This is a genomic window from Microbacterium sp. NPDC091662 (assembly GCF_044756705.1).
In the GTDB taxonomy this organism is placed as follows: domain Bacteria; phylum Actinomycetota; class Actinomycetes; order Actinomycetales; family Microbacteriaceae; genus Microbacterium.
Map to the genome: position 1 here is coordinate 55,438 of NZ_JBIVTM010000002.1, position 56,297 is coordinate 111,734.

General features: G+C 70.3%; 52 protein-coding genes (2 of these 52 only partly in view). 32 read left to right on the forward strand and 20 right to left on the reverse strand.

Annotated elements, in window-relative coordinates; genetic code table 11:
* A protein-coding gene (locus ACIQLD_RS13635; protein WP_402608670.1) for an alpha-galactosidase crosses the window boundary here: on the forward strand, positions 1–468 show its end. The gene continues 1,692 nt to the left of window position 1, outside the view; 468 of the gene's 2,160 nt are visible here — the last part of the coding sequence; its start codon lies off the left edge, out of view; the stop codon is at positions 466–468.
* 36 nt (positions 469–504) lie between these two features.
* Here the strand turns inward: ACIQLD_RS13635 and ACIQLD_RS13640 are convergent, their stop codons facing one another.
* Positions 505–843 carry a winged helix-turn-helix transcriptional regulator gene (locus tag ACIQLD_RS13640; RefSeq protein ID WP_402608671.1) on the reverse strand — a complete coding sequence of 113 codons (339 nt, stop codon included), beginning with the start codon at positions 841–843 and terminating at the stop codon, positions 505–507.
* A 77-nt stretch (positions 844–920) separates the two neighbouring features.
* Between ACIQLD_RS13640 and ACIQLD_RS13645 the strand changes: the two genes are divergently transcribed.
* A complete protein-coding gene (locus ACIQLD_RS13645) occupies positions 921–1,577 on the forward strand; it encodes an FMN-dependent NADH-azoreductase (RefSeq protein ID WP_402608673.1) in 657 nt (218 codons plus the stop codon).
* A gap of 280 nt (positions 1,578–1,857) precedes the next feature.
* Here ACIQLD_RS13645 and ACIQLD_RS13650 read toward each other — a convergent pair whose 3' ends face one another.
* Positions 1,858–2,940, reverse strand: coding sequence for a sensor histidine kinase (locus ACIQLD_RS13650; protein WP_402608675.1), 1,083 nt, complete (start codon positions 2,938–2,940; stop codon positions 1,858–1,860).
* 10 nt (positions 2,941–2,950) lie between these two features.
* Positions 2,951–3,622 (reverse strand): response regulator transcription factor, encoded by a 672-nt coding sequence (locus tag ACIQLD_RS13655; protein WP_021198371.1) that lies wholly within the window; start codon positions 3,620–3,622, stop codon positions 2,951–2,953.
* An 87-nt stretch (positions 3,623–3,709) separates the two neighbouring features.
* On the opposite strand from ACIQLD_RS13655, the gene ACIQLD_RS13660 reads away from it, so the two are divergent.
* The 5 genes from ACIQLD_RS13660 to ACIQLD_RS13680 are packed head-to-tail and all read left to right on the forward strand — an operon-like array spanning position 3,710 to position 7,953.
* Positions 3,710–4,378 (forward strand): M15 family metallopeptidase, encoded by a 669-nt coding sequence (locus tag ACIQLD_RS13660; RefSeq protein WP_402608677.1) that lies wholly within the window; start codon positions 3,710–3,712, stop codon positions 4,376–4,378.
* Positions 4,375–5,499 carry an alanine racemase gene (gene alr / locus ACIQLD_RS13665; RefSeq protein ID WP_402608679.1) on the forward strand — a complete coding sequence of 375 codons (1,125 nt, stop codon included), beginning with the start codon at positions 4,375–4,377 and terminating at the stop codon, positions 5,497–5,499. Before ACIQLD_RS13660 ends, alr begins: the two co-directional genes overlap by 4 nt.
* Complete coding sequence (locus ACIQLD_RS13670) at positions 5,496–6,446, forward strand: D-alanine--D-alanine ligase (RefSeq protein ID WP_402608681.1); 951 nt, start codon at positions 5,496–5,498, stop codon at positions 6,444–6,446. Before alr ends, ACIQLD_RS13670 begins: the two co-directional genes overlap by 4 nt.
* Positions 6,443–7,510, forward strand: a complete 1,068-nt coding sequence (locus ACIQLD_RS13675; RefSeq protein WP_402608683.1) for an acyltransferase family protein — start codon at positions 6,443–6,445, stop codon at positions 7,508–7,510. The genes ACIQLD_RS13670 and ACIQLD_RS13675 overlap by 4 nt, the downstream gene beginning before the upstream one ends.
* 53 nt (positions 7,511–7,563) lie before the next feature.
* A complete protein-coding gene (locus ACIQLD_RS13680) occupies positions 7,564–7,953 on the forward strand; it encodes a VOC family protein (RefSeq protein ID WP_402608685.1) in 390 nt (129 codons plus the stop codon).
* Between the two features lie 67 nt (positions 7,954–8,020).
* Here the strand turns inward: ACIQLD_RS13680 and ACIQLD_RS13685 are convergent, their stop codons facing one another.
* Genes ACIQLD_RS13685 through ACIQLD_RS13705 form a run of 5 tightly spaced genes read right to left on the reverse strand, consistent with a single transcriptional unit; the run spans position 8,021 to position 13,966 of the window.
* Positions 8,021–9,037, reverse strand: coding sequence for an ABC transporter substrate-binding protein (locus ACIQLD_RS13685; RefSeq protein WP_402608687.1), 1,017 nt, complete (start codon positions 9,035–9,037; stop codon positions 8,021–8,023).
* Between the two features lie 54 nt (positions 9,038–9,091).
* On the reverse strand, positions 9,092–9,871 hold the full coding sequence (locus tag ACIQLD_RS13690; RefSeq protein ID WP_402608689.1) for an ABC transporter ATP-binding protein: 780 nt from the start codon (positions 9,869–9,871) through the stop codon (positions 9,092–9,094).
* Complete coding sequence (locus ACIQLD_RS13695; protein WP_402608691.1) at positions 9,868–11,013, reverse strand: FecCD family ABC transporter permease; 1,146 nt, start codon at positions 11,011–11,013, stop codon at positions 9,868–9,870. The genes ACIQLD_RS13690 and ACIQLD_RS13695 overlap by 4 nt, the downstream gene beginning before the upstream one ends.
* The gene (locus ACIQLD_RS13700; RefSeq protein ID WP_402608693.1) at positions 11,010–12,764 is read right to left on the reverse strand and encodes a prolyl oligopeptidase family serine peptidase; all 1,755 of its coding nucleotides are present in this window, start codon (positions 12,762–12,764) and stop codon (positions 11,010–11,012) included. The genes ACIQLD_RS13695 and ACIQLD_RS13700 overlap by 4 nt, the downstream gene beginning before the upstream one ends.
* A complete protein-coding gene (locus ACIQLD_RS13705) occupies positions 12,761–13,966 on the reverse strand; it encodes a hypothetical protein (protein ID WP_402608695.1) in 1,206 nt (401 codons plus the stop codon). Before ACIQLD_RS13705 ends, ACIQLD_RS13700 begins: the two co-directional genes overlap by 4 nt.
* Positions 13,967–14,081: 115 nt before the next feature.
* Between ACIQLD_RS13705 and amiA the strand changes: the two genes are divergently transcribed.
* From amiA to ACIQLD_RS13740, 7 genes are all read left to right on the forward strand, one after another.
* On the forward strand, positions 14,082–14,180 hold the full coding sequence (gene amiA, locus ACIQLD_RS13710; protein WP_017831216.1) for a streptamidine family RiPP: 99 nt from the start codon (positions 14,082–14,084) through the stop codon (positions 14,178–14,180).
* Positions 14,181–14,265: 85 nt separating this feature from the next.
* Positions 14,266–15,066, forward strand: coding sequence for a hypothetical protein (locus ACIQLD_RS13715; protein WP_402608697.1), 801 nt, complete (start codon positions 14,266–14,268; stop codon positions 15,064–15,066).
* Complete coding sequence (locus ACIQLD_RS13720; RefSeq protein ID WP_402608699.1) at positions 15,063–16,040, forward strand: CocE/NonD family hydrolase; 978 nt, start codon at positions 15,063–15,065, stop codon at positions 16,038–16,040. Before ACIQLD_RS13715 ends, ACIQLD_RS13720 begins: the two co-directional genes overlap by 4 nt.
* A complete protein-coding gene (locus tag ACIQLD_RS13725) occupies positions 16,037–17,440 on the forward strand; it encodes a YcaO-like family protein (protein WP_402608701.1) in 1,404 nt (467 codons plus the stop codon). Before ACIQLD_RS13720 ends, ACIQLD_RS13725 begins: the two co-directional genes overlap by 4 nt.
* An 8-nt stretch (positions 17,441–17,448) precedes the next feature.
* Positions 17,449–18,471: a hypothetical protein gene (locus ACIQLD_RS13730; RefSeq protein ID WP_402608703.1), complete on the forward strand. Its 1,023-nt coding sequence runs from the start codon at positions 17,449–17,451 to the stop codon at positions 18,469–18,471.
* Positions 18,468–20,102 carry an ATP-binding cassette domain-containing protein gene (locus tag ACIQLD_RS13735; protein WP_402608705.1) on the forward strand — a complete coding sequence of 545 codons (1,635 nt, stop codon included), beginning with the start codon at positions 18,468–18,470 and terminating at the stop codon, positions 20,100–20,102. The genes ACIQLD_RS13730 and ACIQLD_RS13735 overlap by 4 nt, the downstream gene beginning before the upstream one ends.
* Positions 20,099–21,805, forward strand: a complete 1,707-nt coding sequence (locus tag ACIQLD_RS13740) for an ATP-binding cassette domain-containing protein (RefSeq protein WP_402608707.1) — start codon at positions 20,099–20,101, stop codon at positions 21,803–21,805. Before ACIQLD_RS13735 ends, ACIQLD_RS13740 begins: the two co-directional genes overlap by 4 nt.
* On the opposite strand, the gene ACIQLD_RS13745 is transcribed toward ACIQLD_RS13740, so the two are convergent.
* On the reverse strand, positions 21,766–24,300 hold the full coding sequence (locus ACIQLD_RS13745; RefSeq protein WP_402608709.1) for a DEAD/DEAH box helicase: 2,535 nt from the start codon (positions 24,298–24,300) through the stop codon (positions 21,766–21,768). The genes ACIQLD_RS13740 and ACIQLD_RS13745 overlap by 40 nt on opposite strands.
* A 152-nt stretch (positions 24,301–24,452) precedes the next feature.
* On the opposite strand from ACIQLD_RS13745, the gene putP reads away from it, so the two are divergent.
* Positions 24,453–25,964 (forward strand): sodium/proline symporter PutP, encoded by a 1,512-nt coding sequence (gene putP / locus ACIQLD_RS13750; RefSeq protein ID WP_402608711.1) that lies wholly within the window; start codon positions 24,453–24,455, stop codon positions 25,962–25,964.
* Between the two features lie 22 nt (positions 25,965–25,986).
* Here the strand turns inward: putP and deoD are convergent, their stop codons facing one another.
* Positions 25,987–26,700, reverse strand: a complete 714-nt coding sequence (deoD, locus tag ACIQLD_RS13755; protein ID WP_402608713.1) for a purine-nucleoside phosphorylase — start codon at positions 26,698–26,700, stop codon at positions 25,987–25,989.
* A gap of 107 nt (positions 26,701–26,807) precedes the next feature.
* Positions 26,808–27,662, reverse strand: coding sequence for a sigma-70 family RNA polymerase sigma factor (locus ACIQLD_RS13760; protein WP_402608715.1), 855 nt, complete (start codon positions 27,660–27,662; stop codon positions 26,808–26,810).
* 92 nt (positions 27,663–27,754) lie between these two features.
* Here ACIQLD_RS13760 and ACIQLD_RS13765 point away from each other — a divergent pair, with 92 nt between their 5' ends.
* Positions 27,755–28,549: an SDR family oxidoreductase gene (locus ACIQLD_RS13765; protein ID WP_402608717.1), complete on the forward strand. Its 795-nt coding sequence runs from the start codon at positions 27,755–27,757 to the stop codon at positions 28,547–28,549.
* A 10-nt stretch (positions 28,550–28,559) separates the two neighbouring features.
* Here the strand turns inward: ACIQLD_RS13765 and ACIQLD_RS13770 are convergent, their stop codons facing one another.
* A complete protein-coding gene (locus ACIQLD_RS13770) occupies positions 28,560–29,228 on the reverse strand; it encodes a DNA alkylation repair protein (RefSeq protein ID WP_402608719.1) in 669 nt (222 codons plus the stop codon).
* A gap of 19 nt (positions 29,229–29,247) precedes the next feature.
* Positions 29,248–30,285 (reverse strand): aromatic acid exporter family protein, encoded by a 1,038-nt coding sequence (locus ACIQLD_RS13775; protein WP_402608721.1) that lies wholly within the window; start codon positions 30,283–30,285, stop codon positions 29,248–29,250.
* A gap of 114 nt (positions 30,286–30,399) precedes the next feature.
* Between ACIQLD_RS13775 and ACIQLD_RS13780 the strand changes: the two genes are divergently transcribed.
* The 13 genes from ACIQLD_RS13780 (at position 30,400) to ACIQLD_RS13840 (ending at position 45,059) form a co-directional block, all read left to right on the forward strand.
* Entirely contained in the window at positions 30,400–30,978 is a 579-nt protein-coding gene (locus tag ACIQLD_RS13780; protein ID WP_402608723.1) for a TetR/AcrR family transcriptional regulator, read from the forward strand.
* Positions 30,979–31,181: 203 nt separating this feature from the next.
* Entirely contained in the window at positions 31,182–32,498 is a 1,317-nt protein-coding gene (locus ACIQLD_RS13785; protein WP_402608725.1) for a cytosine permease, read from the forward strand.
* A complete protein-coding gene (locus ACIQLD_RS13790; protein ID WP_402608727.1) occupies positions 32,495–33,631 on the forward strand; it encodes a DUF917 domain-containing protein in 1,137 nt (378 codons plus the stop codon). The genes ACIQLD_RS13785 and ACIQLD_RS13790 overlap by 4 nt, the downstream gene beginning before the upstream one ends.
* Positions 33,631–35,181 (forward strand): hydantoinase/oxoprolinase N-terminal domain-containing protein, encoded by a 1,551-nt coding sequence (locus ACIQLD_RS13795; RefSeq protein WP_402608729.1) that lies wholly within the window; start codon positions 33,631–33,633, stop codon positions 35,179–35,181. The genes ACIQLD_RS13790 and ACIQLD_RS13795 overlap by 1 nt, the downstream gene beginning before the upstream one ends.
* Positions 35,182–35,251: 70 nt before the next feature.
* Positions 35,252–36,310 carry a hypothetical protein gene (locus tag ACIQLD_RS13800; protein ID WP_402608731.1) on the forward strand — a complete coding sequence of 353 codons (1,059 nt, stop codon included), beginning with the start codon at positions 35,252–35,254 and terminating at the stop codon, positions 36,308–36,310.
* Positions 36,311–36,404: 94 nt separating this feature from the next.
* Complete coding sequence (locus ACIQLD_RS13805) at positions 36,405–36,647, forward strand: hypothetical protein (protein WP_402608733.1); 243 nt, start codon at positions 36,405–36,407, stop codon at positions 36,645–36,647.
* 68 nt (positions 36,648–36,715) lie between these two features.
* A complete protein-coding gene (locus ACIQLD_RS13810) occupies positions 36,716–39,598 on the forward strand; it encodes a helix-turn-helix transcriptional regulator (protein ID WP_402608735.1) in 2,883 nt (960 codons plus the stop codon).
* A gap of 74 nt (positions 39,599–39,672) precedes the next feature.
* A complete protein-coding gene (locus tag ACIQLD_RS13815; RefSeq protein ID WP_017831237.1) occupies positions 39,673–39,876 on the forward strand; it encodes a cold-shock protein in 204 nt (67 codons plus the stop codon).
* 255 nt (positions 39,877–40,131) lie between these two features.
* Positions 40,132–41,157 (forward strand): iron-siderophore ABC transporter substrate-binding protein, encoded by a 1,026-nt coding sequence (locus ACIQLD_RS13820; protein ID WP_402608738.1) that lies wholly within the window; start codon positions 40,132–40,134, stop codon positions 41,155–41,157.
* 33 nt (positions 41,158–41,190) lie between these two features.
* A complete protein-coding gene (locus tag ACIQLD_RS13825; RefSeq protein ID WP_402608740.1) occupies positions 41,191–42,240 on the forward strand; it encodes a FecCD family ABC transporter permease in 1,050 nt (349 codons plus the stop codon).
* Complete coding sequence (locus tag ACIQLD_RS13830; protein ID WP_402608742.1) at positions 42,237–43,310, forward strand: FecCD family ABC transporter permease; 1,074 nt, start codon at positions 42,237–42,239, stop codon at positions 43,308–43,310. Before ACIQLD_RS13825 ends, ACIQLD_RS13830 begins: the two co-directional genes overlap by 4 nt.
* Positions 43,307–44,107 (forward strand): ABC transporter ATP-binding protein, encoded by an 801-nt coding sequence (locus ACIQLD_RS13835; RefSeq protein WP_402608744.1) that lies wholly within the window; start codon positions 43,307–43,309, stop codon positions 44,105–44,107. The genes ACIQLD_RS13830 and ACIQLD_RS13835 overlap by 4 nt, the downstream gene beginning before the upstream one ends.
* The gene (locus tag ACIQLD_RS13840) at positions 44,097–45,059 is read left to right on the forward strand and encodes a siderophore-interacting protein (protein WP_402608746.1); all 963 of its coding nucleotides are present in this window, start codon (positions 44,097–44,099) and stop codon (positions 45,057–45,059) included. The genes ACIQLD_RS13835 and ACIQLD_RS13840 overlap by 11 nt, the downstream gene beginning before the upstream one ends.
* Before the next feature lie 180 nt (positions 45,060–45,239).
* Here the strand turns inward: ACIQLD_RS13840 and ACIQLD_RS13845 are convergent, their stop codons facing one another.
* Positions 45,240–46,082 carry an alpha/beta fold hydrolase gene (locus tag ACIQLD_RS13845; protein ID WP_402608748.1) on the reverse strand — a complete coding sequence of 281 codons (843 nt, stop codon included), beginning with the start codon at positions 46,080–46,082 and terminating at the stop codon, positions 45,240–45,242.
* 96 nt (positions 46,083–46,178) lie between these two features.
* Here ACIQLD_RS13845 and ACIQLD_RS13850 point away from each other — a divergent pair, with 96 nt between their 5' ends.
* Positions 46,179–46,745 carry a TetR/AcrR family transcriptional regulator gene (locus ACIQLD_RS13850; protein ID WP_402608750.1) on the forward strand — a complete coding sequence of 189 codons (567 nt, stop codon included), beginning with the start codon at positions 46,179–46,181 and terminating at the stop codon, positions 46,743–46,745.
* A 123-nt stretch (positions 46,746–46,868) separates the two neighbouring features.
* Positions 46,869–47,675, forward strand: coding sequence for a tryptophan-rich sensory protein (locus ACIQLD_RS13855; RefSeq protein ID WP_402608752.1), 807 nt, complete (start codon positions 46,869–46,871; stop codon positions 47,673–47,675).
* Between the two features lie 33 nt (positions 47,676–47,708).
* Here the strand turns inward: ACIQLD_RS13855 and ACIQLD_RS13860 are convergent, their stop codons facing one another.
* From ACIQLD_RS13860 to ACIQLD_RS13885, 6 genes are read right to left on the reverse strand one after another with little or no spacing between them, the layout of a single operon-like run.
* The gene (locus ACIQLD_RS13860; protein ID WP_402608754.1) at positions 47,709–48,380 is read right to left on the reverse strand and encodes a response regulator; all 672 of its coding nucleotides are present in this window, start codon (positions 48,378–48,380) and stop codon (positions 47,709–47,711) included.
* On the reverse strand, positions 48,377–50,935 hold the full coding sequence (locus ACIQLD_RS13865; protein WP_402608756.1) for an ATP-binding protein: 2,559 nt from the start codon (positions 50,933–50,935) through the stop codon (positions 48,377–48,379). The genes ACIQLD_RS13860 and ACIQLD_RS13865 overlap by 4 nt, the downstream gene beginning before the upstream one ends.
* Positions 50,932–51,534, reverse strand: coding sequence for a potassium-transporting ATPase subunit KdpC (kdpC, locus tag ACIQLD_RS13870; RefSeq protein ID WP_402608758.1), 603 nt, complete (start codon positions 51,532–51,534; stop codon positions 50,932–50,934). Before kdpC ends, ACIQLD_RS13865 begins: the two co-directional genes overlap by 4 nt.
* A 25-nt stretch (positions 51,535–51,559) precedes the next feature.
* Positions 51,560–53,698 (reverse strand): potassium-transporting ATPase subunit KdpB, encoded by a 2,139-nt coding sequence (gene kdpB, locus ACIQLD_RS13875; protein WP_402608760.1) that lies wholly within the window; start codon positions 53,696–53,698, stop codon positions 51,560–51,562.
* A 2-nt stretch (positions 53,699–53,700) separates the two neighbouring features.
* Positions 53,701–55,380 carry a potassium-transporting ATPase subunit KdpA gene (gene kdpA, locus ACIQLD_RS13880; protein WP_402608762.1) on the reverse strand — a complete coding sequence of 560 codons (1,680 nt, stop codon included), beginning with the start codon at positions 55,378–55,380 and terminating at the stop codon, positions 53,701–53,703.
* Positions 55,380–55,469, reverse strand: a complete 90-nt coding sequence (locus ACIQLD_RS13885) for a potassium-transporting ATPase subunit F (RefSeq protein WP_017201862.1) — start codon at positions 55,467–55,469, stop codon at positions 55,380–55,382. Before ACIQLD_RS13885 ends, kdpA begins: the two co-directional genes overlap by 1 nt.
* A 306-nt stretch (positions 55,470–55,775) precedes the next feature.
* Here ACIQLD_RS13885 and ACIQLD_RS13890 point away from each other — a divergent pair, with 306 nt between their 5' ends.
* Positions 55,776–56,297, forward strand: partial view of an SLC13 family permease gene (locus ACIQLD_RS13890; protein ID WP_402610273.1) — the 5' portion only. Its footprint extends 645 nt past the window's final position; the window shows 522 of its 1,167 coding nt (coding positions 1–522); the start codon lies at positions 55,776–55,778; its stop codon lies beyond the right edge, outside the window.

Below are 56,297 nucleotides of genomic sequence, written 5' to 3' on the forward strand. Positions count from 1 at the left end.
CCGCTCTCGTACCGTGGCGAGAAGGCGATCTGGGGCAATCTCGGGGTCGAACTCAATCTCCTCGTCGAAGACGAGCCGAGCCGAGCGGGTGTCGCAGCATGGATCGCGCTCCACAAACGGTTCCGCGCACTGCTGCACGCAGGGGTGAGCGTGCACGCCGACCTCGCCGAGCCGGCCGCACGGCTGGAGGGCGTCGTCGCACCCGACGGCTCCGAGGCGCTCTTCGCGCTCTCGCTGACCGAGCGGCCCCGCACGTCACCGTTGGGCAGGCTCGCGATCCCGGGCCTCGACGACGACCGCATCTACCGTGTGACGCGCATCGCCCCCGACGACGAGCCGCTCGAGGGCGCTCAGCCCCCGTGGCTCGACGGCGCGATCGAACTGTCGGGTCGAGCGCTGCGGGTCGTGGGCGTCGAGATGCCGAACCTCGATCCCGACCGCTCCGTGCTCCTGCATCTGGAGGGCTGACCCGCCGTCCGAGCCTCGGTGGACGAGGCGCCGGATTCAGTGCGCGCGTTCGGCGAGATTCGCCGAGGCCCATCGGCCGAGTTGATCGAGGATCGGCAGCAGCCCCTCGCCGCTGGGCGTGAGTGCGTACGACACGGTGATCGGTGGGCCGGTATCGACGGTGCGGGCGACGAGTCCGGTGTCGGTGAGCTCGGCCAAACGGTCCGAGAGCACGGTGTCGCTGATTCCGGCGACCGCCCGGCGCAACGCGACGAAGGTCGATGGACCGCCGCCGAGCGACGACACGATCATGCCGTTCCATCGCTTTCCGAGCACGCTGAAGGCCAGTGTGACGGCAACGTCGCACACCTGACGTTCTTCGTCGACCTCGGCCATGTCCCTATCCTACCCGTGCTACGTTAACCAGTGTCGCTAAGAAAAACCTAGCGACTACGAAAACGAGAGGTAGGCCCATGTCCCTGTTCCGCCTGGATGCCAGCATCCTTCCCGGGTCGTCCGCCAGTCGCGCGCTCGCCGACCTCGTCGAGGCCGAGTGGACGGCGTCCCACCCCGACTCGACCGTCACCCGCCGCGACCTGGCGAGCGACCCGGTGCCCGCGACGGCCTGGGCGGACGCCGTGACCGGCGGCTTCGTCGACGAGGCCCAGCGCACCCCCGCGCAGAACGACGCCCGTGCTCTCGCCACGCGGTTCGCCGACGAGCTGATCGGCGCCGACGCACTGCTGTTCGCAGTGCCGCTGTACAACTACGGCGTCTCGCAGCACTTCAAGACCTGGTTCGACCTCGCCTACACCGACCCGCGCATCGACCCGACCGGCACCGCATTGAACGGCAAACCCGCCACCCTGGTCACGGTGCTCGGCGGCAACTACGCCCCGGGCTCGCCCAAGGAGGGCTGGGACCACTCGACCGGCTGGCTGCGCCGCGTGCTCGAAGACGTCTGGGGTCTCGACCTGCGCGTCGTGCAGCGTCCGTTCACCCTGGTCGGCGTGAACCCGGCCCTCGACGCCTTCGCCGACACGGCGCGCGAGCTCAAGGAGAACGCCGAGGCCGACGCCCGCACCTACGGCCGCGAGCTCGCCGCGACGCGCGACCCCCGCGTGGCCTGAGTCGAGCGGCATCCGGTTCGTCTTCGGCGTCGCGTCGGGTATCTGGTTCGGGTATTTGGCCGGGCGTCCGGTTCACCCGTCGGAAGGATGCACGGATGTCGGGCGGGAGACCGCCTTCCGGCCCGACATCCGTGAAATCCTCCGACATCTGAACCGGGCGGACCCGAGGGGCGTCGGCCGAGGGGACGTGAACCGGGGTGGACCCGAGGGGCACCGGACCCGGGGCGTGAACGGGAGGACGTGAACGGGATGGCGTGAACCACGACCGACCGGCGTGCGGTCAGGCGGGAGACCCCACCGGGTACGGATGCGGCAGCCACACCGTCACGATCAGGCCGCCGTCCGTGCGCGGCGTGAGCACCAGTGTCCCGCCGTGCGCCTGGGTGATGCGGTCGACGATCGCGAGGCCGAGCCCCGCTCCGGCGTGGTCGTCGCTGCGGGTGCGCTCGGCTCCGCGCTGGAAAGGCTCGACGAGCGTCGCCACACGGTGCGCCGGCAGCAGCTCGCCGGTGTTCTCGACGACCAGCGCGACCGCATGGGGCATGGAGTGCGTGCGCACGGCCACGGCTCCGCCGGACGGCAGGTTGTGCACGATCGCGTTGAGCACGAGGTTCGTCACCAGCTGCGGCAGGAGGGCGGCGGAGCCGAGCACCGGTGCCGGTACGCCGCCCACCTCCACGGCGACGCCGCGACGATCCGCGAGCGGAACGAGCGCCTCGACCGCTCCCTCCGCGAGGAGCGACAGATCCACGATCTCGCGGGTGAACGTCCGTCGGTCGGCGCGGCTGAGCAGCAGCAGCGCTTCGGTGAGGTCGATCGCACGAGTGTTGACCTCCTGCAGGCGGACGATCAGCGCATCGACGTCACGCTCGGGGTCATCGCGTGCGACTTCGAGCAGGGTCTGCGAGATCGCGAGAGGTGTGCGCAGTTCGTGTGAGGCGTTGGCGGCGAATCGCTGCTGTTCCGCGACGTGCGCCTCGAGCTGTTCGAGCATCGAGTCGAAGACGTCGGCGAGGTCGCGGAACTCGTCGCGGGGGCCGGGGAGCGCGATCCGATGGGAGAGCGATCCCTGCGCGGCCAGCCGCGCCGCGTCGCCGATGCGCTCGAGAGGTGCCAGCATCCGTCCGGCGAGCAGCCATCCGCCCCCCAGGCCCAGGGCGAGCAGCACGACCATGACGGTGGAGGCGACCGGCACGAAAGCCCGGATCAGGTCGGAGCGGTTCGGCACGCGGACCTCGAAGTAGGGGATCTGCACGTCCGGCACGTACCGCAGCAGATACAGGGCCACAGCGGCGAGGAGCAGGAGCCCCGACACCAGCACGACAGCCGCATAGCTGAGGGTGAGCTTGAGACGGGCACTCATCCCGCGGCGTCTACGCATCGGCGTCCGTCCCGATCCGGTATCCGACGCCGGGCACCGTCAGGATCAGCCACGGCTCGCCCAGACGCTTGCGCAGCGACGACACCGTGATGCGCACCGCGTTCGTGAAGGGGTCGGCATTCTCGTCCCAGGCGCGCTCCAACAGCTCCTCGGCGCTGACCACTCCGCCGTCGGCGTCGACCAGCACCTCCAGCACTGCGAACTGCTTGCGCGTCAGCGCCACGTAGCGGTCGTCGCGGTACACCTCGCGACGGAAGGGGTCGAGGCGCAGCCCCGCGACCTCGAGCACGGGCGGCCGGCTGCGCTGACGGCGACGGTCGAGGGCACGCAGGCGCAGCACGAGTTCGCGCAGCTCGAACGGCTTCGTGAGATAGTCGTCCGCGCCGATCTCGAAGCCGGTCGCCTTGTCGTCGAGGCGGTCGGCGGCGGTCAGCATCAGGATGGGGATGCCGCTGCCGGAAGCCACGATCCATCGGGCGATGTCGTCCCCGGAAGGGCCCGGCACGTCGCGGTCGAGCACGGCGAGGTCGTAGGAGTTGATGCTCAGCAGTTCGAGGGCGGTGTCGCCGTCGCCGGCGATGTCGGCGGCGATCGCCTCCAGCCGCAGTCCGTCGCGTACCGCCTCGGCGAGGTAGGGCTCGTCCTCGACGATCAGTACACGCATGGCTGCGATCCTACGCAGTGCGGCATATCGGCAGCATATGCAAAAGCGCATACGCCCCGGCAACCGGGCTCCTTCTTCACTGGGAACATGAAGACCCGCGCCATCCCTCATCCACTGCGAGTGCGTCGCCGTCGCCGTGTCGTCGTCTCGCTGATCGCCCTCGCTGCGGCTGTGATCCTCGCGTTCGCGGTGCAGCAGTCGCTGTCCGTGGCGTTCGCCGATGCAGCGCACACGATCCCCTCGCCCGCTCCGACCCCCGCTCCGACCGGAGGTTCCGCCGGCTCGGCGACCGCCCCGACCGAGGCCGACGGCGTGATCCTCGACGACGACAAGCCCACGGTCTTCGAGGCCGACCGGGTCGCCGTCGGCAACCTCGACCCCGCCCTGCTCGCGGCGCTGCAGCGCGCCGCCTCCGACGCCGAGGCCGACGGGGTGACCATGCGTGTGAACAGCGGATGGCGTTCTCCCGCGTTGCAGGAATGGATGCTGCAGGAGGCCATCGTCCAGTACGGATCCGAAGAAGAGGCGCGCCGCTGGGTGGCCACCCCTGAGACCTCGGAGCACGTCACAGGCGATGCGGTCGACCTCGGCCCGTGGGCGGCGCTCGACTGGCTCGCCCAGCGCGGCTCGCGCTACGGCCTCTGCCAGATCTACGCGAACGAGTCGTGGCACTACGAGCTGCGCCCCGACGCCGTCGACGACGGATGCCCCGAGATGCTCGCCGACCCGACCGCCGACCCGAGGACGAAGCGATGACCACTCTTCTCGCCACCGAGCACACGACGTTCTCACGCCTGCACGCGCCGACGCTGTCCACTCTTCCCGGGGCCGTGGCCGAGAACCTGCGCCGCGTGCAGGCCGTGACCGCCGTGCCGATCATGGCCGTGGTCAAGGCCGACGGCTACGGGCATGGAGCCGTCGTCGTGGCGAGAGCCGCGGTCGCCGCCGGAGCCGGATGGCTGGGGGTGACCGACGTCGCCGAGGCGGTCGCGCTCCGCGAGGCCGGGTTCGATGTGCCGATCCTCTCCTGGTTGAACCCGTCGGGGGTCGATGCGGAAGCCGCCGCGGAACACCGCATCGACATCGCTGTCGGCTCTGTCGAAGAGCTGCGTCAACTGATCGCCGATGCCAGGGATACGGTGCGCGTGCACCTGCATCTCGACACCGGCATGGCGCGGGGAGGGTGTCCTCTCGATGACTGGTCCGCGCTGTTCCGGCTGGCGCGTACCGGGCGGGGCAGGATCGAGATCACGGGAGTCATGGGGCATCTGCCGCGTGCCGATGAGGCCGATCCGGCGGTGAACGCGGCAGCGGTGCTCCGGATGCGACAGGGGCGTGACGCCGTGCTGCGCGCAGGACTCGGGCCGGTGCTCGTGCATCTCGCCGCGACGTCCGGAGCGCTGACCGACCCCGCCACGCACTTCGGGATGGTGCGGATCGGGGCGGGACTCGTCGGCATCGACCCGTCGGAGACGACCGCGCTGGTGGGGGCCGCGCGCTGGACGGCGCCGGTCGTGCACAGTGCGCGCGTTCCGGAAGGAACCCCGGTCGGCTACGGAGGAGCCGCGGTGACCGACCGGGAGACGCATCTGGCCGTGATCGGTGTCGGGTACGCCGACGGCATCCCGCGGGAACGGGCAGCGGGGGCCGGCGTGGAGATCGACGGGGTGCGGTATCCGCTCGTCGGGAGGGTGTCGATGGACCAGATCGTGGTCGACACGGGCGGCGTGCTGTTCCCGCGGGGAACGATCGCGACCGTGTTCGGGCCCGAAGGGGGAGCCGTGCCTTCGGTGCAGGAGTGGGCACGCTGGGCGGGAACCATCCCGCACACGATCGTCACCGGAATCGGGCCGCGAGTGCAGAGGAGCGTCGCATGACGACGAAGGTGCTGGTCATCGGCGGCGGGCAGAACGCCGAGCACGAGGTGTCGCTGGCGTCGGCGGCCGCGGTCGCCGCCGCCCTGCGGATGGGCGATCACGAGGTCACGTGCGTGACGATCGACCGTGACGGGATCTGGCGCGTCGAGGGGCGCCCGAACGGGGGCTCGGCCGTCGAGTCGCTCGCCCTCGCCCTTCCGCTGTTCACGCGGACCGACGTGGTCTTCCCCGCGGTGCACGGCGCCCAGGGCGAAGATGGCGCCCTCGCGGCGCTGTGCGCGCTCGCCGGCGTGCGTGTGGTGGGGTCGGGCCTGCGCGCCGGAGCCATCGGCATGGACAAATGGACGACGAAGCTGGTGGCGGATGCCGTCGGGCTGGGCACCGCACGCGGTCGGCTGGTATCGGCGGACGACATCGGAGATGTGGAGTTCGAAGGCGCAGTCGTGGTGAAGCCGGTGTCGGCCGGATCCAGCCACGGTGTGAGCCTCGTGACGCGGGAGGAGGATCTGCTCGCCGCGCTGCACGAGGCCGCGCGCTTCGACCGCCGGATCCTTATCGAAGAGGTCGTGCGGGCGCGCGAGATCGACGTGGCGGTGCTGCGTGAGAAGGGCGGCATCCGTTGGGCGGCTCCGCCCCTCGAGATCCACGCGACGGGACTGTTCGACACGGCTACGAAGTACGACGGCAGCGCGCGGTTCACGGTTCCGGCGCAGCTCGACACCAGTGAGGTGTCTGCCCTCAAGCGGGCGGCGATCGCCGTGTTCGATGCTCTCGGATGCGAGGGAGTCGCGCGGATGGACTTCTTCCTGACCGACCGCGGTCCGGTGCTCAACGAGGTCAACACGATGCCGGGGCTGACAGCGGCATCGCAGGTACCACGGATGTTCGCTGCGGCGGGAGTGACCTACGTCGACCTGGTGGCACGGCTCGTGCGCGCGGCGTCGTGACGGCGGCTCCCGCGCCACGCATCGGATGGCCCGATGTCGCGAAGGGCATCTGCATCATCCTGGTGGTGCTCTGGCATGTCGTGACCAAGCACGCGATCGAGGCTCCGGGTGCGGGTCCGGTCACCGACGCCTGGGCGACGCTGAACGCGCAACTGCTGCCGTTGCGGATACCGCTGTTCTTCCTGGTCTCCGGGATGTTCGCCGCGCGCGCAGTGCTCGCCGACGACGGCAGTTCCTGGCGGCGGCGAGCGGCACGGCTGGCGCTGCTCTACATCGTCTGGGTCGTCATCCAGACGTTCGTGCTCGCTCTGGCGCCCGACTTCGACACGGCTCGGGCGACCAGCGGGTGGGAGCTGCTCGCGCAGCTGACCATCAGCCCGACGAACCTCTGGTACCTGCTCGCGCTCGCGGTGTACCTGGCGATCGGTCGACTGAGCCGCAGGATCCCGGCGGTCGTGGTGCTGCCTGCCGCCTTCGTGATCGCGGCGGTCGCCGGGGCCGGGGTCATCCCCGATCTCGGCAACCTGTGGCAGCTGGTGCAGAACCTGTTCTTCTTCCTCACCGGTCTTCGTCTGCGTGCGCTCGTCGAACGCTTCGCGAAGAATGTCGGGGTGTGGCGTGCCGTCGCGCTCGCCGCCGTGTACGTCGCGGCGCTGGCGGTCGTGGCAGGACTGGCCATCCGTCTACTGCCGGGGGTGTGGCCCGCGCTCGCCGTGATCGCGGTGGCGTTCGGGGTTTCGCTCAGCGTGCTCCTGGACCGTCACGTCGACGTCGTCGCGCGGCCGCTGCGCTGGATCGGACAGCGCACCCTGCCGATCTACGTGCTGCACATGATGCCCCTCGCCTTCATCGATGCGGTCCTGCGGTCGACGGGCGGGAGGACGACGGACGTGGTCGAGGCCATCGCCCCCATCCTCCTCACCGCGATCGTGATCGGGATCTGCCTGGGCGTGCATGCCCTGCTCGTGAGCTGCGGGCTCGGGGCGCTGTTCGATCCGCTGCGGGTGACCGACCGCCTCACGGCCCGGCTGGTGGCTCGCCGGGGAGATGCACGACCCCGATGAAGGGCTCAGAGGAAGGCCTCGACAATCGGCGGAGGACGGCGGATGCTGGAACCATGGCGGCCTTCACAGCGGACAACGCATTCAGCGGATTCAGCGTCGACGACATCGACGCGGCGGAAGAGTTCTACGGCACGGCCCTCGGCCTCGACGTCGAGCGCAACGCGATGGGTTTCCTCGACCTGCGGCTGCCGAGCGGCGGGTCGATCCTCATCTACTCGAAGCCGAACCACACGCCGGCGAGCTTCACGATCCTGAACTTCCCGGTGGCCGATGTCGACGCCGCCGTGGACGAGCTCATCGCCCGGGGGGTGCAGACCAAGATCTACAGCGACGAGGAGTTCCCCTCCGATGAACGCGGCATCGTGCGCGGCAACGGTCGGGGTCCGGACATCGCGTGGTTCCGCGATCCCGCGGGCAACGTGCTCGCGGTGATGCAGGCCTGACAGCGAGCCCGGAGGGTCTGCGCCCCGGAGACCGAGGTCTCCGGGGCGCAGTGCGTACCGACGCGGCTCAGTCGAAGACGGCGTCGGGGTAGAGCCCCTCGGCGATGAGCCGCACAGCCGAGACGTTGCCGAGCGTGCCGGGGAACAGGTCGGTCGATGGCACGGCGATCAGGCGGCCGTCGCGCACGGCGGGCATGTCGGGGAAGGTCGCAGCGAAGTAGGAGCGGACGGCGGCCTCGTGTGCGGGGTCGGACACCGCGAAGACGAGGGCGTCAGGCGCTTCGGCGGCGAGGGATTCCGGGGTGATCTCGGCGGCGAAGAAGTCGGCGAACGCGGGGTCTTCCGGCGTGAAGACGTTGTCGGCACCGGCGCGCTGCAGGATGTCGTACTCGATGCCGGCCCCGATCGCGGTGAGGGTGGTCCCCTCCACGAAGACCTGCGCGACGCGGGGGCGGTCCTGTCCCTCGATGGCCTTGTCCACGGTGGCGAGCTCGGTCTCAGACGACGCGATCAGGTCGTTCGCCTCGTCTTCGACGTGGAAGATCGCGCCGAGGTTCTCCAGGTCGGTGAAGAGGTCGTCGACCGTGCCCTCCATGCGACGGTCGAAGCATCCGCCGGTCGCGGTGTAGGCGGCGACACCGGCGTCTGCGAGCTGCTCGATGCTGGCGAAGCCCTGCTCGGCGGTGAACTCGTAGGTGGTGGGTGAGTACACGAAGTCGGGTTCGACGGCGAGGAGCTCCTCGCGGCTGGGCGGGGAGTCTCCGCCGATGACCGGCACGTCGGCCGCGAGATCGGCGACGTCGGACGGCAGCTTCTGCGCCGTGGCCTGGGCCTGACCGACGAGCGCGTCGGCGAGACCGAGACGCAGCAGCAGTTCGGTCTGCGACGGGTGCATCCCGACGACGGCGGTCGGCGTGGACGGGATCTCGACCGTGCGGCCGCAGTTCTCGATCGTGATCGCCTCACCGGAGGCGGCGGGTGCCGTTCCGTTCGAGACCCCACCGCCGCATGCGGTGAGGGCGATCGCGCCCAGACCGACGGTGACGGCGGCCAGCAGACGGGTGGTTCGGGTACGGGGTGTCATTCGTGTTCTCCTTCGTTGGTGCGGGTAGGGGTATGAGTTCGGATGCCGGGTGGGTCAGCCGCCGACGGGCTGTCGGGGGTGGAAGGTCATCGCCCGCGCGCCGGTGTCGACCTCGATGGCGATGCGGGCGGTGACGTGGAAGACCTCGTCGACGAGCGCCGGGGTGAGCACCGCGTCGGGTGGGCCGAAGGCCACGAGCCTGCCCTGATCGAGCACGGCGACGTCGTCGCAGAACGCCGCAGCGATGTTGAGGTCGTGCAGGGCCGCGATCACGGTGGTTCCGAGTCCGCTCACGACGCGCATCAGGTCGAGCTGGTGGGCGATGTCGAGGTGGTTGGTCGGCTCGTCCAGCACGAGGATCTCGCCGTTCTGGGCGAGCGCGCGGGCGAGCATCACGCGTTGGCGCTGACCGCCCGAGAGTGACCGCACCAGGCGGTCGCCGAGATCATGCACGTCGGCGGTGCGCAGAGCCTCATCGACGATCTGCTGATCCTCTGGGGTGTCCCGGCTGAAGGGCGGGCGATGCGGTGAGCGGCCGACGAGCACGGTCTCCCGCACGGTCAGATCGAACTCGGACGGTGCGTCCTGCAGCATGACCGACACGGTGCGGGCGAGGGCGCGCGGGGCCAGCTGCGAGACGTCGGCGCCATCGATCAGCACGCGACCGTGCCGCGGACGCTGGCCGGTGAAGAGCGCGCGCAGGAGGGTGGATTTGCCGCTGCCATTCGGGCCGAGGAGTCCAACGATGCGTCCGGATCCGACCTCGAGATCGATCCCGTGCAGCACGGTACGGCCGCCGCGCGCGACGCTCACGTCATCGAACAGCACGCTCATCGGTCGAACCCGGCTCGCTCGCCGCCGCTGCGCATCAACCACAGGAAGAAGGGAGCCCCGACGAAGGCGGTGAGAATCCCGAGGGGGATCTCGGTCGGCATCGCGACCGTACGGGCCAGCAGGTCGGCGACCATGAGGAACAGCGCACCGCCGAGGACGGTGATCGGCAGCATCCGCCGATGATCCGAGCCGACCAGGAGTCGAGCCATGTGCGGGACGACGAGTCCGACGAAGCCGATGCCGCCGCTCACGGCGACGATCGCGCCGGTCAGGAGCGAGGCGAGCACGAGCAGCAGGCCGCGCAACCGGGCCGTGCGCACGCCGACGGCCATCGCGGACTCGTCGCCGGCGAGCAGGGCGTTCATCGACCGCGAGAGCCCGAAGACCGCGATGCACGCAATGGCGAGTGCCACCGCCGGGATCAGCAGCGATGACATGTCGGCGGCCGACACACTGCCGAGCAGGAAGAACATCACGCTGACGACGTTCTGGGCATCGGTGGTGAGTGTGAGGTAGCTGGTCACCGCGCTCAACAGGGCTCCCAGGGCGACGCCGGCGAGGATCATGCGGGTCGGAGACAGCTCTCCGCGGATGCGCGCGAGCATGGCCACGAGGATGCAGGCGACCATCGCGCCCACGAAGGCCGCCCCGCTCATGGTGAGACCGAGGAACGTCGCGCCGCCCGAGACGATCACCAGCACGGCGCCGACGCTCGCTCCGGAGGAGACGCCGAGGATGTACGGCTCGGCGAGCGGGTTGCGCACGACCGCCTGCATCATCGCCCCGGCGAGAGCGAGCCCTGCGCCCGAGAGCGCGGCCAGGAGCGACCGCGGCACCCGGAACTGCCACACGGCCTGGTCCTGCAACGGGGTCAGCGTGCCGTCGGACATCCAGGGCAGGCCGGGGACGAGGTGACCGATCACGATCTTCGCGGCGTCGAGGGGAGAGACCGCGACAGGTCCGGTGGCGGCGGAGAACACGAGGACGAGCACAGCGAGCACGGCGATCGTCGTCACGGTCGGACCCACGGGCAGCATCCGCCGACCCCTGCGCCGGTTTCGGGTGCGCCCTCCGCTCCGTCGCCGCAGGGAGGCGAGGCGTCGTCCGCGCCGTGCGGTGAGGATGGCGGTCGGCTCGCTCACAGAGCGGCTCCCGTCGTGACCTCGGCAGCGAAGTCGAGCACCGTGAGGCCCAGTTCGTGGAGGGCGGCGGACTCGTTCGCACCGTGCCCTGTTCCCGCTGCCGTCCACTGTCGGGCAGACCCACCGGCCTTCTGGAGCGCCTCGACCATCCGGTGCGTGTCGCGAGCAAGCACCCGGGTGTCCTCGCCGAGCACGACCCCCAGGTAGGAGGGGATCGGAGACCCGACCGGAAGCGCTTCGGCGCGTGCGAGAGGGGAGAGGGCGCGGAGTCGAGTGCGCGATTCGGGGGTACCGTCGTCGCCGAACTCCGCTCGCCAGCGCGACCCGAGCGGATGATCGTCCAGGGCGAGCAGATCGAGTGGAGCGGCGGTGGTCACGAAGCCTGCCCACAGCTCCGGATGCCCGATCGCACACCTGGCCGCGACGACTCCGCCCAGGGAAGCACCGGCGAGGACGAGCAGATCGGGGCGGGTGATCCCTGCCTCGATGAGCCCGCGTGCGAGGTCGGCGAGGTCGGCGACCGTGCGGCTCTTGCGGGCGCCATGACCCGCCTCGCGCCAGGCTCGCCCGCGCTCTCCACCACCGCGGAGCTGCGCGGAGGCGTAAGCCCCGCCGAACTCGACCCACGCGGGCACTGTGGGTTCGAAGAGCGGCAGGTGGGGCACGCCGAACCCGCCGTAGCAGGTCAGGATCATCGGCAGCGGCCCCTCCGCTCCGCTCGGCGATGTCACGTGGACGGTCAGGATCTCGCCGTCGTCGGCCGGGAAGTCGTAGCGCACGGTGGTGCCCAAGGCGCGTGTGGGGGACGGCACGACGGTCGTGCCTTCCTTCGTGCGCTCGACGATCTGCGGCGGAGTCAGCGGCCCCTCGACGCCCAGTCGCAGCACGCCGTCGTCGACAGCGATCATGGTCGTGGTGACCGCGTCGGCTGCGGACGAGGCAGCATCGGAGCGTTCGATCTCGATGCCGTCGACCAGGTCGATGAGCACGCTGCGCCCGTCCACCACGGCGAGCACGACGACGCGGTCATCATGCACCGCGACATCGACGATCTGCGCGTCGGGGTCGTGCCAGCGCCAGAGCAAGCCGCTCTTCCCTGCGCCGTCGCTCACCGCGCCGTCGCTCGCCAGGGCATCGAGACCGCCCCCGTGCCACACGAGCACTCCGGTGTGCGGATCCACGGTATCGAGCGGGGATGCGCGCAGAAGCGCCGGCCACCGACCCGGTGACGTGCCGGTGGCACGGTCGGTCAGCGTCGTGCCTCGCGACCCCGAGCTGAGGGCGCGCAGGCCGCTCTCCCCGCCGGGGAACAGTCGCAGTCGCGCCTCGGGGTCGAGGGAGACGGTCTGCTGCTGCTCGGTCTCGACATCCAGGGTCACGAGCCTCCGGTCGCGGCTTGCGACCACGTCGAGGCTGCGCGAGTCGGACGCCCAGAGCACGGTGTCGTAGCGCAGGCGGATGTCGGGGTGCAGGCGCAACGTGCCGGCGGCGACGTCGACGATGCCGAAGACGGCGTTCTCGTCGGCGGAGGGTGCCCACTCGACGGCGATGAGACGGCCGTCGGGGGAGGGGAAGATCCGGTGCAGATGACCGTCGGGCTCGATCACGGTCGTGCCGTCGAGGCGATGGATGCCGCGGCGCGAGCGTTCATCCGCTCGGCCCAGCGTGAAGCCGCCGACCGGCAGGCCGGGTCGACCGTGACGCTCTGCGCGGGTGAGGGCGTCGTCGAGCACCGAGCGATGAGCGCTCATCGGCCCACCAGATCGTCGGCGCGGTGGTCGGCGCCGGCCCACAGCAGGTGCCCGCCCTCGTCGAGCGGGGTGGGGAGCTCGATGGTCGAGATGCCGCTGTCGTCGACGAGGTGGATCGTGCCGTCTCCGCCACTGGTGACGGCGATCGTTCCGGTGCCGGGGTCGATCGCGATGGACCGGCGCTGTGCAGGGCGGCCGTCGACGCCGTCCCACGGCAATCGTCCAGCGCGGGGCGGGTGCGTCATCGCCGGGATCGGGGTGATCCGCGCGATGCGCGCGTCCTCGCGATCGATCACGATCACGACATCGCCGTCGGGGTGGATGACGGAGACGGCTGCGACGCCCGTGGCGAGGGCGAAACGGAAGGCGAGCCCCGGCGGCAGCGGCACGATGCGGGAGGCTCCCGACGCGAGGTCGATCTCGACGAAGGTGTTGGTCCACTCCGGCCACGATCCGGGAGAGGCCGGTCCTCCGCGGACGATGCCGGTGGCGCGCCCGGTGTCGCCCGCGAGGCGCAGGTAGTACGCGCGTCCTGCGACGGGCCACGCGACGATGCCGATGGCGCGGGGAACTCCCCCGTCGACGATGAAGCGCTCCAGGCCGCGGCTCGTCGCGATGCCGATGATGCCGGAGGCCTGGTCCATCACGTCGCCGTGTCCGTCTGCGGCGAGGTCGTCGACGACGCGCCCGCGCAGGACCGGTGCGTGCGCTCCGACCGCGAGCGCCGTCGCGAGGGGCAGTGCCTCGACGGCTCCGGGTTCGCGATGGCGGAGCACGATCATCGGCTCTCCTGTGGCCTGATCCGGGGCGACCACGACGCCGGGCTCACCGGTGCGCACGCGGAAGCGCACGGAGGAGTCGGTCGCGAGATCGACGACGGAGACCAGGTCGGTCCAGGCTTCCTCGTTCATGCCCAGACCGGAGGTGACGACCACGTGGCGGCCGCTCGGATCGCAGGCCAGATGCTCCGCCGGGATGGCGATCGGGACGCGTCGTACGGAGTCCGCGTCGCCGATGACCAGCGCACCGCCGCGGTCGTCCGCGAACGCCCAGCGGTCGGATGAACCGGCGGGGAGGTGGAGGAAGCCCGCGTGCTCGGCGAGCCAGCTGTCGGCGACGGCGACACGCCGGGAGCCGTCATGAATCTCGTAGACGACTCCGGCCCGGTGATCAGCGGCGAGGAGGGGGTGGGAGGAAGGCATGTCAGCGATCCTAGTAGATATTGAGAATCATTATCATTTAGGGTCGTCAGTGTTCACACACCGTGGACGCCGCCCCGCACCCCGCGGGGCGGACACCTCACAGAAGGAGCACGAAATGGAAAAGCAGATCCTCGCCGAGATCGAAGAGTCCGAGCAGCTGGCGCACCTGTCGGCATCGCACTCGAACGCCCTGGTCGAGAACCCGTTCGACTGATCGCGGATCCTTCCGTCGCGCTTTCGAGCGCACTCCCGTCCGGCCGGGCGTTCGCGCCCGGCCGGGCCCATCACCGAGAGACACCATGACTTCCGAACCCCGCATCCTGCCGCTCCCCGACTCCGGGGCGCATCTCGTCATCGGCGCCGACGGCCGCCCCCGGATCCGCCTGCGCACCGGACGATTCGTCCTGGTCGACGCGCCGCGCGTCGCTCTGGTCGAGGCCCTCGCGAGCGGGGCTGACGGAGAGCGCTCGACCGCGCTCGACCGACTGACGCTCGAGGTGCAGGGGCGGGAGACCGTGGACGCCCTCCGCCGTTGGCCGGAGGAGCGCCGCGACGTCTGCCTCCTCGGAACCGGCCCGCTCGTCGACGAGCTCGAGCGCGTGCTCGCCGCCTGGGGTGCCCGGGTCGCCGTCCTGGATCCGGAGGCGGCACCGTCCGAGCATGCTGCGCTCGTGGTCGCCTATGCCGAGGACGCCCCCGGTTGCCGCCGCTGGGCAGAGCTCGATCAGCTCCCGGAGCGAGGCACCGCGTGGCTCCGCGTGCACCGCGAGGGTGAGGTCGTGCTGATCGATCCACTCGCCCTCTACCCCAGCGACCCCACCTCCGTGCAGGTGGCCGCGCGGCGCGTGGCCGCGAGCAGCGCGCCCGCATCGGCCGAGGCCTGGCAGCAGGCGGGTCCGCTCATCTCTGGCGCGCTCGACGATGCCACCAGAGCGCTCGTGCTCGCCCGACTGCTGCACATGATCCTCGCCTGGGCTCGGGACGACGCCGAACTCGACCGCCTGCGCACGACCCTCTGGAAGCTGGTGCCGGCGATCGGATCGGTCAGCGAGCACACGGTGCTGCCCTTCCCCGCGGCTCCGCGTCGGGTGCTCCGATGACGCCGCCGCGCGACGCCCGCCCCCACGCCGTCATCGCGGAGGACGGCGCCCTGTTGCGGGGCTGGGTCTGGGAGCGTGCGGAGCCCCGTGGCGTGGTGCTCATCCGCACGCCCTACGGTGCCTGGCGACACGGTGACACTGCACGGGCCTGGGTCGGTCGTGGCTACCGCTGCGTCATCCACGACGTACGCGGACGCCACTCGTCCGACGGTGACTGGCACCCCTACCTCGCGGAACGCAGCGACGGGCGCGCGGTGGCCGAGCAGGTCAGGGCCGAGAACCCCGGACTCCCGCTCGTGCTGTCGGGCGGCTCGTATGCCGCGCACACCGCGCTCGAAGCCGCCAGAGCCGCCGACGTCGACGCGCTGGTGCTCCTGGTCCCGGCGCTCGGGCTCGCCGAGACCGCGTGGGACGAGAACGGGCGTCCTCAACTGCGCGACCGGATCGGGTGGTGGCATCAGCACGGCCGCGGCCCCCGTTCCCTGCCGCCGTTGTCCGATGAGCAGCTCGCGGCGTGCGTCCAACGGGCGGCCGACATGGGCGTGCACCGTGCCGCCGAGGAGTGGGGGTGGTCGTCCGAGGTGCTGTCCGGATGGCGACGCCTCTGGTCCGCTCCGGCCGTCGACCTCGACCGCGCCTACGGGGCGCTCCGTGCACCGTTGCTGCTGATCCGCGGCGATCACGACTTCTTCTTCACACATGCCGGACGACTCGCGGCCGCCTGGCAGGGCCCCGTCCACCTGGTCGACGGTCCGTGGGGACACCGACTGGCCGCGGACATCGACGACGACGAGGTCCGTTCCCGGCTGCGCCGTGCGGGCGGCATCGGCGGCGTGCTCGACTCCTGGCTCGCCGAGACCGGCCTGCCGACCACGGCATCCGCGATCGCTGCACCCGCATCGGGGCGGAGCCGCCGCACCAGATCGGCCTTCGAGTCGGAGACCGGTCGCTGGCGGCACGAGAGGACAGCATGAGCGTGTACGACACCCTTCACCCCCGCGCAGCCCGTGCGACGCTGTCGGCCGAGGTGCTGGTCGACGCCGAAGCCGGCATCATCCGCTCGGTGCGGGAGGTGCCGCATCCGGTCGGCGCCCCTGACCGGTACCTGGCGCTGACGGCTTCGGTCGCCGACGCGCGGATCCTCGGCGAGTGGCCGGCCGACCGGGTGTCGCTCGGCACGTCGTTCGGCGATCCCGCTCAGGCTCGCATCGCCGCGATCGGCGAGGGCGTGGAGCGGTACTGCGGCAACTGGCTGCCCGACGAGCTGCCTCGTGACGAGCTCCGTGTCGGCACCGCGGACGAGCTGCGCGCCGAGGGCGAGAGCGTCGTCGACGAGTCCGCTCTGCCGCGCTTCGCCGACTGGCAGCTTGCACGCCCCGGGTTCGCGTACCAGCGTCTGCTCCCCTCCACACCGACGCTCTGGGCGCGCTGCGACGAGCTCGACGGCGGCTCGGTGTGGGTGCCGGATTCTCTCGTGCACCTGAACTGGCGGCAGTCCCGGTTCCGGGCGCTGCCGCGGACGCACCACCTGAACTACGCCGGCATCGCGACGGGCGCCGGCTTCGACGATGCCCGCGACCGCGGGGTGATCGAGGTGATCGAGCGGGATGCGCTCGAAGTGTGGTGGCACCTGGACGGACCGACGTTCGGCATCGATCCGGCCACGGTCCCCGGCCTCCTCGACGACCTTCGCGGAAGCAGTCTGCGCGTGTGGCTGGTGGCGATGCCCTCGGAGTTCGCCCCGGCGATCGGCGCCCTCGTGCACGACGAGGAGCGCGGACTCTACGCCGCAGGATTCTCGGCCTCGCTCGATCCGGCGCGGGCCGCGCGGAAGGCCGTGCTCGAGGCGGTGCACACCTGGATCTACACGCAGGGATGCACGACGGCCGACGGATGGGTGTTCCGCGCCGTCGCCGCCGGACTGATGGCGAAGGGCCTCACCCTCGACTTCCGGCCGGATGCCGACTACCGCGCCGCGGCCGGGTCGCAGTTCGAGAACGTGATCGACCTGGGCGCGCATGTGCAGGTGTGGCTCGATCCGTCCGTGCACGACGAGGCGCGACGGTTCCAGTCGCCCGCGCAGGGTGTGCGCCCGCTGAGCGCGGTGGAGCCGGTGACGATGCACGAGGTGTACGGGCGTCTGCGCGAACGCGGTCATCGCGTCCTGTCCCGCGACCTCACGACCTCCGACGTGCGACGCACCGACCTGCGCGTGGTGCGTTCGATCGTGACCGGACTCGTGCCCAACGCCCCGGCGGCGTTCTCGTACCTCGGAATGCCGCGGTTCCGAGAGGCGGCCGAGGAGCGGGGGTGGCGCACGACCTGGACCGGCGGCCCCGAGGACTTCACGCTCCTCCCGGCTCCGCACATGTGAGGGCCGTCATGGATCGCACACTCCACGAGAGCCGCGGCCTTCCTGCCCCGCTCGACGAGGCGCTGACCTCGCGCGCGCCCGCAGGTCCCCTGCCGCCGGGGCCGCGGGCGAACTCGTGGGATCGGGTCGGCGCCGTGGCGGACGAACCTCGCCGCGGGGCGTCAGAGCTCGTCGACGGCCTGTGGCGGCCGGGGGAGTTCCACCGCAGTGCCGACGGCTCGGCCACCCGCATCCGTCGGCGCCCCGTCCCCTCGGCCGGGGCGTGCTATCCGGTGCAGACCCACCTGGTCGACGCGAGCGGCGTGCGCTGGGCGGTCGATCGGGAGGAGGGGGCCTTCCGGCGTCGTGACCTCGCATGCGACCGGGCAGACGGGTGGCCGTCGCCGACCTCGGACGACGGCACCGCGCGCCTGGTGTTCACCGTGCTGCCGGGGCGGTCGTTCGGCCGCTACCGGCACCGGGCGTGGCCCCTGTGGATCGCGGATGCGGCCTACGCGGTCGCCGCCGTGCGATTCCTGCTGGGGGAGCGCGCCGGGCCCGTGCAGGTCGGTCCCTCGAAACGGCTGCGGGAGATGCTCGGCGTCCCCCGGGCGGCCGATGCCGACGCCTGGATCCGCCGAGGACTCGCACCGGAGATCCCGCTCGCCGCCGTCGAGATCCCCCGCGTGCCGGTGCCGGACGCCGCGGCTGCGCAGGCTCTCGGCACGCGACGCTCGCCCGCCATCGCGGAGTTCGCCGACCGGATCGGGGGCTCACCGACCACCGAGGTCGAGCGCATCGCCCGCGCATCCGGCCAGGCCTGGGTGCGCGGTGCGACCGAAGTGCGCTCCTGGTCCGTGCCGAGCACGGCGCCCGCGACGATGGTCGGCGCGGCACTCTGGAGCGCCCATCTCGCCGCCGCACGACTTTGCTACGAGGCCGCACTCACCGGAGGCAGGCGCGCGCGCCCCGTCTCCGGCTTCCCTTCCACGGGTGACCGGTGGATCCTCCACGCGGTCGCCTTCCTCGACTCCCCCGGAGGTGCACGATGATGATCGTCCCCGAGCTGTGGCGCGAAGCGCGACGGCACCCCTGGCTTCTGTCCGTGAGCATCCTGCTGCTCCTCCTCGTGTTCGCGACGCACCTTGCGCAGGCGCTCGCCCTCGCGTGGTCTCTCGCCGCTTTCGTGCGCGGCGACGCGGTCGGCGCGGTGGCGGGCATCGGTGCGATCCTCGTGATCGGGGTGGCGCGGATGCTGCTGACGCTGGCGCAGGGCGATGCCGCCGCTCGCCTCGGAGGGCGGGTCAGGGAAGATCTGCGGGGTGCGGCCGTCACCGCGGCACTGATGCCGGAACGATTGCACGACGCCCGCCTCCGCGACGGCTCGACCCAGCTCGCGCTCGGCGACGGCATCGACGGCACTGACGCCTACGTGTCGAAGTACATCCCCGCGGTGGCGCAGCTCGTGGTCGGCAGCCTGATCGCGGTGTGCCTGGTCGCGGTGCTGTCGCCCCTGATCGCGCTGTGCGTCGCCGCGGGGATCCTGCTCGCGGTGCTGGGTCCCTTGGCCTGGAAGCGGATGCTCGCCCGGCGCGGTTTCGACCACTGGGACAGTTACGAGGCTCTCAGCGGCGATCTGCTCGAAGCGCTCCGGGGGATGTCGACGCTGCGGGCGCTGGGCGATGTCCCGGCGACGCGTGCACGGTTGCAGGCGAGGTCGGAGTCCCTGCGTGAGGCCACCGAACGCGTCATGCGGTCGTCGCTCGCCGAGACGGCGATCACCGACTTCGCCGTGCAGGCGGGCGTGGTGATCGCCGCCGGGCTGGCCGTCGTGTCCGTGATGACCGGGCAGCCCCCGGCCATCGAGGTCTACGCGCTGCTCCTGCTCTCCTCGGAGGCGTTCCGGCCGGTACGCGAACTCTCGCGCCACTGGCATGCCGGATTCCTCGGGCTCACGGCGGTTCCCGGGTTGGCGGCCCTCGGTGCTTTCCGTCGGGTCGCGTCGGTCGCGTCGCCACGTGAGACAGGACCGGCGACCGGGGGAGACGTGCTGCGCATCTCCGGTCTGTCGTACCGATACCCCGGCACCGATCACGATGTCCTGCGCGGGGTCGACTTCCGTGCCGGGCGTGGCGAGGTGCACGCGATCGCCGGACCGTCCGGTGCGGGCAAGTCCACGCTGTTCGATCTGATCCTCGGTTTCCTCCCGCCGACGGCGGGAACGGTCGAACTCGACGGGCGCCCGCTCCGCCCGAACGATGTCGCCGTGGTCTCGCAACGCCCGGTGCTGTTCGCCGGCACGGTGAGGGACAACGTCGACCTGTTCGACGCCGGGCAGGAGGCGCTGGAGGATGCGTGCGCCGCGGCGGGCGTGCTCGACGAGATCCGAGCGATTCCCGGAGGCTTCGACGCGATGGTGGCGGAGGCGGGTACGAGTCTGTCCGGCGGGCAACGGCAGCGGCTCGCCCTCGCCAGAGCGCTGCTCGCCCACCGCCCCGTGCTGCTCGTCGACGAGCCGACCAGCGCCCTCGACGACCGCAGCGCCCTGACCGTCGCCGAGACGCTCGAACGCGTCGCCGCAGAGAGGATCGTGCTCATGATCAGCCACCGCCCCGAGGCTCTCGCCCGGGTCGCCGACGTGCGGGTGCTCCGCGACGGAATGCTCGTGGAGGAGGCCTCATGACCTCGTCCGCGGGCATCCTCGCTCGGCTGATCCCCCCGCTGCGACCCGAATGGCGGCGCATCGTCGGCAGCTATCTGATCGCCACCACGAGCCTGTGTGCGCTCGCGGCCATCGGGGTGCTCACCGCGCTCGGCGTCGGCGGGGCCGTCGTGCACGGCACCTGGCCGGCTGCCGCCTGGTGGTTCGCCCTCGGAGGCCTCGTGCTGCTGCGTACCTTCCTCACCTGGCGCGAGATGGACGTGTCGCACGCCCTCGCGTACCGCGTGCTCGCCCGGCTGCGGATGGCACTCTTCGACGCGTACGCGCGCAGTGTTCCCGGTCGCCGTCGCGAGCACTCCGGGCGCGCGGCGTCGGTCGCGATGACCGATATCGAGAAGCTGGAGTTCTTCTACGCCCACACGGTGGCGCAGATCGGTGCCGCACTCACCCTCTTCGTCGGAGCCCTGGTCTGCGCGTTCCTGGTGATGCCGGTGGTGGCGGTCGTGATGCTCGCCGGAGCGGTCGCGGTCGCGCTCACCGTCTGGGCCGGAGCGGGCCCGGCGCGGCGTATCGGTGCGCGCGAGCAGCGGGAGCGCGAGGAGCAGTCCGAACGGCTGGTCGACGCCCTCGGAGCGCTGCGCGAGATCCTCGCCTTCGGCCTGCAGAGCCGGATCGCGCGCGAGGCGGTCGACGGTACTCGACGCTCGGCGCGCATCACCCGCCGCCGAGAGGCGATCGCCCACCTCGTGGACGGCACGCGCGAGCTGATCCTCACCGCGGTCGTGATCGGGGTGATCGCCGTCTCCCTTCTCGACGGATCGGTTGACGGGGCGGTCGACGCCGCGAGAGCGGCACTGCTGCCCGCGGTGATCGCCCTCGCCGTCGCAGGCGTCGCCGCGGTGGCGGATGTCGCGCACACGGTGTCGGAGCTGCATCCGCTGATCGCCAGTGCTGATCGCGTGGGTGCGGGGCTGCACCGCCCACCGGTCGTCGCGCCGGTCGATCGTCCGTTCCCGCTGCCGCCGGGCCCGCTCGGGGTGCGCTTCGAGCGGGTCGCGTTCTCGTACGACGACCGCACGGAGGTGCTGCGCGGCTGGTCGATCGACGTCGATCCCGGCGATCACATCGCCCTCGCGGGGCCGTCCGGCGCCGGCAAGAGCACCGTGATCGCGCTCGCTGCGCGGCTGTGGGACCCGTCGGCGGGCACGGTCGCTCTGGTCGATGCGGCGGGGGTCGCGTACCCGCTGGGCCGCATCCGTGACGAAGACCTTCGCCGGACCGTCGCCGTGGTGGAGCAGGATGCGCGCCTGTTCCACGGCACCGTGCGCGACAATCTCGTGCGGGGCGTCGGCGCCCGCACCGACGAGCAGCTGCGCGAGGTGCTCACACGAGTCGGCGCCGACGGCTGGATCACTCTCGACGACGAGCTCGGCGAGCACGGGGTGCGGTTGTCCGGCGGGCAGCGCGCGCGGCTGGCCCTGGCGCGGGCGCTGTGCCGCGAGCCCCGGGTGCTCATCGTCGACGAGATCACCGCGAGCCTGGATGCCGCGTCGGAGCGCATCATCTCCGACGTGCTCGAAGGGTTCGACGGCACGGTCATCGCCGCCTCGCACCGGCGCGAGACGCTGGGGCGGTTCGGACGGGTGGTCGGCGTGGAGCGGGCAGGCCGTTCCGACGACGACGGCTACAGCCGGTCGACTCCGGTGACCGTGACGACGGCCTGACCGGCTTCGTCCGAGGCTGCGAGGTCGATCGTCGCGGTGATGCCCCAGTCGTGGTCGCCGGCGGGATCGTCGAAGATCTGCCGTGCGGTCCAGGCGGCGGGCCCCTCGGTGAGGATCAGCAGCTTCGAGCTGCGGGCATCAGCGCCGGTGAGGATCTCGTCGTGGTCTGCGAAGTATCCGTCCAGCGCATCCGACCAGGCATCGGCGCCGAAACCCGGATCGAGCTCGGCCAGCGCGTCCACGTCTTCCCTGGCCGCCAGCTGCACCCGGCGGAAGAGCTCGTTGCGCACCAGGATGCGGAAGGCGCGGATGTTGCTCGTGAGGCGTTTGGGCGCAGGCGGCACGATCGGCTCGTCGGGCGCGTGCGGATCGAAGCGTCCGTTGTCGACGCCGGCGATCAGCTCCTCCCACTCGTCGAGCAGGCTGGAGTCGACCTGGCGGACGAGCTCGCCGAGCCACTCGATGAGGTCGCGCAGATCCTCGTCCTTGAGCTCTTCCGGGATGGTCTGCGACGCCGCACGGTAGGCGTCGGAGAGGTAGCGCAGCACCACGCCCTCGGAGCGCGCGATCTTGTAGTACGCGACATATTCTCCGAACGACATGGCTCGTTCGTACATGTCGCGCACCACCGACTTGGGGTGCAGCTCGAAGTCGCGGATCCACGGCTGGGCCGCGCTGAAGGTCTCGAAGGCGGCGGTGAGCAGCTCGTCCAGCGGCTTCGGGTAGGTGATCTGCTCGAGCAGCTCCATGCGCTCGTCGTACTCGATGCCTTCGGACTTCATCGCCGCGACCGCCTCGCCCCGGGCCAGGAACTCCTGCTGGCTCAGCACCGCACGGGGGTCGTCGAGAGTCGACTCCACGATCGAGATCATGTCGAGTGCGTAGGAGCCGGTGCCCGTGCCGGCGGCGGGATCGGGGTCGAGCAGCTCGAACGCCGCGAGGGCGAACGGCGACAGCGGCTGGTTGAGCGCGAAGTTCGGCTGCAGGTCGACCGTGAGGCGGATGTCGCCCTCCGGGGTCTTCTCGACGATGCCCGACTCGCGGAGGGTGCGGTAGATGCCGATGGCGCGGAGTGCGAGCTCGCGCTGTCGCCTCCGCGGCTCATGGTTGTCGTATACCAGTGCACGCATGTTCGCGAACACGTCGCCGCCGCGGGCGATCACGTTGAGCATCATCGCGCTCGTGATCTGCATGTGCGAGGTCAGCGTCTCCGGCACGGCGTCGATGAGCTTGCGGAACGACGGCTCGCCCCACGACACGAAACCGTCCGGTGCCTTCTTGCGGACGATCTTGCGCTTCTTCTTCGGGTCGTCGCCGGCCTTCTTCACCGCAGCGACGTTCTCGCTCTCGTGCTCGGGCGCCTGCGCGACGACCGTGCCGGCGGTGTCGTAGCCCGCGCGGCCCGCGCGGCCCGCGATCTGGTGGAACTCGCGGGCGTTCAGCTGCCGCATCCGGGTGCCGTCGAACTTCGTGAGCGCCGTGAGCAGCACCGTGCGGATCGGCACGTTGATGCCCACACCGAGGGTGTCGGTGCCGCAGATCACGCGGAGCAGTCCGCGCTGGGCGAGCTGCTCGACCAGACGCCGGTACTTCGGCAGCATGCCCGCGTGGTGCACGCCGATCCCGGCACGCAGGAAACGCGAGAGGGTCTTGCCGAACGCGGTCGTGAAGCGGAACTCGGCGATGAGCGCGGCGATCTCGTCGCGCTGTTCGCGGGTGGCGACCTTGGTGCTGGAGAGCGCCTGTGCTCGCTCCATCGCCGCGGCCTGCGAGAAGTGCACGACGTAGATCGGCGCCTGTCCCGTGTTCAGCAGATCGTCGATGGTCTCGTGGATCGGCGTCGTCTCGTAGAAGAAGTGCAGGGGGACGGGACGCTCGACACCGGTGACGGTGGCCGTCTCGCGGCCGGTGCGACGGGTGAGGTCGGCGGCGAGCTCGGTGACGTCGCCGAGGGTCGCCGACATGAGGATGAACTGCGCCTGCGGCAGTTCGAGCAGCGGAACCTGCCACGCCCACCCGCGGTCGGGGTCGGCGTAGAAGTGGAACTCGTCCATCACGACCTGGCCGACGTCGGCATCCGTTCCCTGGCGCAATGAGAGGTTCGCGAGGATCTCGGCCGTGCAGCAGATGATCGGAGCGTCGGCGTTCACCGAGGAGTCACCCGTGACCATGCCGACGTTCTCGGCTCCGAACACGTCGACCAGGGCGAAGAACTTCTCGCTCACGAGAGCCTTGATCGGTGCCGTGTAGTAGCTGCGCCGTCCGGCGACGAGAGCGCTGAAGTGCGCGCCGACCGCCACGAGTGACTTCCCGGTGCCCGTGGGAGTGGAGAGGATCAGGTTGTTGCCGGAGACGATCTCGATGACCGCCTCGTCCTGTGCGGGGTACAGGCTGATGCCCGTCGACTCCGCCCATTCGACGAACGCGAGGTAGACGGCATCCGGATCCGCGGCGTCCGGGATGAGGGCGGGATCGAGCCGCGGAGAGGAAGTCATGGTGCTTCGATCATCCCTCATGCGCGGGGGCCCCTGCTCTGCGGGACCGAAGTGCCGCCGCGCCGGACCACGTCTGGGCGGCACCGCCTGGGGTTGACATCATCGAACGACGACCGGATGCGGTGGCTCCACCGCGAGGGGGGACGACGACGATGCCCGACCAGATCTTCACTTTCGCCGCGCTGGGTGTGTACTTCGCGGCGATGCTGCTCATCGGATGGATCGCCTTCCGGCGCACCGGCGATCACGAGGACTACATGCTCGGCGGACGGAACCTGCCGCCGTGGGTGGCGGCCCTCAGCGCCGGGGCCTCCGACATGTCCGGCTGGCTGGTGATGGGGCTGCCCGGTGCGATCTACGTCTCCGGTCTCATCGAGGCGTGGATCGCGATCGGCCTCACCATCGGCGCCTACCTGAACTGGCTGCTCGTGGCTCCTCGGCTGCGCGCCTACACGCAGGTGTCGCGCAACTCCATCACGGTGCCGAGCTTCTTCGAGAATCGACTCCGCGATACGACGCGACTGCTGCGGGTGGTCTCGGGTGTCGTCATCCTCGTCTTCTTCACCCTCTACATCTCCTCCGGCATGGTCGCCGGTGGGGTCTTCTTCGAGAGCTCGTTCGACGGCGACTACCTCACCGGCATGCTGCTGGTCACGGGCGTCACCCTCGCCTACACGCTCTTCGGCGGGTTCCTCGGTGCGTCGCTGACCGATGTCGTGCAGGGGCTCATGATGGTGATCGCGCTGGTCGTGATCCCGGTGGCGGCGATCGTCGCGATCGGCGGACTCGCCGAGACCGGGGAGCTGATCAACGAGGTGGCGCCGGACCACCTCTCCATGCTCTCCGGCACGGCGCTCACGGGCGGCACCATCCTCGCCATCGTCTCGTCGCTCGCCTGGGGCCTCGGCTACTTCGGGCAGCCGCACATCATCGTGAGATTCATGGCGCTGCGTTCGCCCCAGGAGGCGAAGAGCGCTCGACGCATCGGCATCTCCTGGATGATCGTCTCGCTCGGCGGCGCCGTGCTGTCGGGCCTGGTCGGCATCGCCTACATCGCCAAGACGGGCGTCGACCTCGCCAACCCCGAGACCGTGGTGCTGCTCATGTCGCAGACCCTGCTGCATCCGTTCGTCGCGGGCCTCGTCCTGGCGGCCGTGCTCGCCGCGATCATGAGCACGATCTCCAGCCAGCTGATCGTATGCTCCTCGGCCCTCGTGGAAGACCTGTACGGCGTGTTCCGGCGCACGCCGCCCTCGCAGAAGACGCTCATGCTGATGGGGCGGCTCGGCGTGCTCGGCGTCGCGATCGTCGCCGCGGTGCTGGCGATCACCCCGAACGACACGATCCTCGGACTCGTCTCCTTCGCCTGGGCCGGATTCGGCGCCGCCTTCGGCCCGGTCATCCTGCTCAGTCTCTACTGGCGCAAGCTCACCAACTGGGGTGCCCTGGCGGGGATGTTCGTCGGCGCCGCGACCGTGTTCATCTGGAAGGCTCTCGACACCGGGCTCTACGAACTGCTTCCCGCCTTCGTGTTCGCCCTGATCGCGGCCGTCGTGGTGAGTCTCGTCACGTACCGGCACGACGACGAGATCCAGCAGGAGTTCACCGACACCGGCGCCATGCTCGCTCTGCCCCGTCCGCACGCGGTCGGCGACACCCCATAGCGGCCGAGCGTGCCGGGGGCGCTCAGACCGCGGTGGCGGCGCGCAGGGCGATGCGGATCATCTCGCCGAACGTCTGCTCGCGCTCCTGCGCCGAGGTCTCCTCGCCCGTGACGATGTGGTCGCTGACCGTGCAGATCGCGAGGGCACGCCGACCGTAGTACGCCGCGAGGGTGTAGAGCCCGGCCGCCTCCATCTCCACGCCGAGGATGCCGTGCTGCACGAACGGCTTCATGAGCTCGGGGCGGGTGCTGTAGAACTGGTCGCTCGAGAACAGCTGCCCCACGTGCACGGTCGAATCCAGCGGTTCGGCCTCGCTCGCCTCGACCGCAGCGCGTAGCAGCGAGAAGTCGGCGACGGGCGCGTAGTCGAGTCCGTGGAAGCGGGTCCGGTTGATGCCGGAGTCGGTGCTGGCAGCATTCGCGATGATGATGTCTCGGATCTTGACCCGCTCGGTCAGGGCCCCGCACGAACCGACCCGAACGATGGTCTGCACGTCGTACGAGTCGAACAGCTCGTTCGCGTAGATCGCCATCGACGGCTGTCCCATGCCCGAGCCCTGCACCGAGACGCGGTGTCCCTCCCAGGTGCCGGTGAAGCCCAGCATGCCGCGTGTCTCGGAGTACAGTTCGGCGTCGTCGAGGAACGTCTCGGCGATCCACTTCGCCCGCAGCGGGTCGCCGGGAAACAGGACGATGGGGGCGATCTGACCGGGCTCTGCGGCGATGTGCGTGCTCATGGCCTCAGCGTAGCCAGCCTCATCCCGGTGCGCCGGCGAGTCCCAGTGCGGCGATGAGTTCGTACTGTGTGCGACGACGTGGGGCTGACACGCCACGATGCCGCGGCTTATGCGAGCGTGATGCCGTCCATCCGTTCCGGATCCGCGAGAACGAGCAGTGCCGCGATGCGTCCGTCCCGGATGACGAAAGACATGAGCGAGACGAGCCGGTCGACGTACGTCGCGGCCACACCGGGGCGGCCGTCGATGAGGACCGGAGTCGAGTGCGCGGCGAGCCGCGCGGCGAGCACCACCTGCGCGCCGATCTCCGCGGCGCCGGTGAGCGTCTGCGAACGGGAGCCGTAGTCGGCGTGCAGGGTGGCGTCTTCGTGCAGCAGCCCGAGGAGCGCGGCGAGGTCGCCTTCCTGGGCCGCAGCGAGCCAGGCCTCGACGAGCGCGCGGCCGCGGCGGCGGTCGGCCCGCTCGGGCGCAGAGATGTGGCGAAGTCTCCGGCGGGCGCGAGAAGCGAGCTGCCTCGCCGCATCGGGTGACTTGTCGAGGGCGACCGCCACTTCATCGAAGGGCTGACCGAACACGTCGTGGAGCACGAAGGCGATGCGCTCGGTGGGAGTCAGCGCATCCAGAACGACGAGGAGCGCCACGTTCACCTGATCGGAGCGGTCGACGAGATCGGCGAGATCGGGGGCCGGATCGATCGGCTCGTCCCGCCACGGTTCGACATGCCACGAGTGCTCGCGCGTGGAGCGGGGTGTCCGGAGCAGATCGAGGCTGATGCGCGAGACGACGGTCGTGCACCAGGCGTCGAAGTTCTCGATCCCGGAGGCATCGGTCCGCGCCAATCGCAGCCAGGTCTCCTGCACGGCGTCGTCGGCGTCGGCACTCGACCCGAGCATCCTGGTCGCGATCGCCCGCAGTCGTGGGCGGGCCTGCTCGAACCGCTGCGCCAGTTCCTCGTGGTCCATGTCACATCTCCTCGTCGTCGCTCGTCATGATCTCGACGGATGCGACGGCCGAGATGTGACGGGCCGGCGCCGGACACGAAAGGCAGACCATCATGAGCACTCCCATTCTCGTCACCGGAGGCACCGGGAACATCGGACGCCACACGGTTCCCCTCCTGCGCGCCGCGGGCAGGGACATCCGCATTCTGACGCGTCAGGCCCGGGATGCGGAACCCGGCATCGAGTACTCCATAGGCGACACGGTGAAGGGTCTCGGGCTCGATGTCGCGCTCGACGGTGTCGAGACCGTGCTGCATCTCGCCGGGGGTGCGAAGGGCGACGACACGGCCGCGCGCAACATGGTGGAGGCGGCGCGCGAGGCCGATGTGCGGCATCTGGTCCTCATCTCCGTGGTCGGCGCAGGGAGGATGCCCATCGGCTACTTCCGGATGAAGGCCGCGGCGGAACGGGCGTTCGAGGAGTCGGGCATCCCGTGGACGGTGCTGCGTGTCGCGCAGTTGCACGATTTCGCCGTGCCGATGGTGAAGGCGCTGTCTGCGATGCGGATCGCTCCACGGGGGCTGCGGTTCGAGAGCGTCGGAGTCGAGGTCGTTGCCGCGCGTCTGGCCGAGCTGACCCTGCGTGCACCGGCCGGGCGCGTGCCCGATCTGGCCGGGCCGGCGGTGCAGGAGATCGGCGAGATGGTGCGGGTGTTCGACCAGGCGCGCGGCGTGCGTCGTCGGCAGATGTCGATCCGCATCCCCGGCGCGGTGGGGCGCGCCTACCGCGACGGAGACAACCTGGCCGACAGGGCGGTCGTGCGTGCGGGGACGACGTGGGCGGAGTACCTCGACGCCGGCTCCACGGCCGGGGCATCGGCTGCCGTGGCGGCAGGGCGGCGCGTGTGAGGTGCGCCGCTCAGCCCTCGCGACGTCGCACGATCTCGCCGATCCAGAGCGGCGCGAACGGCGACGTGCAGCCGGGCGCGGTCGGGTAGTCGGCGAGAACCTGCAGGCGCTCGCCGATCGCCAGCGCCCTGGCGCGGTACTCGGGATGGTAGATGCCGATGTTCGCGAGGGTCTCGTTCATGGCCCACTGCAGGCGCGACGGCGCATCTTTCATGTCCCGGTCGATCAGGTCGAGCAGGTGCGGAAGGTCCAGGCCGTCGGGCTCCTTGATCACCCGTACGGTCGTGAGAGACCACGCGGCGGCCGCCACGGTCGGGTCGGCGTCGTCGAACCAGCGCAGCCGCAGCTCTTCGGCGAGAGGGGTCTTCTTCGCGACGTAGTTGACGAACCAGTCGTTGACCTTGGGCGGACGCGTCTCGCGCAGCATGGCGTCGAGCTCGTCGGCGGTGAAATCGCGCGGGCGGCAGATCAGCAGGGCCAGCAGCCGCGCGGGCGTCTCCCCGGTGGCCCACAGCTCCTCGGCGAGGGGCTGGTCGGTCTTGATCCGCTTCGCGAGCGCCCGCATCCGACTGAGGTTGATGCCGTGGTCGTCGCCCCGCTTCTCGTTGGCGGCGCGCATCTTCGGGTCTTCCAGTGCGGCGAGTTCGCCGAGTGCTTCGGCGACGGTCATGTCGGACATGACTCCAGCGTAGGCGCGCTCAGTCCTCGTCGAGCAGCTCGCCCCTGATGCGGCGGAGGTCTTCCATGAGCGAGCCGATCAGGATCCAGTGCTGCGACGACGGTGGCCGGATCACGAGGGGAGCGGTGAGCGCGGGGATCGCCGAGGTCATGGTGTCCGGCTCCGGCGATGCATCGGCGACCTGCACGGCGAGGCGTACGTCGTGCCCTGCCCGCCGCAGCTGCTCGGCGATCGCGGTGACGGCGGGCTCCTCGCCGATCCGGTCGTCGTAGTGGTCGAAGTAGGCGCGGGTCATGCCGATCGTCTGCGTCACGATCGGGGAGAGCCGGTCGAGCAGTGCCCGCATCTCGCGCAGGTCGGCGCGGTGGGTCGAGCGCCGCGGATTCAGAGTGAGAGATTCCTCTCCGGCGGCGATCGATGCCTCGGCGGCCTCCTTCATCGGGCGCAGCAGTCGTACCTCCAACATCAGCTCCTGCAGCTTCGCGGGCGTCTGTGGTTCGGGCAGTGCGTCGGCCAGGCGATCGAGGCTCGCGGCGAGCTCGCGGCCGAGCAGGCCCACATCGCGGCGGGCCGGTGCGACGAGCACCGGCGGCACGATCAGGGCGTTCACGACGATGCCGATCACGACTCCGATCAGCGTCTCCACGATGCGTGCGAACGCGTACTCGGGACTCGACGAGCCCAGCGCCAGCACCAGCATCGCCGAGATCGCTACCTGGTTGCCGGTTCCGGGCGAGGCGCGGAAGATCCACGCGACCAACATCGCGACGACGATCGCGAGCAGCACGATCCAGCTCGGCGAACCGAGCAACAGTCCGAGCGCGACGGCGATCACGACACCGGCGATCACCCCGATGCTGCGCTCGAGCGCCTTCGACAGCGACTGGTTCACGCTGGGTTGCACCACCAGCAGTGCGGCGATGGCGGCGAACACCGGCAGTTGCGCGGGGAACACCCACCCGGCGATGAGCCACGCGGCGATCGTCGCCGCGGCCGACTTCACGACCTGCAGCAGCGGGGAGCGCTGAGAGGCGCGGATCGCGGTGGGGATGCGCATGACCTCAACGCTAGTCGTGCGGATGCGGTGACCGCGGCTCTTGCATCACGGGGAGATGCGGGGTTACGCTCTGCCTAACTAACAGTCGTTAGGCACCGAGCCATGAGGCGGAAGATGACCAGAGCAACGATCCTCGCGGAGGCCCGCACGATCTTCGCGCGCCAGGGCTACGCCGAGACGAGCCTGCGCGAGATCGCCGAGGCCGTCGGGATCAAGACGCCCTCGCTCTATGCGCACTTCTCGAGCAAGGAGGCGCTCTACGCCGAGGTGTACGCCGCCGTCTCGGTCGACCACACCGCCTTCTTCGATGACCTCCTGCGACGCAGCGCCGACATGGAGCCGCTCGCGCGCCTGCACCACATCCTCGGCGGTATCGAGGCCTACTACCGTGACCGCCCCGATCTCGCGGAGTTCAGCCTGCGCGCTGCGGTCACCGAGTACGGTCCAGGCGGCGAGCAGCTGCGCCAGATCTTCCTCGACTCGGAGTCGACCCTCGCGGCCGCCGTACGCCGGACGTATGAAGACGGCGTGAGGGCCGGCACGTTCGCCTCGGGCGATGCAGACGGCTTCACAGCCCTGGTCTTCGTGGTCATGGACGGACTCTTCCTGCAGCTCACCCACTACACGCCCGAGATCTACCGCCAGCGCTTCGACCAGGCCTGGCGTCACCTCTCCGCGATCCTCTCCCGATGAACGCCCTCTCCCGATGAATGCCGCCGCATCGACGCGGCGGACACCATCACCCTCGCCGGCACGGGGCCACGAACTCCGACCCGGCATCGCATGACCCGGCCGCAACGACAGGCCACCCCCGACCCGCCCTGCGAGTCGTCCGCACTCCGGGAACCCGAATCCCCGCCGACGCACTCGCAGGGCCACTTCTCAAGGAAAAGATGATGACCACCACCGACTATGAGCACGGCGTCGTGCCGCAGGACCAGCGCAAGAGCTGGCTGTCGATCGCCACCGTGTGGATCGCGATCGGCATCGACCTCTCCGGGGCATTCCTCGGCGTCTCGCTCGCTTCCGGCATGGCCTTCTGGCCGGCGATCGGCGCGACGATGCTGGGTTCGCTCCTGCTCGGGCTCCTCGCGATGGCCTGCGCCTACGTCGGCGCCGCCACCGGCCTCTCCACCGCGATGATCTCGCGCGCCGTGTTCGGCCGTATCGGCGGCGCGATCCTCGCCCTCGCGATCGCGATCAGCCTGGTCGGCTGGTACGCCGTGCAGGCGGGCTTCTTCGGTGCGAACGCGCAGATCGCCTTCGCCGAGTTCACCGGCATCGATGTGCCCGTGCAGGTGTTCACCGCGATCGGCGGCGTGCTCATGGCGATCACGGCGTTCTGGGGCTACCGCTCGATCAACCGCCTCAGCACCCTCGCCGTGCCCCTGCTCCTGCTGCTGCTGATCGTCGGCGTGATCGTCGCATTCACGGTGAACGGGCCGGCAGGGCTCGAGGCTCCGGTCGAGGCGACGTTCACGTTCGGCGGCGCGGTCTCGCTCGTGATGGGCATCTTCATCCTCGGTGTCGTGCTCGCCCCCGACATGGCGCGCTGGGCGAAGACGCCGAAGCAGGCGATGATCGCGGGCTTCGTCGGCTTCTTCTTCGGCAACTCGATCATCCTGGTCGTCGCGATCCTGCTCGCGCGCATCATGGACGGCACCGAGCTGATGGCGATCTTCTTCGCCCTCGGCCTCGGCGGCGTCGCCGTGATCGTGCTGATCCTGGCGCAGTGGACCACGAACACGACCAACCTCTACTCGGCCGGACTCTCGTTCGCATCGATCAGTGAGCGCTTGAGCCGGCGCACCGTGACCATCGTCCTCGGCGCCATCGGCATCGTCGTCGGAGTGATCGGCGCTGCCGACTACTTCGTGCAGTTCATCCTCGTGATCGGCACGATCATCGCTCCCTACGGCGGCGTGTACCTGGCGTCGTTCTTCACGGGTCGAAAGACCGCACGCTGGGCGCACGGTGCCACCGTGCCCCTGGTCGACGGCTGGTCGATCGCGGCCTGGGTGGTCGGCATCTTCGTGGCCGTCGCGACCACGAACCCGGCCGACGGTCCCGGTTTCGGCTGGTTCACGATCACCTCGATCCCGGCTCTGGATGGACTCCTCATCGGCTTCGTCGCGTACCTCGCGCTGCTGCCGCTGCGCCGACGTGCGGCGCCGGATGCCGCGGCACCCGTTGCGGACGAGGTGACGGCATGACCGCGGCGTTCCTCACCGAGGCCGACATCGACGAGATCGCCCTCGGCGCGGCCGTGCTCGGCACCGGAGGCGGAGGCGACCCGCACGTCGGCTCGCTCATCGCGAAGCGCCTCATCCGTCTGCACGGACCGGTGCCGCTGGTGGCGGTCGACAACCTGACCGACGACGACTTCGTGGTCCCGATCGGCGGAATCGGGGCGCCTTCCGTGAGTGTCGAGCGCATCCAGGCCGAGTCCGAACTGCTTGCCGCCCTGCGCGCGATCGAGCGCGCGGTGGGACGCAAGGCGACCGCCGTGATGCCGATCGAGGTCGGTGGCGGCAACTCCATGATCCCGATCGCGGCCGCCGCGCTCGCGGGGATCCCGGTGGTCGACGGCGACGCGATGGGCCGTGCCTTCCCCGAGGCCCAGATGGTCACGTTCCACCTCGCCGGTTACGGGCCCGGCACGACCGTGCTCGTCGATCACCACGGCAACGAGGTGGTCAGCCGCCCGGTCGACGGCGGATGGTCGGAGCGCATCGCGCGGGCCGTCACCGTCGAGATGGGCGGAGGGGCGACCATGATCGACTACGCCTACGGCGGCGACGTCGTGCGCGAGTGCGCGATCCCGGGCACCCTCGGACTCGCCCAGCGCATCGGACGCATCCTCCAGGGGCGCGATGGCGACGGCCGTGAGCTGCGCGACGACGAGCGGATCGACGCCCTGTGCACCGACCTCGCCGCGGTGCGGCTGTTCGACGGCAAGGTGGCAGACCTGCAGCGCTCGGTCGACGGCGGCTTCACGCGGGGAGCAGCCGAACTGGTCGGCGTCGGAGACGACCGGGGGAGTGCGTTCCGCCTCGATTTCCAGAACGAGATGCTGCTCGGGCGTCGTGACGGCGTGCTGGCGGCCGTGACCCCCGACCTGATCGCGGTGCTCGACCTGGCCACCGGGATGCCGATCACGACCGAGTCCCTGCGCTACGGCGCGCGGGTCGCGGTCATCGCGATCCCCTGCCACGACAAGTGGCGCACGCCGATCGGGCTGGAGACCGCGGGGCCTGCCCACTTCGGATACGACGTGGAGTGGGTTCCGGTCGAAGACATCGTGCAGCGTTCCGGTGCGCGCACGACGGACGAGGAGGCCGCGTGATGGCCGGCACCTATCGCATCGGCATCGACGTCGGCGGCACCAACACCGACGCCGTGATCCTCGATGAGCGGCTCGACGTGGTCGCCTCGGTGAAGCGCCCGACCACGGCCGAGACGGGCGACGGCGTGGCCGCGGCGATCGACGCCGTGCTCGCGGCCTCCGGCGTCGACGCCGCCCTGATCGGGCACGCGATGCTCGGCACCACCCACTGCACCAACGCGATCGTCGAGCGTCGCGGCCTCGGTCGCGTCGGCATCCTCCGCCTCGGCGCGCCGGCCACCACGGCGGTCCCGCCGTTGGAGGGGTGGCCCGACGACCTGCGTGCGGCGATCGGCGAGCAGGCATACCTGCTGGACGGCGGCTTCGAGGTCGACGGCCGTGTGCTCTCCCCGATCGACGAGGATGCCGTGCGCGAGGCCTGCCGTCGGATGCGCGGCGAGGTCGATGCGGTCGCCGTCGTTGGCGTCTTCGCCCCGATCGACGAGAGCCAGGAGGAGCGCGTCGCCGCCATCGTCACGGCGGAGCTGGGTGTTCCCGTGTCGCGGTCGGCCCGGATCGGGTCGCTCGGACTGCTCGAGCGCGAGAACGCGACCGTGCTGAACGCGGCGCTGATGCAGACGCTGCGGCAGATGGCCGCGGGCTTCGTCGCCGCTCTGCGGGAGCGGGGCATCCCGGCCACCCCGTACTTCGGCCAGAACGACGGCACCCTCATGCAGCTCGAGTATGCGCTCGAGTTCCCGGTGCTGACGATCGGCTGCGGCCCGACGAACTCGATCCGCGGCGCCGCGCACCTCTCGGGCGCGACCGACGCCCTGGTGGTCGACATCGGCGGCACCACGACCGACATCGGCGTGCTCGTCGACGGTTTCCCGCGGCAGTCGGCGCACGCGGTCGAGATCGGCGGCATCCGCACGAACTTCCGCATGCCCGACGTGCTGTCGGTCGGCCTCGGCGGCGGCACGATCATCCGCGAGACGGCTGCGGGCGCGACCGTCGGTCCGGACAGCGTCGGCTACCGGCTCCCGCAGGAGGGACTCGCCTTCGGCGGGAGCACCCTCACGGCTACCGACATCGCCCTCGCCGTCGGTGGTGCCGAGATCGACGGGCTCGACGCCCCCGCCGTTCCCGAGGCGGTCGGCTCCGCGGCGTGGACCGCGATGCGCGAGATCCTCGAGGACTCGATCGATCGGATGAAGCCCAACGCCGCGCCGGTGCCGGTGATCCTGGTCGGCGGGGGCGGCATCATCGCCCCGACTGCCCTCGACGGCGTCGCCGAGTTGATCCGCCCCGACCACTTCGGTGCCGCCAACGCGGTGGGCGCGGCCCTGGGCGAGGTCGCCGGCCAGATCGAGAAGATCTACCGCGTCGATCCCACCGACCAGCGGGCGTCCCGGGCGGATGCGGCCGCCGAGGCGACCGAGCGCGCCCGGCTCGCCGGAGCCGATCCCGCGACCATCGAGGTCGTCGCGGTGGAAGAGCTGCCGGTGGCCTACTCCGACGGCACGGCCGTGCTCATCCGTGCCAGAGCGGTGGGTCGCCTGGCGGCCTGACTCCCTGCCGGCGGCATCGCCTCGGGCGGGCGGGGTTCCGTCCGTCCGAGGTGCGTGCTTGCATGGGCGCATGGAGCGGGACGCGAAGCTGCGTGGCGAGACGAGAGCGGTCTGGGCGACCGCGATCTGCTTCGTGATCGGCACGGCGCTCGGCATGCTCGTCCTGGTTGGTGATGCGCGCCCGCTCACGGGCGAGGGCTCGATCGCGATGCCGGCCGCGGTGATCGCGGGTGTGATCGCCGCCGGCGCGTTCCTCACGAGCACACTGATGCATCGTCGCGGGGAGACGATGCCGATGCCGCGGTGGCAGGCAGTGGTGTCGAACCTCTCGGCGGGTGCCCTGACCGTCGCGTTCGGAGCCGTCACGGTGATGGGGGTGCTGCTCACCGCCGAGATCCTCGCTTCCGGACTCCAGGGGCTGCAGCTCTCGGCGATCGGCGGCGGGCTCCTGACCGGTGTGGCCGCGGCGGTCGGCGGGCGCTTCGCCTTCGGAGCCGGCGTCGACCTGCGCACCGCTGACCTCGCCGCGCTCCTGTTCGGGTTCCTCGTGATCGGCACGCTCTTCGCCATGATCACGGCCGCCGATCCGCGCTGGTGGGAGCTGAACTTCTCGCAGCTCGGTGCGAGGTCGTGGGCGTTCAACGGCACCCTCTTGGTCGCGGGGCTTCTCATCGCGACCGTCGGCTCGTATATCGGCCGTGACCTGCACAGGCTGCTCGGCGACCCCGTTCTCTCCCGCATCGCACTCGTCGTGATGCTGTGGGCGGCGACGGGCGTCGCGCTCGCGGCGGTGGGGCTGCTGCCGCTGCACCGTATGCCGATCCCTCACGACGTTGCCGCGATCTCCACGCTCGTGCTCTTCGCCACGGCCGCGGCGACCACCGTGGCATCGGTGCCCGGGCGGCCACGTGCACTGCTGGTCACCTCGATCGGCGTCGCTCTGCTCCTGGTGGTCGCGATCGTGCTGTGGGTTCCGTTCGGGCTGTATTCGGCCACCGCCGTCGAGGCCGTCGTCGTCGGACTCGGGCTCCTGTGGATGGCGACCCTCGTGCGCGTTCTCGCGATCCTGGTGCCGGAGGGATCTCGTCCTTCGGCGCGTCCGTCGCTGATGCGCGCCCGGCATCCCTAGTGCGGCATGCACGAAAGATAGGGCAACTGCCCGATGCCCCGGGGGTGCCTCAGAGCGGACTGTAGGGATACAGCGAACCGTCGAGGAGAAACCCATGTTCGAGCACCCGTACCTCAGCCAGCAGCTCACCCGGCACGACACCGAGCAGATGGAGCGTGCCGCCGCGCGTCGGCTGTTCCTGATCGAGCACGCCGACCAGATCGTGCCGCGTCCGGATGGAGCGATCCGGCGGATGGTCCGCCGGACGTTCGGCCGCACGCCTCGCGCCGCCGTGACGGCACCCGCGAAGGCTCGCGTCTCGGCCGGTTGCGACTCCGCGGCCGTCGCGGCGCGGTGAGCGCCCTCATCACAGAGAGCGCGCCGCGGACCGCCCCGAATGTCGGTCGGGGGTGGGACGATGAATCCATGCCCCCTTCCGCGTCGAGCGCTGCGATGGTCGGCCGCGAGGCCGAGCTCACCGAGGTCCGCCGAGCATTCGCCGGCGTGCGCGACGGCGTCCCCGCGGCGCTGCTCGTCGAGGGCGAGGCGGGCATCGGCAAGTCCCGGCTGCTGCGCGAGTTCGCGGCCGAGATCGAGCAGACCGCCGATGTGCACGTGGGCTGGTGCCTCGACCTCGGTGCTTCGCGCACGCCCTACGGTCCGCTCACCGGCATCCTTCGCTCGATCGTCACGCGCATGGGCGTCGACAGGGTCCGCGAGTCTGTGGGGGTGGGCGCTGAAGCGCTCGGCATGCTCCTGCCCGAACTCGTCGACTCTCCGACCGACCGCGATCGCACCAGTCCCGAGCGCCTGCGCGACGCGATCGCCTCCCTCATCGAGGCGGCCGCTGAACGCGCCCCCCAGGTGCTCGTGGTCGAAGACCTGCACTGGGCCGACGAGTCGACGCTCGCCATCCTCTCCTTCCTGCTGCGGGCGCTGAGCCGTGGCCGCATCCTGCTGCTCCTCACCTGCCGCACCGACGATGTGCGCCGAGGGGATGCGGTGAGCCGCTTCCTCGGCGAGGCGACGCGCGCACGACTGCTCGAACGGCTCACTCTGGGCCGGCTCGACGAGGCCGCCGTGCGCGAGCTGGCCGAGCAGATCACCGGCCGGGCGCTCACCGAGAGCGCGCTCGATCGCATGCAGGAGCGGGCCGAGGGTGTCCCGTTCTTCATCGAAGAGATCGCCGGGTGCGCGAACGGTCCGCTTCCCGACGGTCTCCGCGATCTGCTGCTCGCCCGCTTCGACCGGCTCGGCGACGATGCGCGGCACGTCGTGCAGGTCGTGTCCGGCGCCGAGCGGCCGCTGTCGCATCCGCTGATCACGAGCCTCGTCGATCTGCCGGAGCAGCGGCTCGACGAGGCGATCCGTGAGGCGACCCGCAGCGGCATCCTCGTCGTGGGCGACGACGACTACCGGTTCCGTCATGCCCTGTTGCGCGAGGCCGTGCACGACGACCTGCTCCCCGGCGAGCGGGCGCGCCTGCATCGCGCCTATGCCGAGGCGCTCGAGGCGCAGTGCGCGGGGTCCGACACCAGCGATGCCGCGGCCCTCGCCTATCACTGGCAGCTCGCGCAAGACGATCGCAAGGCCCTCGTCGCCGCCGCCGACGCCATGCGCCACGCGAAGGGGCAGTACGCGTTCGCGAGCGCGGCCCGCTTCGGTGAGTTGGCGCTGGAACTGTGGCCGCTCGTGCCCGACGCGGCCGCGGCGGCGCGCGTCGAGCGCCTCGACCTGCTCCTGGTGCTCGGCTCCATCCTGCGCAACGCCGGCGATGGCGAACGAGCCCTCGCCGTCGCCAACGTCGCGCTCGACGAGGTCGATCCGCAGACCGTCGACCCTCGACTGCACGCCCGGCTGCTCCGGAACAAGGCGCTCTACCTCGTCAACCTCGGGCGTCTCGGGGCGATCCCGCTGCTGCAACAGGCCCTGTCCATCGCGGAGGAGCGCGTCGGAGACGAGGTGTTCCGGGCCGAGCTGCTCAACCAGCTCGCGAGCCGGCGCATGATCGCGGGCGACCGAGAAGAGGCGATCCGCCTCGCGGACGAGGCCGAGCGCGGGGCGGCAGGCGGCGAGTCCACTGATCAGCTCTCGATCGCCGCGAACGTGCGAGGCGGTTCCCTGGCGCACCTCGGTCGTGTCGACGAGGGCGTGCGCGAGTACGAGCGGGCGCGTGTGCTCGCGACGGGGTCGACCGCCGAGATGCGCTATCGGGTGAACTACTCCGATCTGCTCACGCTGCTGGGTCGATATCGCGAGGCGGTCGAGGTCGCCGAAGAGGGTCTGCGGCGTGCCCGCGAACTCCGTGTCGAGCGCACATCGGGGTCGATCATGGCGCAGAACATGGTGGTGCCCCTGCTCGAACTCGGCGAGATCGAGCGCGTGGAAGAGATGCTGTCGCGCGACTTCGTGCAGGGAACCCTGCGCGTGTTCCGCATGTACATGAGCATGACGCGCGTGCGGGTGCTGGCCTGGCGCGGCCGGTCGGCCGAGGCTGCCGAGCTGTTGCAGGCGTGGTTGCCCGCGTTCGAGGAGACCGGCGTCTCGGAGCGCCAGATCTGGTACGACCGGATCATGATGATGGTCGCGGTGGCCGAGAGCGAGGGGAATCTGCGGGGAGCGCTCGACACCATCCTCGAGATGCTGCACGACGATCAGCCCGCCCTCCTGCACCAGCGTCGGCTGCTGCTGGAAGGCGGGGCGATCGTCGCCGAGCTGCGCGCGGAGGGGGCCGATGTCGCGGCGGCGTCCGACGCCATCCGCGGCGCCTGGCTCGCGCAACCCGCACAGCTGCAGGACGATGCATGGTCGACCATTCTCGACGCGTTGCTCGATCCCCGCCTCGACGCGCTGGATGACGCGCTCCACCGTGCCGAGGGAGAAGACGTGCCGGTCGTCTTCCGCGCCGTGCTCCGCCTCGAACGTGCCCGACTGCTGGTTCACGACGGTGAGCGCACCGCTGCGGCGTCGGTGCTCGCAGAGGCCGCCGACTTCGCGGAGGCACTCGGGAACGCGCAGCTGCAGGCGGCGGTCTCGCGGTTCGCCACCGATGCCGGGCTGCGCGCCCCCACCGATTCGCTGTCGGGTGACGACCTGCTCACGGCGCGCGAGAAGCAGGTGCTCGAGCTGATCGCCGAAGGGCTGAGCAACCGGCAGATCGGCGAGCGGCTGTTCATCAGCGTGAAGACCGTGAGCGTGCATGTCTCGGCAGTGCTGCGCAAACTCGGCGTGAGCACACGCACCGAAGCCGCCCTCGTGCAGAAGAATCGACAGTTCCGTGTTCCTGCTCAGCCTGCCGTGGTAGCGTGACTGTGCGCGCGTCTCGGATGTTCCGATTCGGCGTAGGCCGTGTAAACGGCTAAGTCAACAGAAAGTAGAAACACATGGCCACTGGCACTGTGAAATGGTTCAACGCGGAAAAGGGCTTCGGCTTCATCGCTCCCGATGACGGCTCGGACGACCTCTTCGCCCACTACTCGGCTATCGCCGGCTCCGGTTTCAAGGAGCTCCGCGAGAACCAGAAGGTCGAATTCGACGCTGAGCGTGGCCCCAAGGGCATGCAGGCGGCGAACATCCGCGCTCTCTGAGCGCGCGCTGACTTCCTGAAACCGGTCGGACCCTCACGGGTCCGGCCGGTTTTTTTGTGCACCCGCAGCTCTCGAATCGTGTGGATGGTCCTCTTCGGCGGCGATTTGCAGCGAATCGCGCGATTCGCAGGGCGGCCGGCGGCAGGAGCCCATGGTGAGGTTCCCCTAACCTCCGTGTTAGATTAGGCCAGGCTTACCAAAGGCTGGGCGCAGCGCTTCTGCCGCCCCCTCACCCCGAACCCGAAGGGAACGCCTGTGCGCACCTCTCGAATCCTCGCCATCGGCGCGGCCGCCGCGCTCGCCATCGGCCTCTCCGCCTGTGCGTCCTCCGCCCCGGAGTCGACCTCGACGGCCGGCGGCAACCCCGCATCCGACGACGCCTTCCCCGTCACCGTCGAGCACGTGTACGGCGAGACCACGATCACCGAGAAGCCCGAGCGCGTCGCTACCGTCGCATGGGCGAACCACGAGGTGCCGCTGGCCCTGGGCATCGTTCCGGTCGGCATGAGCAAGGCCGCCTGGGGCGACGACGACGACAACGGCGTGCTGCCCTGGGTCGAGGAGAAGCTCGACGAGCTGGGCGCGAAGACGCCGGTGCTGTTCGACGAGACCGACGGCATCGACTACGAGGCCGTCGCCGACACCGAGCCCGACGTGATCCTGGCCGCATACTCCGGACTGACGCAGGAGGAGTACGACACCCTCTCCAAGATCGCTCCGGTCATCGCCTACCCGAAGATCGCCTGGGGCACCTCGGTCAGCGACATGATCGAGATGGACTCCAAGGCCCTCGGCCTCGAGAACGAGGGCAAGGCCCTGATCGAGCAGCTGGATGCCGACGCCCAGACGGCGCTCGAGGCGAACAGCGTGCTGAAGGACAAGAAGGTCCTCTTCTCCTACATCGATCCGACCGACCTCAGCCAGATCGGCTACTACACGGCGATCGACACCCGCCCCGGCTACCTGCACGACCTCGGACTGCCGTTCCCCTCGATCGTCGAGGAGAACAAGGACAGCGACCAGTTCTACCTGACGGTCAGCGCGGAAGAGGCGCAGAAGTTCGACGACGTCGACCTCTTCGTCACGTACGGCGACGAGTCGATCATCCCGCTCCTGCAGGCCGACCCGCTGCTGTCGAAGATCCCGGCGATCGCCGAGGGGCGCATCGCGGTCCTTCCCGACGCCACCCCCATCGCGGCCTCCGCGAACCCGTCGCCGCTGTCGATTCCGTGGGGTCTCGACGACTACCTCGCGCTCCTGGCTGCACCGCTCGCTCCGTAGTCGTTCGATCCGCCGCAGCGGAGTGAATACCCAGTGACTTCAGCAACCGTGATCGCCCCTGCACCGGGTGCCGCAGACCTGCGGCGCCCGGTGCTGGTGCGAACCCTGTGGCTCCTCGTCGGGCTCGTGGTGCTCGTCGTCCTCAGCATCCTGTCGATCTCGTTCGGTGTGCGTGCGGTCTCGTTCGACGACATCGTCGCAGCCCTCTCCGGGCACACCGACACGATCGCCGAGGCGGCGATCGTCAAGCGCATCCCCCGCACGGTCCTCGCGCTCCTCGTCGGTGCGGCGCTCGCGCTCTCCGGAGCGACCATGCAGGCGGTGACACGGAACCCGATCGCCGATCCCGGCATCCTCGGTGTCTCGAACGGCGCGTCGCTGGCCGTCGTGTGCGGCATCGCGTTCTTCGGCCTCGCCGACCCCTACGGTCAGATGGCCTTCGCGATCGCCGGAGCAGGGATCGCAGCCGTCTTCGTCTACACGGTCGGATCTCTCGGCCGCGGGGGAGCCACACCCCTCAAGCTCGCGCTCGCAGGCGCCGCCACCTCGGCCGCCTTCGCCTCGCTCATCAGCGCCGTCATGCTGCCCCGCGTCGATCTGCTGCAGACGTTCCAGTCGTGGCAGATCGGCGGCGTCGGTGGTGCGGAGTGGCCGCGCATCGCGCTCACCGCTCCGGTCCTCGCGGTCGGCGCGCTCATCTGCTTCCTGTGCTCCCGAGGGATGAACTCGCTCGCCCTCGGCGATGACATGGCCAAAGGCCTGGGGGAGAACGTGTTCCGCACACGCATGATCTCGGCGCTGGGCGCGGTCATCCTCGCCGGCGCCGCGACAGCGATCGCGGGCCCGATCGGCTTCGTCGGCCTGATCATCCCGCACGTGTGCCGCATGCTCGTCGGCACCGATCACCGCTGGCTGCTCCCGTTCTCCGCGATCGCCGGCGCTGCCCTGCTGACCGCGAGCGACATCGTCGGGCGCGTGATCGCCCCGTCGTCCGAGGAGATCCAGGTCGGCATCATCACCGCCATCATCGGGGCCCCGTTCTTCATCTGGATCGTCCGTCGGCAGAAGGTGCGTGAGCTGTGAGCACGACCGAGCACACCCTCGATCGCGTGGACGAGTCGGCCTCCGCCCGGACCGCGCGGATCGTCGCGGGCCGTCGCGCGCGCCACCGCCGGCACGCGGTCGCCACGATCGTCCTCGGGGTGCTCCTCTTCGTGCTCTTCGCGGTCGCCCTCATGGTGGGCAACACGTTCTACACGCCGGATGAGGTGATCCGCGTGATCCTCGGCGAGACCGTGCCGGGCGCATCGTTCACCGTGGGCGACCTGCGCCTGCCACGGGCGGTGCTGGCGGTCCTCACCGGCATCGGTTTCGGCATGGCGGGTGTCTGCTTCCAGACGATGCTGCGCAATCCGCTCGCCTCGCCCGACATCATCGGCATCTCGAACGGGGCGGGGGCCGCAGCGGTGTTCGGCATCGTCGTGCTGTCCGTCAACGGTCCCGTCGTCTCGCTGCTCGCTCTGGGTGGTGCGGTCGTCACCGCCTTCGTGATCTACCTGCTCTCGATCAAGGGCGGCTTCGCCGGCACCCGCCTCATCCTGATCGGGATCGGGGTGGCGGCCATGCTGCAGAGCGTCGTCTCGTACATGCTGTCGCGGGCCGCGAACTGGGACATCCAGACGGCGATGCAGTGGCTGACCGGAAGCCTCAACAACGCGTCGTGGGAGCGGGTGCTGCCGATGGCGATCGCCGCCGCGATCATCGTGCCGCTCATGCTGTCGCAGGGGCGCGCCCTCGGTGCCCTCCAACTCGGCGACGACTCCGCTGCCGGTCTCGGTATCCGGGTCAACGCCACGCGTCTGCTGCTGATCCTCGGCGCGGTCGCCCTGCTCGCGTTCGCGACCGCGGCCACCGGCCCCATCGCTTTCGTCGCTTTCATGGCCGGCCCCATCGCCGCACGCATCACCGGCCCCGGCGCCAACCTGCTACTGCCGTCGGCATTCGTGGGAGCAGTGCTCGTGCTCGGGGGTGACCTGATCGGTCAGTTCGCCTTCGGCACCCGCTACCCCGTCGGCGTCATCACGGGCGTCGTCGGTGCGCCGTATCTGATCTACCTGCTCATCCGCACCAACCGCTCCGGGGGTTCGCTATGACCGTCTCGCACAGCCTGTCCGCCGAAGGGGTGACGCTCGCCTACGGCGACCGGACCATCATCGACGGCCTCGACCTGCAGATCGCCCCCGGCCGCATCACGACCATCGTGGGGGCGAACGGCTGCGGCAAATCGACGCTGCTGCGCTCGCTCGCGCGCCTGCTGTCCCCGAGCGACGGGCAGATCGTGCTCGACGGCAAGTCGGTGCACGCCCGTCCCACCAAGGAGGTCGCGCGCATCCTCGGTCTGCTTCCGCAGTCGCCCGTCGCGCCCGAGGGTATCGCCGTCGCCGACCTGGTCGGCCGTGGGCGGCACCCGCATCAGAAGATGCTCGCCCGGTGGAGCGCGCACGACTACGAGGTGGTCGCGGACGCCCTCGATGCCACCGGCACCTCCGATCTCGCGGACCGCAGCGTCGACGAGCTCTCGGGCGGTCAGCGCCAGCGGGTGTGGATCGCGATGGCCCTCGCGCAGGAGACCGACATCCTGCTGCTGGACGAGCCGACCACCTTCCTCGACGTCGCCCACCAGGTCGAGGTCCTCGACCTGCTCACAGACCTGAGCGTCTCGCGCGGCACGACCATCGTCATGGTGCTGCACGACCTCAACCTCGCCGCCCGCTACGCCGACGAGCTGGTCGCCATGAAGGACGGGCGGGTGCACGCGTCGGGCACCCCGCAGGACATCGTCACCGCTGAACTCGTCGAAGAGGTCTTCGGCCTCGCCAATCAGATCACCATCGATCCGGTCTCCGGCAAGCCGATGGTCACACCCATCGGGAGGCACCATGTCCGCTGAGACGACCACCACCGAGCGTCCCACCTACATCCTCACCCGCGCCCAGGTGCGGGCCGTCGTACGCGTCTCGCCCTCGTTCGTGCGGGTGACGTTCGGCGGTGACGAACTGTTCGAATTCGGCACCCCCGGTGAGGTGTTCGACAGCCGCATCAAGCTGGTCTTCCCGCCGGCATCCGGGGTGCTGCCCGACCTCGACCGGACCTCGGACAACTGGTGGCAGGCATTCCTCGCCGTGCCGGAGGAGGAGCGCGGATCCATGCGCACCTACTCCGTGCGCGAGCTGCGGGTCGATCCCGCTGCGGGCACCGAGGTGGACGTCGACTTCGTGCTGCACCTCGAGCCCGGGCTGACCGGACCCGCGTCGCTGTGGGCGAGCCAGGCCGACATCGGGCAGGAGCTCTACCTGGTCGGGCCCCGCCGGGGTGTGGATGTCGACGCCCACGGAGGGGCCGAGTTCGCTCCGGGCACCGCGGCATCGGTCGTGCTCGCGGGCGACGAGACGGCGGCTCCGGCGATCGCCCGCATCCTGGAGGATGCCCCTCGCGACCTGCGCGGTGTCGCCTTCATCGAGGTGCCCTCGCCCGCCGACATCCTGCGCATCGATGTTCCCGCGGGCGTCGAGGTGCACTGGCTGCCGCGTGATGCCGGTGAGCCGCACGGCCTGCGGCTGATCCCCGCCGTGCTCGCCTCCCTCGGAGACGCCGACGCCGCGGGCGAGATCCGCGTGAAGGACATCGAGGGCGAGGATCTGCTGTGGGAGACTCCGGACTACTCCGGTCTCGGCGAGGAGATCGCCGCGGCCGAGGCTCCGGCCGAGCGCTACTTCTGGATCGCGGGGGAGAGCGGCGTGGTCACCACGCTGCGTCGCCACCTGGTCAAGGACCTCGGCATCGACCGCGGGCAGGTGGCCTTCATGGGCTACTGGCGCCGCGGCGTCGCCATGCGCGGCTGAGCTCCCCTCCCCTCCCTACTCCCTCCCTCCCCCCTCCCCCTCCCCCCTCCCTCCCTCCTCCTCCTGCTCCTGCGAAAACGGAGACGACCCGGCATTCGGGCGGCGTGTCATGTGTCGACGCGCCGCCCGAATGCCGGGTCGTCTCCGTTTCGGCCTGCCTGCCTGGGGGCGGGGGGGGGATTACTTCGCGAGGAAGGTCTTCAGTGCGGCGTTGACCTCGTCGGAGTGGGTCCAGAGCAGCCCGTGCGGGGCGCCCTCGACCTCGACGTAGTCGGCGTCGGGCACTGCCTGGTGGAACCGACGGGCGGTGGCGTCGATCGGGAGGATGTTGTCCTTCGTGCCGTGCAGGATGAGGGTGGGCTTGCCTGCGTCGCGCACGGCCTCGACGTCGGTGCGGAAGTCCTCGATCCAGGCCGGCACGACGGCGTAGGCAGCCACGGGGGCGCTGCCGATCGCGACGTTCCAGCTGCCGGTCACGGCCTGTTCGCTGATGCGCGATCCGAGGTTCTCGTCGAGGTTGTAGAAGTTCTTGTAGAAGTCGGTGAACCACGCGAAGCGGTCTCCCTTCGCCGCCGCCTCGATGCCGTCGAAGACCTCCTGCGGCACGCCCTCCGGGTTGTCGTCGCGCTGCACGAGGAACGGTTCGAGCGAGGCGAGGAAGGCGAGCTTCGCGACGCGCTCGTGGCCATAGCGGGCGACGTAGCGGGCGAGCTCTCCGGTGCCCATCGAGAAGCCGACGAGCACGACATCGCGCAGGTCGAGCGTCTCGAGAACGGTGTTCAGATCGGCGGCGAACGTGTCGTAGTCGTATCCGGTGTTCACCTTGGAGGACTGGCCGAAACCCCGGCGGTCGTAGGTGATGACGCGGTGGCCCTGGGCGAGGAGCTCGCGGGTCTGGCGCTCCCAGCTGTGGCCGTCGAGCGGGTAGCCGTGGATCAGGACGACGGGCTGGCCGGCTCCCTGGTCTTCGTAGTAGAGCTCGATCGGGGCGCTGTTCTCGGTGCCGACGGTGATGTAACCCATGATCCTGATCCTTTCGGTTCCGGTGAGAACGATCGTTCTCGCTCGATGTGACCAATCTAGAGAACGTTCGTTCTCGTGTCAAGTAGACTTCCGGACATGACCGAAGACGAGGCTCGCGAGCGCATCCTCACCGCCGCCGAAGAGCTGTATTACCGCAAGGGGTACGCAGCTGTCGGCATGGATGAACTGCGCCAGGTCGCCGGTGTGTCGCTGCGCCGCCTGTACTCGCTCTTCCCCGCGAAGACCGACATCGTCGCGGCCGTGCTGGCGCGCAGGCACGCGGAATGGGAGTCGGGGCTGTCGGTGGCTGTGGCGGATGCCGGCGGCGACCCGCGCGCACGCCTTCTCGCCGTCTACGGCTACCTCGAGAACTGGTTCTGCGCCGACGACTTTCGTGGGTGTGCGTTCATCAACGCTTTCGGCGAGCTCGGGGGCACGAATCCCGAGGTCGCCGAGATCGTGCGCGCGCACAAAGCGTCGTTCCAGGCGTACATGGCAGGCCTCGTCGCCGAGACGGGTGCCCCTGCCGCGCTCGCGGCGCAGCTGTCGATCCTCGCCGAGGGGGCCCAGAGCACGGCCGCCATCTCGGCCGACCCGGCGGTGGCCGCGCAGGCCAGGGGAGCCGCCGAGGTTCTGATCGACGCCGCATTCGCCCGCGCCTGATCATTCGGCGCGAGCTTCCGCGCGGGGCGGGCGCCATAAACGGTTTGGCTAACCTGGTTAGCGAAACGGAGCCACGGTGTCAAGGGCGATGCGCCGCAGACGGACGCCTCGTAACCTGCCGGCATGGAATCACGCACGAAGGGCATCGGTCGTCAGTCGCTGATCATTGCGGCGGCGACGTTCATGGTGATCGCGGCCGCCGTCGGTGCGGGCGCTTTCGGCGGAACATCGGTCGACGACCTGCAGGACGGCGCGCTCTCCGCCCAGGGCTCGTACCTCGCACCCGCGGGGCCGGCGTTCTCGATCTGGTCGCTGATCTATCTCGGCCTGATCGCGTACACGGTCTGGCAGGCGTTCCCGGCCCAGCGGCAGGATCCCCGCCAGCAGGCCGTGGGTGGATGGATCGCCGCGTCGATGGTGCTGAACGGACTGTGGCTGGTGACCGCGCAGTTCCTGACGCTGTGGCTCACCGTCGTCGTGATCGCCGTACTGCTGGCCGTGCTCGCGCGAGTGATCGTGGTGCTCGGCCGATTCCCCGCCCGCACGCTCGCCGACCGCATCCTCACCGACGGCGCCAACGGCCTGCACTTCGGCTGGGTCACGATCGCCGCGGTCGCCAACGCCGCTGCCTGGCTCACGCAGATCGCGCCGCAGAGTTGGGCGCAGGCGGCGGACGCGTGGGCCATCGCGGTGCTGGTCGTCGTCCTCGTGATCGGAGCCGCTGCCGCCTGGATCACCGGACGCCTCGCCCCCGCCCTCGCAACCGCCTGGGGGTTGGCCTGGCTCGCCGTCGGGCGTCTCACGGGAGAGCCCGAGAGCACCCCGACCGCGGTCGCCGCGATCATCGTGGCCGTGCTGCTCGTGGCCATCGGCATCGTGGCGGTGTGGCGCAGGTCGCTCGTCAACAACTCCTCAGAATCGTCGCGCTGACCGCGTCGACCGGAAGAGCTGTGAACGCCGGGCTCAGAGCACCAGGCGGTAGCCCATCCCCGATTCGGTGAGCAGATGCACCGGAGCGCCCGGTTCCTGTTCGAGCTTCTTGCGCAGTTGCGACATGTAGAGGCGCAGGTAGCCGGAGTCGGAGACCTGCTCGCTGCCCCAGATCTCCTTCAGCAGATCCTGGCGCGTGACCAGGGCGCCCGGATGCCGGGAGAGGTGCTCCAGCATCCGCCACTCGGTTGGTGTGAGGTGCACCCGCGTGCCGCCTCGGGTGACGGTCTTCGTCGAGAGGTCGACCACCACGTCGCCGAATGCCACGGTCGACTCGCCCCCGGCCGGGATGGAGCGACGTGAGAGCGCCCGCAGACGCGCCAGCAGCTCGTCGACCTGGAAGGGCTTGGTCACGAAGTCGTCGGCTCCGGCGTCGAGCGCCTCGACCTTGTCGGCCGAGCCCGTGCGACCGGACACCACGATGATCGGCACATTGGTCCATCCGCGCAGCGCCTGGATCACCTCGATGCCGTCGAGTCGAGGCATGCCCAGGTCGAGCATGATGAGGTCGGGGTGCGTCTGGGCGGCCGCAGCGATGGCGGCGGCCCCGTCGGGGGCCACGACCACCTCGTATCCGTGCGCGGCGAGGGTGATCCTCAGAGCGCGGACCATCTGCGGGTCGTCGTCGGCGATGAGGAGCTTCACTCCGTGCCCTCCGTGTCGGCAAGTCCTGCGGCCAGCGGCAGGGAGATGACCATGGTGAGGCCTCCGCCAGGCGTGTCCTCGGGTGTCAGGGTACCGCCCATGCCCTCGGTGAACCCGCGCGACAGGGCGAGTCCGAGCCCGAGTCCTGTCGTGTTGTCGGTGTCGCCGAAACGCTGGAACGGCTGGAAGATGCGGTCGCGCCGCTCAGGGGAGACGCCGTCGCCCCGGTCGATGATCCGGATCTCGGCGCGTCCGCCGAGGGCGCTCGTGGAGACGATGACCCGGGTGTCGTCCGGAGCGTGCCGATGGGCGTTGGCGATCACGTTGACCAGCACGCGCAGCAGCAGCACGGGGTCGGCATGCAGTGGCGGCAGATCGGGGTCGAGGGCGAGTTCGACATCGGACGGCCCGAGCCCCAGCTCATCGACGGCGGCGAGGACGCAGCCGGCCGCATCCATCCGCGACGACGACACCGCGAGCACGCCCGCCTGCACGCGGCTCACGTCGAGCAGATCGGTGACCAGCGTCGACAGGGTCGCCAGGCTCTCGTCGGCGGTGGCGAGCAGTTCCTCGCGATCGGCGGCCGAGAGTCCGTGTGCACCGCGCAGCCCGCCGATGGCGGCGACCGCCGAGGCGAGGGGGCGCCGGAGGTCATGGCTGACAGCCGACAGCAGGGCGCTGCGCACCTGATCGGTCTCGGCCAGCGCCTCGGCCTCGCTCGCCGTGGCCCGCAGATCGGTGTGCTCGATCGCGGCCGAGAGCTGGGCGACGATCGCATCCAGCAGGCGACGCTCGGGGCCGGCGAGCGGCTCGCCGTTCAGCTCCAGCACCGCACGGGGTCCGCCACCGGCGACGACGCCGACCGGGATGCTCGTGGCACGTCCGTCGGCCACGGGCTCGCCATCACTCGCGAGCACCTCGCCGTCGGGGGCGATCAGGCGCACGCCGCTCAGTCCGAATGCCTCTCGGGTGCGGCTGACCAGTGCCAGCACGGCATTGTCGCCGCGCAGCACGTTGCCGGCGACCGCGGCGAGCAGCTCGGCCTCCGCGGCGGCGCGTTGTGCGGTGCGGGCCCGACGCGCGGCCTGGTCGACGATGATGCTGACCAGGATCGCGATGAGCACGTAGAGGGCGAGGGCGAGCACGTGCAGCGGATGCGCGATCGTGATCGTGAACAGCGGGGCGACGAAGAGGAAGTCGAGTGTGACGCCCGAGAGCACCGCCGCGAACACGGCGGGGCGGATGCCACCGATGAGGGCGACCACGACCACGAGCAACTGGTACGCGAGCACTTCGGCGGTGATCGACTCGGGGCTGCGGAACGTGAACATGATCCACGACAGGATGGGTCCGAAGACGAGCGCGACGCCGAAGCCGAGCAGCTGTCGACGCCAGCCCAGGGCTCCGCCGGTGATGCGCGGCAGGACCATTCGCCCACCCGCTGCGGCGTGCGTGACGATGTGCACATCGATGTCGCCCGAGCGGCGGATGACCTCCGAGCCGATGCCGGGACCGGTCAGCGCGGCGGTGAGACGGCTGCGTCTGCTCACGCCGATCACGAGCTGGGTGGCGTCGGCACCCTGTGCGAACTCGACCAGCGTGGCCGGGATGTCGTCGCCCACGACCTGGTGGTAGGTGCCGCCGAGCGACTCCACGAGCGTGCGCTGCGCGGCGAGGGCGCCCGGTGTCTCGTCGCGCAGGCCGTCCTGCGCCGAGATGTGCACGGCGAGCAGTTCCCCGCCGGCCGAGCGCGCGGCGATCCTGGCGCCGCGGCGCAGCAGGGTCTCGCCCTCGGGTCCACCGGTCAGGGCGACGACCACGCGCTCTCTGGCCTGCCACGTGCCTTCGATGCCCTGCTCGGCGCGGTAGCTGCGCAGGGCACTGTCGACTTCGTCGGCGAGCCAGAGCAGGGCCAGCTCGCGCAGCGCGGTGAGGTTGCCGAGGCGGAAGTAGTTCGACAGCGCGGCATCGATCCGCTCGGCCGGATACACGAGCCCGGCGGAGAGGCGATCGCGCAGGGTCTGCGGGGCGAGGTCGACGACCTCGATCTCGTCGGCGGCACGGACCACGGCGTCCGGGATCGTCTCCTGCTGCGCGATGCCGGTGATCTTCTCGACCACCGCGTTCAGGGACTCGATGTGCTGCACGTTGACCGTGGTCACCACATCGATGCCAGCGTCGAGCAGCTCGTCCACGTCCTGCCAGCGCTTCGCGTTGCGCGAGCCGGGGGCGTTGGTGTGCGCCAGTTCGTCCACGAGGGCGATCTCCGGCGCCCGCTCGAGCACGGCGTCGACGTCGAGCTCGGTGAGGGCGATCCCGCGGTGGAGGTCGACCCGACGCGGCACCTCGGGGAGCCCGGTGGTCTGCGCCTGCGTCGCGGCGCGCTCGTGCGTCTCCACGATCGCGATCACGACGTCGTGGCCCTCGTCGAGCATGCGTCGTCCCTCGGCGAGCATCTCGTAGGTCTTGCCGACGCCGGGGGCGGCTCCGAGGAGTACTCGGAGCCGCCCCCGGCGGGAGTGGCCGTGAGATCGACGATGCGGCGCTGCGGTCATTCGCCCTCCCGTTCATCGAGCGCGAGATTGAGTTCGGCGACGTTGATGCGCTCCTCACCGAGGAATCCCAGATCCCGCCCTTGAATCCTAGACTCCACGAGGTCGCGCACCTCCTGCGCGGGGACACCGCGGGCCTCGGCGATGCGCGGCACCTGCAGCAGCGCGTACGCCACGCTGATGTGCGGGTCGAGGCCGGAACCCGAGGCGGTGACCGCATCGGCCGGTACCTCGGACGGGTCGATGCCCTCGCGCTCCGCGATCGCGGCCTTGCGTTCCTCGATCGAGGCCACCAGGTCGGGGTTCTCCGGGCCGAGGTTGCTGCCGCTGGAACCCGCGCCGTCGTAGCCGTCGCCCGCGGCGGAGGGGCGCGACTGGAAGTACTCCGGGAGGGCCTCGCCGTCGGCGTCGGTGAAGGACTGGCCGATCAGCGAGCTGCCCCTGTCGTCGGGAAGGGGCGAGCCGTTGGCCTGCCACGGCAGCAGGAGCTGGCCGATGCCGGTGACCAGGAGCGTGTAGGCGACGCCGAGCACGAGGGTGAGGATGAGCATCGCGCGGACGGCGACACCGGTGGTGCGGGCCGCGGTGCGTGTGGAGGACATGTCTGGATTCCTTTTCCGAGCCGGGTCAGAAGCCCGGGATGAGGCTGACGACGAGGTCGATGATCTTGATGCCGATGAACGGGGCGATCACGCCGCCGAGTCCGTAGATCAGCAGGTTGCGCTGCAAGATCTGCGAGGCGCTCGCCGGGCGGTACTTCACCCCGCGCAGGGCCAGGGGGATCAGGAACACGATCACGATCGCGTTGAAGATGATCGCGCTGGTGACGGCCGAAGCCGGCGAGTGCAGCTGCATGATGTTCAGTGCCGCCAGTCCCGGGAAGACACCCATGAACATCGCGGGGATGATCGCGAAGTACTTCGCGATGTCGTTGGCGAGCGAGAACGTGGTGAGCGCTCCGCGGGTGATGAGCAGCTGCTTGCCGATGCGCACGATGTCGATCAGCTTGGTGGGGTCGGAGTCGAGGTCGACCATGTTGCCGGCCTCCTTCGCGGCCGAGGTCCCGGTGTTCATCGCCACTCCGACGTCGGCCTGCGCGAGGGCCGGGGCGTCGTTCGTGCCGTCGCCGGTCATCGCGACCAGGCGGCCACCCTCCTGCTCGCGCCGGATGAGTTCGAGTTTGTCCTCGGGAGTCGCCTCGGCGAGGAAGTCGTCGACCCCGGCCTCGGCGGCGATCGCCTTGGCCGTGAGCGGGTTGTCACCCGTGATCATGACCGTGCGGATGCCCATCGCGCGCAGTTCCTCGAAGCGTTCGCGCAGGCCGTCCTTCACTATGTCCTTGAGGTGCACGACGCCGAGGACGCGGCCGGCGCCGGGCGTCTTCACGGCGACCACGAGCGGGGTGCCGCCGCTCTCGGCCACGGAGTCCGTGCGCGTGGTGAGCTCGACGTCGTCGCCGTCGAGTCCGAGCCACGCCCGCACCGCGGAGCCGGCGCCCTTGCGGATCTGCGTGCCGTCGGCGAGGTCGAGGCCCGACATTCGCGTCTGCGCCGTGAACGGCACGACCACGGCGTCATCCGGAGCGGTCACGCGGATGTCGTGTGCGGCGGCGAGCTCGACGATCGAGGCGCCTTCCGGGGTGGGGTCCGCGAGCGACGACAGCGCGGCGACGTGCAGCAGCTCTTCGCCGTTGACCCCCGGGAGGGCGAGCACCTCGTGCGCGCGGCGGTTGCCGTACGTGATAGTGCCGGTCTTGTCGAGCAGCAGGGTCGTGACATCTCCCGCGGCCTCGACCGCGCGCCCCGACATCGCGAGCACGTTGCGCTGCACGAGACGGTCCATGCCGGCGATGCCGATGGCCGAGAGCAGCGCCCCGATGGTGGTCGGGATCAGGCAGACGAGAAGGGCGATGAGCACCGGGATGCTGACGGGTGATGCCGCGTATGACGCGATCGGGTTCAGGGCGAGCACGACGACCACGAAGATGATCGACAGGCTCGCGAGCAGGATGTTCAGTGCGATCTCGTTCGGGGTGCGCTGACGGCTGGCGCCCTCGACGAGCGCGATCATGCGATCGACGAACGTCTCACCCGGCTTCGAGGTGATGCGCACCACGATGCGGTCGGACAGCACGCGGGTGCCGCCCGTGACGGCGCTGCGGTCGCCGCCGGACTCGCGGATCACCGGGGCGCTCTCGCCCGTGATGGCCGATTCGTCGACGGTGGCGATGCCCGCGACGATGTCGCCGTCGCCGGGGATCAGCTCGCCCGCGGTCACGATCACGATGTCGTCGCGCTGCAGCTCGGCCGACGAGACCTGGGCGGTCGCGGCGTGCTCGGCGGCGGCATCCGCTGTCTTGTCGTAACCGACCACACGACGGGCCATCGTGCTGGTGCGGGTCTTGCGCAGGCTCGCGGCCTGGGCCTTTCCTCGGCCCTCGGCGACCGACTCCGCGACGTTCGCGAACAGCACGGTGAGCCACAGCCAGATGGCGATGCCCCAGGTGAAGGGCGCCGGCACCACGGTGCCGCCCGAGTCGGCCGGGCCGCCCAGGAACGGCTCGGCGACCGCGAGCACGGTGGTGAACGCGGCGCCGACCCACACCAGGAGCATGACGGGGTTGCGCACGAGTGCCGCCGGGTTGAGCTTGCGCAGGGCTCCGGGGAGGGCCTGCACGAGCTGTGACCAGCCGAAGGAGCGCGGCGGCTCCGCGGGGGTGGATGCCGGAGCATCCTGCTGTTCGGAGGGGGTGGTGATGAGGGTCATGGTCAGACGAGTCCTTCAGCGAGGGGTCCCAGTGCGAGCACGGGGAAGTAGGTGAGCGCGGTGACGATGACGGTCACGGCGAGGAGCAGGCCGACGAACTGCGGTCGGTGCGTGGGCAGCGTGCCGGAGGTGGCGGGCACATGCTGTTGCGCCGCGAACGAGCCGGCCAGCGCGAGCACCAGCACGATCGGCAGGAACCGTCCGAGCAGCATCGCGATGCCGAGCGCGGTGTTGAACCACGGGGTGTTCGCCGTGAGCCCGGCGAAGGCGGAGCCGTTGTTGTTCGACGCAGAGGTGAAGGCGTAGAGCACCTCGCTCATGCCGTGCACGCCGGGGTTCAGGATGCTGGTCGACTCGACGTCGGCGCGGATGCCGGGGATCGCGAAGCTCAGGGCGGTGCCGGCCAGCACGAGAGTCGGCGTCACCAGGATGTACAGGCTCGCGAGCTTGATCTCCCGCGGGCCGATCCGCTTGCCGAGGTACTCCGGGGTGCGTCCCACGAGCAGTCCGCCGACGAACACCGCGATGATCGCGAGCACGAGCATGCCGTACAGGCCCGAGCCGACGCCGCCGGGGGCGACCTCGCCGAGCATCATGTTCAGCATCGGCATCATGCCGCCGAGCGCGGTGTACGAGTCATGCATCGAGTTGACGGCACCCGTCGAGGTGAGGGTGCTGGCGCTGCCGAACAGCGTGGAGCCGAGGATGCCGAAGCGCACCTCCTTGCCTTCCATCGCAGCCCCGGCGAGTTCCGGCGCGGTGCCGCGGCCTGCCAGCTCGAGGGCTGACAGGGCGAAGGTCGAGACGAGGAAGATCGTGCCCATGACGGCGGCGATCGCGTAGCCCTGACGGTGGTCTCCGACCATGCGACCGAACGTGCGGGGGAGCGCGAACGGGATCACGAGGATCAGCAGCACCTGCAGCAGGTTCGTGAAGCCGGTCGGGTTCTCGAACGGGTGCGCGGAGTTGGCGTTGAAGAAGCCGCCGCCGTTGGTGCCGAGGAGCTTGATCGCCTCCTGAGAGGCGACCGGGCCGCCCGGGATGCTCTGTGTGCCGCCGGACACCGTGGTGACGTCGGTGAAGCCCGCGAAGTTCTGGATCACGCCGCCGGCGAGCAGCGCCACCGCGCCGATCAGGGCGATCGGGAGCAGGATGCGGCCGAGACCGCGGATCAGGTCGACCCAGAAGTTGCCGATCGTGGCGGAACCACGGCGGGCGAGACCGCGGATGAGGGCGATCGCGATCGCGAGGCCGACCGCTGCCGAGACGAAGTTCTGCACCGTGAGGCCTGCGAGCTGCACGGTGTAGCCCATGGTCTGCTCGGGGGAGTACGACTGCCAGTTGGTGTTGGCCACGAACGAGGCGGCGGTGTTGAACGACAGCCCCTCCGGCACGGCCGGGAGCCCGAGCGACTGCGGCAGGAACGCCTGCAGCCTCTGCAGACCGTAGACGAGGAGGACGCCGACCACCGAGAACGCCAGAACGCCGCGGGCGTAGGCGCGCCAGGTCTGCTCGGACGAGGAGTCGACCCCGATCAGCCGGTAGACGCCGCGCTCGACCCGCAGGTCGCGCGCCGACGTGTAGACGTGGGCGATGTAGTCGCCGAGGGGGCGGTAGAGCAGCACGAGCACGACCACGACGGCCGTGACCTGCAGGATGCCGAACCAGATAGACGCGTCCATCAGAACCTCTCCGGTGCGACGAGCGCGACCACGAGGTAGACGACGGCGGCGACCGCGAGGGCGGCGGCGAGGATCTCGAAGACGATCACAGCCGCTCCACCCCCTTGGCCACGAGGGAGACGAGGGCGAACAGCGCGAGAGTCAGCGCGATGTAGATGATGTCGAGCACGGATCCGATACAACTCCCGCACGGCCCCTGCTGCCGCCATCCTCACGCTTCCCCTACGCCCTCCGAGCGGATGCATGCGGGTTGCTCACGGCATCCGTTTCCCTGCCGCTCCCGTCGGTTCTCGTTCCGGTCGCACTTGCTGTCGCTTCCGATGCTCTCGGGCGGCAGCAAGTGCGACCGGAACGGCCCGCGTCGGCCATATGCTCACGAGGTGGGAATCACAAGGGTGCGGATCGGCGCCGGGACGTGGGTCGTCGCCGGGCTGGTCGTGGTCGCCCTCGTGTGCGTCGTCTCCGGGTTCCTGCCGCGCTCCGACGCCGGGGCATTGGGCGAGCGGATCGCACCCGTGCTGGGGTTCGTCGTGGCGATCACGATCGTCGCCGAGCTCGCCCGCGACGCGGCGGTGTTCGACGTCGTCTCGCAGCGGCTCGCCCGCTGGGGGCGCGGGCGGGTGCTGGCTCTGTGGGCTCTGGTGGTCGCGCTCGCCGTGGTGAGCACGGTGTTCCTGTCGCTCGACACGACCGCGGTGATTGTGACACCGGTCGTCGTGGTCCTCGCGCAGAGCATCGGCGTCTCACCGTTGCCGTTCGCCCTGGCCACCGTCTGGCTCGCCAACACGGCATCCCTCGCACTCCCCGTCTCGAACCTCACCAACCTGCTCGCCGCCCCCGCGATCGGCGACGGGCCCGCGGCGTTCTTCTTCGCGCTCAGCTGGGCACCGACGCTCGTCGGCATCCTCGTGCCCGTC

Bases quoted from the DNA above. Each gene is read 5' to 3' on its own strand.
- ACIQLD_RS13815 (WP_017831237.1), top strand. From the start codon at position 39,673: ATGGCCACTGGCACTGTGAAATGGTTCAACGCGGAAAAGGGCTTCGGC.
- ACIQLD_RS13720 (WP_402608699.1), top strand. From the start codon at position 15,063: ATGACGCCGCCGCGCGACGCCCGCCCCCACGCCGTCATCGCGGAGGAC.
- ACIQLD_RS13670 (WP_402608681.1), top strand. From the start codon at position 5,496: ATGACGACGAAGGTGCTGGTCATCGGCGGCGGGCAGAACGCCGAGCAC.
- ACIQLD_RS13660 (WP_402608677.1), top strand. From the start codon at position 3,710: ATGAAGACCCGCGCCATCCCTCATCCACTGCGAGTGCGTCGCCGTCGC.
- ACIQLD_RS13805 (WP_402608733.1), top strand. From the start codon at position 36,405: ATGTTCGAGCACCCGTACCTCAGCCAGCAGCTCACCCGGCACGACACC.
- ACIQLD_RS13700 (WP_402608693.1), bottom strand. From the start codon at position 12,764: ATGAGCGCTCATCGCTCGGTGCTCGACGACGCCCTCACCCGCGCAGAG.
- kdpC (WP_402608758.1), bottom strand. From the start codon at position 51,534: ATGTCCTCCACACGCACCGCGGCCCGCACCACCGGTGTCGCCGTCCGC.
- ACIQLD_RS13840 (WP_402608746.1), top strand. From the start codon at position 44,097: ATGTCCGCTGAGACGACCACCACCGAGCGTCCCACCTACATCCTCACC.
- putP (WP_402608711.1), top strand. From the start codon at position 24,453: ATGCCCGACCAGATCTTCACTTTCGCCGCGCTGGGTGTGTACTTCGCG.
- ACIQLD_RS13640 (WP_402608671.1), bottom strand. From the start codon at position 843: ATGGCCGAGGTCGACGAAGAACGTCAGGTGTGCGACGTTGCCGTCACA.
- ACIQLD_RS13650 (WP_402608675.1), bottom strand. From the start codon at position 2,940: ATGAGTGCCCGTCTCAAGCTCACCCTCAGCTATGCGGCTGTCGTGCTG.
- ACIQLD_RS13705 (WP_402608695.1), bottom strand. From the start codon at position 13,966: ATGCCTTCCTCCCACCCCCTCCTCGCCGCTGATCACCGGGCCGGAGTC.
- ACIQLD_RS13690 (WP_402608689.1), bottom strand. From the start codon at position 9,871: ATGAGCGTGCTGTTCGATGACGTGAGCGTCGCGCGCGGCGGCCGTACC.
- ACIQLD_RS13855 (WP_402608752.1), top strand. From the start codon at position 46,869: ATGGAATCACGCACGAAGGGCATCGGTCGTCAGTCGCTGATCATTGCG.
- ACIQLD_RS13745 (WP_402608709.1), bottom strand. From the start codon at position 24,300: ATGACTTCCTCTCCGCGGCTCGATCCCGCCCTCATCCCGGACGCCGCG.
- ACIQLD_RS13730 (WP_402608703.1), top strand. From the start codon at position 17,449: ATGGATCGCACACTCCACGAGAGCCGCGGCCTTCCTGCCCCGCTCGAC.
- alr (WP_402608679.1), top strand. From the start codon at position 4,375: ATGACCACTCTTCTCGCCACCGAGCACACGACGTTCTCACGCCTGCAC.
- ACIQLD_RS13765 (WP_402608717.1), top strand. From the start codon at position 27,755: ATGAGCACTCCCATTCTCGTCACCGGAGGCACCGGGAACATCGGACGC.
- ACIQLD_RS13845 (WP_402608748.1), bottom strand. From the start codon at position 46,082: ATGGGTTACATCACCGTCGGCACCGAGAACAGCGCCCCGATCGAGCTC.
- ACIQLD_RS13645 (WP_402608673.1), top strand. From the start codon at position 921: ATGTCCCTGTTCCGCCTGGATGCCAGCATCCTTCCCGGGTCGTCCGCC.
- ACIQLD_RS13735 (WP_402608705.1), top strand. From the start codon at position 18,468: ATGATGATCGTCCCCGAGCTGTGGCGCGAAGCGCGACGGCACCCCTGG.
- ACIQLD_RS13850 (WP_402608750.1), top strand. From the start codon at position 46,179: ATGACCGAAGACGAGGCTCGCGAGCGCATCCTCACCGCCGCCGAAGAG.
- ACIQLD_RS13800 (WP_402608731.1), top strand. From the start codon at position 35,252: ATGGAGCGGGACGCGAAGCTGCGTGGCGAGACGAGAGCGGTCTGGGCG.
- ACIQLD_RS13760 (WP_402608715.1), bottom strand. From the start codon at position 27,662: ATGGACCACGAGGAACTGGCGCAGCGGTTCGAGCAGGCCCGCCCACGA.
- ACIQLD_RS13685 (WP_402608687.1), bottom strand. From the start codon at position 9,037: ATGACACCCCGTACCCGAACCACCCGTCTGCTGGCCGCCGTCACCGTC.
- kdpB (WP_402608760.1), bottom strand. From the start codon at position 53,698: ATGACCCTCATCACCACCCCCTCCGAACAGCAGGATGCTCCGGCATCC.
- kdpA (WP_402608762.1), bottom strand. From the start codon at position 55,380: ATGGACGCGTCTATCTGGTTCGGCATCCTGCAGGTCACGGCCGTCGTG.
- ACIQLD_RS13775 (WP_402608721.1), bottom strand. From the start codon at position 30,285: ATGCGCATCCCCACCGCGATCCGCGCCTCTCAGCGCTCCCCGCTGCTG.
- ACIQLD_RS13810 (WP_402608735.1), top strand. From the start codon at position 36,716: ATGCCCCCTTCCGCGTCGAGCGCTGCGATGGTCGGCCGCGAGGCCGAG.
- ACIQLD_RS13770 (WP_402608719.1), bottom strand. From the start codon at position 29,228: ATGTCCGACATGACCGTCGCCGAAGCACTCGGCGAACTCGCCGCACTG.
- ACIQLD_RS13795 (WP_402608729.1), top strand. From the start codon at position 33,631: ATGGCCGGCACCTATCGCATCGGCATCGACGTCGGCGGCACCAACACC.
- ACIQLD_RS13715 (WP_402608697.1), top strand. From the start codon at position 14,266: ATGACTTCCGAACCCCGCATCCTGCCGCTCCCCGACTCCGGGGCGCAT.
- ACIQLD_RS13655 (WP_021198371.1), bottom strand. From the start codon at position 3,622: ATGCGTGTACTGATCGTCGAGGACGAGCCCTACCTCGCCGAGGCGGTA.
- amiA (WP_017831216.1), top strand. From the start codon at position 14,082: ATGGAAAAGCAGATCCTCGCCGAGATCGAAGAGTCCGAGCAGCTGGCG.
- ACIQLD_RS13835 (WP_402608744.1), top strand. From the start codon at position 43,307: ATGACCGTCTCGCACAGCCTGTCCGCCGAAGGGGTGACGCTCGCCTAC.
- ACIQLD_RS13780 (WP_402608723.1), top strand. From the start codon at position 30,400: ATGACCAGAGCAACGATCCTCGCGGAGGCCCGCACGATCTTCGCGCGC.
- ACIQLD_RS13785 (WP_402608725.1), top strand. From the start codon at position 31,182: ATGACCACCACCGACTATGAGCACGGCGTCGTGCCGCAGGACCAGCGC.
- ACIQLD_RS13865 (WP_402608756.1), bottom strand. From the start codon at position 50,935: ATGACCGCAGCGCCGCATCGTCGATCTCACGGCCACTCCCGCCGGGGG.
- ACIQLD_RS13740 (WP_402608707.1), top strand. From the start codon at position 20,099: ATGACCTCGTCCGCGGGCATCCTCGCTCGGCTGATCCCCCCGCTGCGA.
- ACIQLD_RS13680 (WP_402608685.1), top strand. From the start codon at position 7,564: ATGGCGGCCTTCACAGCGGACAACGCATTCAGCGGATTCAGCGTCGAC.
- ACIQLD_RS13725 (WP_402608701.1), top strand. From the start codon at position 16,037: ATGAGCGTGTACGACACCCTTCACCCCCGCGCAGCCCGTGCGACGCTG.
- deoD (WP_402608713.1), bottom strand. From the start codon at position 26,700: ATGAGCACGCACATCGCCGCAGAGCCCGGTCAGATCGCCCCCATCGTC.
- ACIQLD_RS13790 (WP_402608727.1), top strand. From the start codon at position 32,495: ATGACCGCGGCGTTCCTCACCGAGGCCGACATCGACGAGATCGCCCTC.